We start from the raw sequence: 57,173 nt of genomic DNA, 5'->3' as shown, positions 1-57,173 counted from the left end.
AGCGCTTCGAACAGCTGCTGGCACGGCCGCACGGCATCATGCTGGTGACCGGCCCGACCGGTAGCGGTAAGACGACCACCCTGTATGCCGCGCTATCGACCCTGAACACACCGGATCGCAAGATCCTGACCGTCGAAGACCCGGTCGAATATCAGATCGAAGGTATCAACCAGATACCGATCAAGCCCAACATCGATCTGACCTTTGCCAATGCGCTGCGCGCGATCCTGCGGCAGGACCCGGACATCATCATGATCGGCGAGATGCGCGATGTGGAAACCGCGCGCATCGCGGTGCAGGCGGCACTAACCGGCCACAAGGTGTTTTCGACCCTGCACACCAACGATGCCGCGAGCAGCATCACCCGCCTGCAGGACATGCAGGTCGACGACTACCTGATCACCTCGACCGTCGATGGCATACTGGCGCAGCGCCTGGTGCGACGGCTGTGCCCGGATTGCCGCGAGGCCTACCAACCGACCGACATCATGGTCGAAGAACTCGGTCTGACCCTCTTACTCAAAACTGAAACACCCACCCTGTATCGTGCGACCGGATGTGAAGCCTGTGACCATACCGGTTACCGGGGCCGCACCACGATACTCGAACTGCTGGTGATGACCGAGCCGCTACGCCGCGCCATCATCGCCAAAGAAGATGCCGATGCCCTACGCCGTATCGCCCTTGCCGAGGGCATGCTCGATATGCGTTCCGATGGCCTGCGCAAGGCTGCCGCAGGCCTGACCAGCGTCGAAGAAGTCGAGCGCGTGGTGCAGTCTCTGGTCGCCATCGAGTAGTTTCAATGCCCTTGTTCCGTTACAAAGCCGCGCGCAACGACGGTACCGTGATCGACGGTCAGCTCGAGGCTGCCGACGAGCAGCGCGCCGCGCAGGTTTTGCAGGCGCAAGGGCATGTGCCGATTCAGATCGACTCGGCGGTCGGTCAGGCGGCAAGCGGCGTTACCCGCCAGGTTCGCAGGAGCAGCAAGGCGAACGCCGCGACGATCGACTTCTTCACGCTCGAACTCGCCACCCTGCTGCGTGCCGGTCTGCCGCTGGCGCAGGCCCTCGAAACGCTGACCGGCCTGGCCGACAGCCCGGCGATGGCCGAGCTGGCCGAGTCGGTCAATACGCTGGTGCGCGACGGCCAGAGCCTGTCGAACGCGCTTGAACAGACGCACCCGGGCTTCGATGCCTTCTACTGCAATATGGTGCGTGCAGGCGAATCGAGCGGCGCGCTCGATCTGGCGCTGGAGCGGCTTGCCGAGTTTCGCGCCAGCCGTCGCGAATTGCGCAATTCGCTGATCTCGGCGTTGATCTACCCCGTTATTCTGTTGGTGATGGCCCTGATTGCCGTCGCCGTGCTGCTGGCCTTCGTGGTGCCGCAGTTCACCCAGATGTTCGCCGATGCCGGCCGCGAACTGCCGCTGCTCACGCGGATCGTTGCCGGTGCGGGCGAGATCGTCACCAACTATTGGTGGCTGATCATCGCCGTGATCGGCGGCAGCATCTGGTGGGCGATCCGCGATTGGCGCACGCCAACCGGCCGGCTGCGCTGGGATCGCTGGCTGATCAACGCCATATTGGTCGGCCCGCTCGTGCGCAAACTCAACGCGGCGCGTTTCGCGCGCACGCTGGCAACCCTGCTGGATAACGGCGTGCACCTGATGCCGGCACTGGGCATCGCCAAAGAGATCGTCGGCAACTCGGTGATGGCGCAGGGGCTCGACGTGGTGGCAGAACGCGTACGTGAAGGCGCAGGCCTGTCGGCCCCACTGGCCGAAACCGAGGTGTTGCCGCCGCTCGCCACCCAGTTGATCCGGCTCGGTGAGAGTTCCGGCAAACTTGAAATGATGCTGACCCAGGTTGCGGACATCTACGAGCGTGATGTGCAAAACTCGATGAAGCGCCTGCTCACGCTGGCCGAGCCGGTCATCATCATCATGATCGCCCTGCTGGTCACGGTGATCATTTTGTCGGTGGTGCTGATGATCCTCGAATCGAACAATTTGGCGTTTTAACGGACTATCCGGAGCTTCAAACCATGCACATCCAACGTCGCAACCGCGGTTTTACCCTGATCGAACTGATCGTGGTGATCGCCCTGGTGGCAGTGCTGGCCGCCGTGGTCGCCCCGAACCTGCTCAGCAAGGCGTCGGATGCCAACCGCAAGACCGCCGGCGTACAGATCGAAAAGATCTTCAACGCAGTCGAGTTGTACCGTCTGGAAACGGGCAGCTACCCGGAGGCCTTGTCGGACCTGGTCAAGCGCCCCGAGGGCAACGAGCGCTGGAACGGCCCCTATGTGCGCAAACTGTCGACGCTGAAGGACCCGTGGGGCAACGAGCTGGTGATCCAGCGCCCGGGACAGAACGGCCCGTTCGATATCGTGTCGTACGGTGCCGACGGTCAACCCGGCGGCGAAGACGACGCGGCCGACATCAACAGCGCGGAATGAGCCCGGCCCGGTATGACGGTCGCACTTCGATCACCAGCGCGGGGATTCACCCTGGTCGAGGTGATTATCGTTATCGCGCTGGTCGCGGTGATGGCAGCGGTGCTGTCGCCGATGTTGATGACCTCGCCGATTCGCGCCTTGCAGGCCGAGGCGCGCGACGTAGCCACCACGCTGCGTGAAACCCGCCGACTCGCCCTCGCCCGCCAGTCGCGCCAACGTTTTGTGGTCGACACCGACAGCGGCCGCTACGGCATCGCCAGCAATACCCTGAGCGCCGCCTTGCCGGATGGCATGCAGGCGCAATTGACGACTGATGAGTCGCTGCTTACCAACGAATCGACCGGCAGCATCGATTTCTTTCCCGACGGCAGTTCGAGTGGCGGTCGGGTGTCGCTGGTGATGGCAGATCGTTTTCTGGATGTCGATGTCGAGTGGTTGACCGGTCGCATCCGGGTGCGCGAGCCTCACTGATGAAACCGGCACACGGCTTTACCCTGCTTGAGATACTGGTCGCACTGACGATGTTCGCGGTCGTCGGTGGTTCTCTGCTGCAACTGTTTCAGGGCGGCCTGCGCACCGCGCGCATATCCACCGAACATACCCATGCGATCTTTCTCGCACGCAGCAAACTCACCGAGCTGCAGGCCTATGGCCATCTCGAACCCGGCACACTTTCCGGAAACTTCGGCGACGGTTATCGCTGGCAGGCCGAACTGACGCCCGCGCCGGTGGATGAGAGCGTCGGCGAAAACCCCTGGCTGCAACCACTCGCGCTGACCTTGACCGTCTATTGGGGCGAGCATGACGACGAGCGCACCTTTGCCTTGCAGAGCCTGTTGCTCAGTCAGCAGGGGCCGTCATGATGCGTCGGCAACACGGTTTCACCCTCGTTGAAATCCTGATCGCCTTGAGCATCGGCGCACTGTTGATCTCGCTGGTGTATGGCGCAGTACGCATCGGCCAGCGCAGTACCACAGCGCTGATCGATCAGACCGGCGACAACGAGGTGATGCGTATCGGTTGGCAGTTCACGCACGATGCCCTCACCCGCGCACTGCCCATCCCCAGCCGCGACAACAGCGACGACAAAACGCTGTTTATCGGCAATCCTGATCGTGTTCAGTTCGTCGCCGACATGCCGGCCTATGTAGGCATCGGTGGCCTGATGCAGATCGAACTCGGTATCAACGCTTCTCCCAAAGGAGAGCAACTCGTACTGACGCGCCAGCACTTCGACAAGGCCACGGCGAGCGCCACGGCCGAAACGGCGCAGCAGGCCGTGCTGGTCGACGAACTCGATGGATTCGATGTGCGTTATTTCGGCGCCACCGACATCGGCGTCGCCCCGTCGTGGCAATCCGACTGGCCAAGTCAGGTGATCTTGCCGAACCTGATCCAGATCAAGGTCACGCCGAAAGATGGCGAACCGTGGCCCCTGCTGGTTGCACGACCACTCACCGGCACCGTGCCGCTCGACGACGAAATCCAGCCGGATGAAGGTGGCCTGCAATGAGCCGCCCGTGCACGCAACGGCAGAACGGTTTCGCGCTGATCCTGGTGATCTGGGCCGTGATCATGCTCGCCAGCCTGGCCAGCGGTTTCTCATTGGCAGTGCGCCATGAGACGCGCGTTGCCGGCGATACGGCAGCGATCGCCCATGCCGAAGCAGCGGCCACGGCCGCCCTGCACACAGCCGTTCTGGCGTTCGGTAGCGCCGATGCCGAAACGCGCTGGCAAAGCAACCTCGAGCCTCATCAGCTCGCGTGGCCCGGCGCGTCGATCGTGGTACGCGCACAATCCGAAAGCGGCCGCATCGATATCAATCGTGCCCCGCGTGAGCTGCTGGTGGGTCTGTTCGAGCAAGTACTGCCGAACAACGACGCCAATGAACTGGCCGACGCCGTCGTCGACTGGCGCGATCGCGACGACGAGGCGCTCGCCGGCGGCTCTGAAAAGCGCGCCTACAGCGGCGCTGGTTTTGCCTACACGCCACCGAACATGCCGTTTCACTCGGTCAACGAGCTGAGTCAGGTCATGGGCTTCAACAGCGCCATGGTCAGCCGGGTGCGCCAATATCTCACCGTGTATTCACGCCAGCCGCGGATTAACGCGACCAGCGCAGACTTGGTAACATTGAATGCTGTACCCGGCATAGATCGGGACGATGCAGAGGCCTTCATCGCCGAGCGTGACCGCACGCTCGCCGAAGGCGGCACGCTGGACTTCACTGCCCTGCGCAATGGGAGGCGCTACTTGGATACCCGGCCCGGGCACATGCTGCTGTCGCTCGACATCGATGTGCGATTGAGCGACGGCCTGCGACGACGCGAACACGCCGTGATCCAGCTCAACCGGGCACGCGGCTATAACCTGTTGTTACGTGAAACATTGCCCATCCCCTTGGATAGCGAGGCGAACGGCGGATGACGTTTGCCGAGTTCTATCAATGGTGGACGACGCAACTGGGCGAGATGGTGCCCGCCCGTGTTCGCCAGTTGTTCGAGGGACAACGTGCGACGCTATGGCTGACCGCCACCGAAGGCGATCGATTGAGCGCAGCAGCCGCGCCGGATTCAAGCGATCAAATCGCGCTGCCGTCGGACGGCTCATCACTCGACAGCACAGCACGCAAGTCACTGCCCAAAGGCCCACAAAGGGTCAACCTCGCCCTGCCGCCGGGCAACTACCTGCTGCGCCGTTTCACCCTGCCGCTTGCCGCGCGTGCCAATCTCGCAAAGGCAGTCGGTTATCAACTGCCGCAGCAGACGCCGTTCAGCGCCGACCAGGTGATCTACGCCTGCGGTGAAGACAAGGCGCGTTCAACCGCCGACACACTCGGCGTGTGGCTGGTGGCCGTGCCGCATCGGCGCATCGCCGGCGCCCTGCGTTCGCTGGATTTGCCGTTACCGACCAACCCCGCCAGCCTCAACGGCGCGCCGAACGCCGACGAGACATTGACCCTGTCGTGGCGCGTGGCGGAATTGCCGTCGGCAAGCCAACGCTGGCTGCCGATCGCCGGCATCGGCCTGATCGTGTTGTTCGGTGCGGTGCTCGCCCTGCACCTGCACAACCGGCAGTCGGCACAACAGGAACTCGAAGACGCGCTGGCGCAAGAGCGCGCGCGTGCAGCCCAGGTCGGCGCCCTACGCGAGAAGATCGAGCGCACCCGCACAAATGCGGAATGGCTGCAGAACCATCGCCAGACGGCCGCATCATCGCTGGAACTGCTCAACACCTTGTCGAAGCGCCTCGATGACGGCACCTGGTTGCAACGCTTCGAACTGAATGAACGAGAGATCTCGCTCTCCGGCATCTCGCCGTCACCGGCCGAGTTGATCGAGGTACTCGAAGCCACGCCGATCCTGGAAAACGTGCGCTTCGATGCCGCCATCACCCAGAACCGCAACGAAGAAGGCAATCGCTTCAACATCAGCGCAGAGATTGAACATCGCGCAGACGGAGGCGGTAGCTGATGTTTCCCGAAGGCATTCGCGGACGGTTGACGGCGCTGGCGATCCTGCTGATCCCGCTGATTCTGTTCGCCAACTATGTGCTGGTGCCGCTGGTCGATGTATACAGCACCGGCAGCGAAGACATCGAGGGCATGCAGGATGACATTACCCGTTATCGCCGGCTGATCGGTCAGCAGGCCGATCTCGAGGCCGCTGATGAGCGCCTGCAGCAGGCACAGCCGCTCAAACCCTATCTGATCAACGGCAACAACCAGGCATTGGCCGCCGCCAATCTGCAACGGCTGTTGCAGGATGCAGCCGCCGCCAAAGGCGTGCGCGTATTGAGCCTGCGTGTACAGAACCCGCGTGCGCTGGGCCCGCTTGAACGGGTGTCGGTCGAGGCGCGCCTGCAATCGGATACACCGGGGCTGCGCAATCTGCTGCATACGCTCGAAACGAGCAAACCCTATTTGTTCGTCGACGATATGCGCATCAACGTGCGCACCAACCGGCGGCGCAACGCGATCCAGGATCTGCTCGATGTACAACTGACCTTGTACGGTCTGCGCGAACCCGACGACGCACGCGGCAGCGGAGCGCGCAATGGCTGATCGCAAGTTGCTCTTGCTGGTGGCCGGATACGCCATCGCCCTGACGTGGGGCGCCGTCGAACTGCGGCATACCTCGCCGCTGCCGGCCGAGCCCGACGACGTCGACACGCAGCCCATCGCGCCGATCGCCGTGCAGCCCGACAACGTGATCAATATCTCGGCGTTCGACGAGATCGTCGACCGTCCGCTGTTCGTGGCCGGGCGACGTCCGATCAACGAGGCCGGCACCGAGGTCGCCGAGGTTATCGAAAGCGATGCCGACGCAGAGACAACCGGCGAGATCGAAGGCAAGCGACTGACCGCCGTAATCCAGGATGGCGATCAATACATCGCTTTGATCGAAGATATCGCCGGCAACACCACGGTGCTGCGCAGTGGCGACCGGATCGCCGGCTGGCAGATCGAGTCCATTGCCAATGACCGACTGACCCTGATCGCCGGCGGTCAACGTAAGACGCTGCTCGTCTATAACTTCGACGCCGCGCGCCCGACGCCGATCGCCGGCGCGAACCGCCCGACGCGTCGACGCATGCCGTCGCGCGATACCCAGCAAAAGCCTCTGGTGCGCAATCCGGCGGTTTCCCGAACACCTTGAAAATTGTACATGGCGTTTATTCAACCATGACCCAGCACAACATCAGATCGACTCGACACCTTGCCACGAGCAGGCTGTTCTATCTCGTACTCGCCACCGGCCTGAGCATGGCACTCAACGGCTGCGCGTATGACCGCTTCTCGAACCGTTCGCCGGCGTGGGCCGACACGCTGGGCGGCTCATCGACGGCGATCAAGACATCCGATAACGTGCCGCCGGTCGACACCAAACAAACACAGCAGCCAACCGATCCACTGCCGCCCGACCCGGCGTTCTACAAGCCCGGTAGCGACGTGCTCATCAAACCTGCGCCGAAGGTTGCCGATGCACGCCCGCAGCAAGACGGCGACGTCAAACTCAATTTCCAGAACGCCAACCTACTGGAGGTGATCAAGGTCATCCTCGGCGACATGCTCGAGGTGAACTACACGGTCGACCCGACAATCCAGGGCACGGTGTCGATGCAGACCACACGCGCGCTGCATCGCGACGACCTGATCCCGACACTGGAGATGCTGCTGCGCATGAACAATGCGGCGCTGATCCAGGTCGACGGCGCATTCCGCGTCGTGCCGCTGGCCAACGCCTTCGCCGAGGTCCGCTCACCACAACTGGGTGACTCCGGCCTTGCCCTGCCGACCGGCTACAGCGTGCGCGTCGTACCGTTGCGCTACGTCGCGGCCGAAGAGATGGCGCAGATACTCAACCCCTTCGTGACCGGCAACAATCAACTGCTGCGCGTCGACACAGCGCGCAACATGCTGATCCTCGCCGGTACGGCCGCCGACATGGAGCGCCTGCTCGAAACGGTCAACGTGTTCGACGTCGACCGCATGTCGGGCATGTCGGTCGCGTTGTTCACCCCGGATTTCGTCGATGCCAAGACACTGGCCGCCGACCTCGACGCGCTGCTCGCCGATCCCAAGCAGGGGCTGATGGCCGGTCTGGTGCGCTTCATCGTCGTCGAACGGCTCAACGGCCTGATGGTGGTGACGCCGCGGGCTGAATACCTGGCGCGTGTGCGCGAGTGGGTGAATCGACTCGATCGCAACACCGGCGACGCCAGTCCGCGGCTGTTCATCTACCGGGTACAGAACGGCAAGGCCACCGACATGGCCGAGGTGTTGTCGGGCCTGTTCGAAGGTGCCGACGAACAACGCGAGCCTGTCTCACTCGCGCCCGGCTCGACGCCCACCACGGTCGGCTCGGATATCCCGACCGTCGGTGCAAGCCCCGTTACTAATACATCGCCGGATGTTGTCGACCCGACCGCGCTGCCGGTCAATCAGCCGCCCGCTGCAACACCGCCCCCCGGATCGCCTTCGGGCAGCGGCATTCGCTTCAACCAGAACCAGCGCGTGCAGATCATCGCCGACGAAGCGAACAATGCGCTGCTGATTCTGGCGCGCGGCAGTGAGTACCGACAGATTCTGACGGCGCTGAAGCAACTCGATGTCGCTCCGATGCAGGTGCTGATCGAAGTGACGATCGCCGAAGTCACGCTGACCGACAACCTAGCCTACGGTGTCGAGTGGTTTTTCAAGAACGGCATCGGCTCGAAGACCGGCGAAGGCACGCTCGATCTCGGTACGCTGGGATTGAACGACAGCCAGCTCGGCTTCACCTACGTGGTGCGCGACAGCATCGGCGACCCGCGTGCGATCCTCAACTTGCTCGCGACCGAGAGCAACCTGAGCGTGATCTCCTCACCCTCGCTGCTCGTGTTGAACAACCAGGAGGCGTCGATCCAGGTGGGTGACGAGGTGCCGATCTCGACCCAGCAACAGCAGGCCACCGTCGCCGACTCGAACATCATCAACAGCATCGAGTACCGCAACACCGGCATCCTGTTGAAGGTGAAACCGCGCATCAACTCCGGCGGCCTGGTGATCATGGAGGTCGAGCAAGAGGCCAGCCAGGTGCCCAACACCAACAACGCCGACCCGCTCACCCCGCGTATCCAGCAACGCAAGATCGCCAGCACCGTCGCGATCAACAGCGGCGATACCATCGTGCTCGGCGGCCTGATTCAGGACAACCGCAACCGCTCCGAATCCGGCATACCGGTCGCGCATAAGATCCCGATACTCGGCGCCCTGTTCGGCACCAAGGCCGACAACCAGGATCGCACCGAGCTGATCGTGCTGATCACGCCACGCGCCGTGTCGAACAGCACCGCGGCCTTGCAGGTGACCGAAGAATTCCGTCGAAGATTGCAGAAGCTGATACCGGCGCCTGTCGAAGAATCGCCGAAAGACGAGCCACGCTGAACCTCGCTCGAGGTTGAAAGCACGGTCATGGACGACCTGATCGATCGCTGTGTGGCGAACATCGACCGCGTTCCCGTTCGTTGCTTACCACTTTCGGTGGGCCGACAACGTTTCCGATCGATACGTCTTTCGTTTTTCGCATCAATGTGCACCGGGTCACACTGAACCCGTAGCGTTCATCCTGTGTTCAGTTTCAGCCTTTAAACTCCTATTCGACCGACAACATCCAGCATCGCCGAATGCGAGGGACCTACCCGTCCGATGAAAGCCGTCCGAATGAACGAGTTCGCTCTCTTGAGTTCGTGGCGACAACAACAAGAAAATTTGCAGTCATATGACAAGGAGTCATCATGCGTTTCAAGATCATCGCCGCAACCTCTCTCTTCATCGCCTCCAGTATTCCGGCACTTGCCAACTTCGCCGGGCAGGAATTGCCGGATCTCGAAGGCCTGGGCTCGGTCTTCGGTGATGTATCGTCAGGCAAGATCGATATCGAACCCACACAGACAGGTGGATTGATCTCCAGCGGCATCCCCGTTCCCGATACCGGAGTTCGCGGCAACATGGCGCGTGCCATCTCCAAGCCACTGGGTGACGCCGTCAATGATCCAAACGTGGCGTCCACATTCGAGAAGGCGTTTGTCGATGGCGTTGTCGCGGTCGAAGACGCGCTGCCCGGCATGGGTTTTGAGAAACGCGACTATGGCGTCGGCTTCGCGCTGTTCTTTCTGATGACCTGGGAACTGGCGAACGGTGTCGAACTGGAAGAGCAGGCGTCGCTCGCTGCCGCACGCAAACTGGTATCCACGGTCAAGGCCGCCCATCAGAACAAGAACGAAGCGACCACTGCCGATCAACTCGATCGCACCTACGATATGTTTTTGACAGTACCCATCTCCATTCTCGCGATGGTTCAGGCGTACGAACAAAAAGGTCTCAATGCCGAGGCCTCGAAGATGCGCGAATTCGCCGGCCAGGCCTTCGAGCAGGTGGTCGGACGCTCGCCCTACGACATCAGCGTAAAGCCGGACGGCAGCATCGTCGGCTACAACTGAACCTTCAAGCATCTTCCGCCGATCGGGATCGATTGGCATCCGGCAAGATGCATATAGGTTTCAGCGACTACACAACAAGAAATCATGGAAGGCGATGATGGCCGCTCATCATAGACGTTCAATGAAGTCATTACTGGTGCTGAGCATGATGGTTGGTGCTGCCGGTGCCGAGGCAACGCCAGGCGAGATCGCAACGCCGGCCGGATGGACCGGCAAGACATCGGGCGACAGCCAGTTGTTCACTCGTCAGTTTGCCGACGGAGAGATGAATCTCGCGGTTTACCCCTGGATCTACCTGGACGGTACCAGCGCCAAAGATTGGTTGAGTCAACGCAAGACCGATCCGTCAGGGCGCAGCCCCGTGATCGGCAAAACGCCCAAGGTCGGCAAAGGTACGGTGAAGGACACCTATACCGTCAACCGACAGCTCAGACCGATTGCCGGAAAGAAACGCGCATCGTTGCTTTTCGCGTGCGAAAAGTCCGGTCACATCCGCTACGTTGACCTGTATGGCCCGGTTGAGTACTTCGCCGGCAAATACGGCGGCGGCGCAATGGGCAAAGTTGTGTCGGTTGCCTGTGGGAGCAATCCGCCCGTTCACACGAATCAGGCCCAACAGATTGAACGCGCATCGAAGCGCCCCGATTTCAAAGAAGGGACACCACCGGATGACTTGGAAGACATCTGGTACGTCGGCTACTTCGTACCGGGCGTCAACGGCTATGAAGCGCGACAAACTGCTTTGATGACCTTCGACGACGATTCGGCCAGCAAGGACTTCGACGGTGTATTCGGACAGTCTGTCAAAGCATCACGCAGATCCAATCCCAAAGACTGGGGCACATGGGACATAGATGGCAACGACCTCAAGGTCAAATGGGCTGGGAAAAAGGGTTATCGCGACTATTTCGTCTCGCTGCGGGCCGAGCCGGGAAGAGACGACCACCGCATGGACGGCTGCTATTCCTCGTCGAAGGGTTACACCCTGCCATCCTTCGGTGGCGCTTACACGGCCTCCTTCGCGGTCAATGCATGGTGTTTCGCGAAGAACGGTCGCTTCTCGAACGACACCTCGGTCGCGATCAGCAGCGGCGGTAGCGGCTCAGCGAGTTCGGCCGGGCATAGCAGCAGTGACAAGACCGGCTGGTACCGGATCGACGGTTACGTTGTTCAATTCATCTACGACAACGGGCGCGAAGTGACGACCAGTTTCGCCATGGTCGACCACGAAAAGAGTGACGACGGCATCTTGATTGGAGGGAGCTATTTTGACTAAGCACAATGGAACTGAGGCGATTAAACACATTGCCGCCGGCGGCCTGATGTTGTTGGGCTGCACTATCCAAGCCGCAAGCGGTGCGCCGGCGGGATGGGTAGAATCCGGCGACAGCGCCAGCCCGACAGCAACCAAAACGTTCAACGGCAACAAAATGCAGCTGCAGGTATCACCCTGGATGCCACGCAAAGGATCTTTGAAATCCTGGCTGGCCAACAATGCCAAGAAGTCACCAAAAGGTTATCGCTTCTACAAGAGCAAGTTGAAGATCGACGAAAGCCTGCCCAAGGGAAGCTATCAGGTACTACGCCAAGTGCGGGGCAAAGATGGCAAGACGGCATTATCGTTGCTCTCGGTCTGCCCTGGTCGCAATAACACGATGCGCACAATCGATTCGATCGGCGAGAAGTCGGTGTTTGTGCACCGACCAGCCGTGAACGACCTTGTCAAAGCGCTGACCTACTACTGCAGCACCGGATCCCAATCGCCCCGGACAACCACAGCGGCAAACCAACAGGCCACAGGCAAGATCAGCACCGCGCCCATCTCGGCTCCGCGACTGCCGGATGGCTTTGCCGGATTTCGCGGCGTCATTTACTACGGCATGCAGGCCGGCGGTATGTTCGGCCCGACCAGCATGACCATCGCGCTGTTCGACGACCATACCTACACGGATGACATTGCGACCGTTTTCAGAGAAGGCGCAAGCGTATCCAAACGTAAGAACCCGAAGGATTGGGGCCAATGGCGCAAACGTGGCGGCAAGCTCGAACTCAAGGATCATAACGACAAAGAGTTCGACAAAACCCGCGGCGACTGGATAGCCGTACCCGGCAGCAAAAATCAGAAACTCAATGGCTGCTTTGGGCGATTGGTCTCAAGCAATGGCTTGGGCGTGGGCAGCGCAACGGTCGGCCGGGCCAGCGCCTGGTGCTTCTCACCGGATGGACGCTTCACGCATGATGCGACTGGCTTCGGTTCTGTCTCCGGTGCCGGCGTGAGCGGCGCAACGTCTTCATCGTCACCCACTGTTCGCGGTCGATACCGCATCGATGGCTATGCCATGCACCTGGTCTACGACGATGGTTCCGATGTGCAGGCGGGTTTCGCCTTTCTGAACGATGACAGAACCCACATCGCCGTCAACGGTAAGCGCTTCATGGGCAACAAGTGATGCACTGCCCGATCACCGTCGGCGCACCAAAATCGGAGCAGCATTGAGATGGATTTGAAAGCGTTCTTCGCCCGCCTGTTCGGATCGCAGGCCCATGCCGCGACGCCGACTGCGGCTTCACCTGATAATCGGCCATCGACGACACAGACCGCCGAGACGATTGCCGACGACGATCCGCGCAACGCAGCCGGCTATCAACGCCTTCAGGCCTACTGGGACGCCATCGGCCCGAGCGATAGAGACCTGTTGACCTACCTGGTCAATCCTCAGTTTCAAGGGGCGCCGGCCTGGCCGAATACCCGGCAGGCCTACCGCATCGTCCGGCCCAAAGACAGCCTGATCATCGCCTCGGATGGACTTTCGGATCCTTTCGTCGGTACCGACATTGCAGGTAAACAAGGGTTCGGCTGCGAAGTCTATATCGAGGCCCCGGAGCTGGCAGGCGCCTCGTTCGACGATGTTCGATCGAGTTGGGCCTTCGCCTTCATCGAATTGCTGGCACAGAACATCGCCCATCTTGGCGGGCTGTCCCAACACATTGCCAAGTACCGCGTGCTGTCGCTTGAGCTCCCCCTGTCGGGCGCGTTGCCGCCCGAATGGCTCAGCGCAAACGGCACCGCCGGCTGCCTGATCAATCTGCCGGTCGAAGGCCGGCCGGCGCGCATCGACGACATGCCGTTTGGCCCGGTCGACATCCTGTGTGCCAAGCTGCTGACGCCTGCTGAACTGGCCGACATCGTTGCGGGAAACGCCGATGCAAGGTCGGCATTGGCCGAACGATTCAATCAGAGCGACACCGGGCACCATAGCCGGCTAGATCGGCTGTAACACAGGCAACCTTCGCTCTACCCTCTTCCGGCCGGTCGCCCAGGAACTAGCTGATCCAATCATAATCGCCGGCAAACTTCTCCTTGATGAACTTGCCGTGCGCGATTAATGCGTCGGTGTCGTTCTCCAGGATATTCTGCAGAATCTTGTCCATTTCTCGTTGCAACAGATCCAACTGCTCGATCAGCATCTCTCGCGGCGTCGTACCGCTTTTCATACGATGCAGTCGCGCAAACGCCGGAGGCAATTGCAGGTAAGTCTCCAGCATACTTGGCAGGTAGTCGGTGACGGTTTTCTTCACCGAATGTAGGTACTGGCTATTGCTTTCGATCTTTTCGAGATGCGGAAGTATCTGCTTGATCGTCTCACTGACCGACGACAAGCGCTCCAGCACCGCATCCGATACGTGTTTTTTGACCGATTTCAACAAACCGTCCAACGCTTCGGAGAGTGCGCGGCCATCCAGGGCGTGGTTCATCGACAAATGCAGGTTGGGGTTGCGCGGCACACCCATGTACCCGATGGCATACAGCCCCGCGACGATGAAAGGCCAGTAGCTTTTGATAACGCCGAAGAAGAACAAGATGAGTCCTGCGAGCGCAAGCGCGCTGCCGACGATGTTGGGTGTCCCATAGACGAAAAGTAAGAATCTGCGCTTACCCGCCACTATTGATAACCGCGAATCTTCTTGAACGCCTGGGCCAATGACTGCTTGCGACTGTCAAAGACCCGCCCACCGGTCATCGTCGCGAGATCCATCATCTCCGCATCATTGGAGTCGCCGAACAAGATCGGAAACGTTCTGATGCCCTCGGCAGCATTCGCATGGTTGTAATAGATACTAGCGAACTGTTGGTAATCGGTACCCGCCGTGTTGTTTCCGTCCGTCATCAGAACGATCGAATAAAAACGTTGTGGATCTTGTTGCTTGCTGGTCATCGCCAGCTCGTAAGCCTGAGACATCGCGTCATAGATAGCGGTGTTCCCACCCGCTTGCAGATCGTTAATCGCATGACGCACATCAGAAATATTCGCACCGTCAGCCGTCATCTCGTAGGTCGAGTCCATGGAGATACCCGAATTGAACGCGATCAAGGTGATACGTTCGCGATTTCTAAAACGGGCAAACCGGCCGGTAAGACTCTTGTCATCTCCGGTTAGGTTGTACAAGGCTCTCTTCAGCTGCTCCAACCTGTCGCCTGCCATTGAACCGCTGACATCGAGCACAAAAATCGAATGATTGGGTTTGCGGTGCTGATCCAGGAATGCGAAAAGAATCTCGTTGACTGTGTTCAGGCCGCTCGGAAACGGCAACTCCAGTTGGAAACCCTTCGGAAACTTCGCGGTGGCTTTGATCTGCGGTAGCACCGGGCGGCGATTGGTATTTTCCATCATCCACTGTTGAAAATCGGGCGTCTTCAGGTAGGCAACAATCTTGTTGTACGCCTCGCGCTGATCCTTGTTCAGCAAAATGAACGGATAATCCGCCGTTACCACACCTTCCTGTGGGTAAATCAGCACCAGCTCCTCGCGCAGCTTGCCGGACGTATTCAGGTCCATCAGGATCGATTCGTAGTTAAATAGCCCGTCGATGTGCTCCTGCTCGCGCACATAGGCCTCTGCGAGCCACCCCGAGCTTCCTGAGGTCAACGCCTGGCCACTGAAAAAGTCTTTGAGCTTGGCAACGTCAACATTGTCCGCCGTGATCACGTCGCTGGAGCCCGAAAAAGCCGCCTGTACACCCATGACCGTGGAAAAGCCGGAGTTAGACGCCGTCGGGTCGGTCATTGCGAAACGAAACTCGCCGCTTTTCGCCTTCTCGGCGATATCTGCCCAGGTTACCGTGTCTCCTTCAGTCCATCCCCATTTGCGAGCAAGACTTTCCTTGACCGCAGGAATCACCGGCGAAAGTCCAATCTTTTCTTCGGCTACGATTCGCTTTTCCGGACCTTGGAGCAAGCTGAGATACTTCGCGTGTGAAAACCAGGCGAAGTCGTAATGCTGATTACCGTTGACAATGGCGTCGGCACCATCGAGCGTACCGATGTAGTGCATCTCCAGCCGGACACCGGTTGCACTCGCAATCTCGTCCAGTCTTGGCTCGATGTCTTTCAACTCCGAACCCGCCAGGACGGTGAGTGATTCCTGTTGGCTGCATCCCAGCAGCGCAGCCGACAACGTCAGTGTCGCGATCAAAGTTCTCAGCACTTTCATGGTTCTTCCCGCTTGCGGTCGCTCGCGTGGCGCTAAATGTGGACTTCGTTTGACGAAACCGAATCGGACGCCGCCGTTTGTTCGGCGGCTTCCTGCTCGCGAATTCGGTCGAGATAGGCCTTGGATTTGTCGATCTCGGTCGTCAAGGCGTCGACGGTCTGCTGCATGTTGCCGAGCGCTTTGACTTTGTAGTCCGCCATCATGTCCATCGTGGCGTAGATGTCGGAGAAAGCTGATTTCAGTTTATCCAGTTCAATCGTCGAACTTGAAGCCTGCTCACCGATCGCCGACGCCTGCTGCTTCAGCATTGCCGCCGTACTCGCGATCATGTTCGATGTGGTGGTGTTCAACGCTGCAATCTGATCGAGCACCAACTTCTGGTTGGTCAATGCCTGCGCCACGATCACCGCTGTACGCAGCGCGGACACCGTCGTCGTTGTCGCTCTGTCGACACCCTTGATCAGTTCCAGGTTGTTCTTGCGGATCATGTCCAGCGCCATGTAGCCCTGCACGCTGACAGCCAGCTGGGTCAGTAGGTCTTGTACCTTCTGCCGCACATAGAAAAGCATCTCTTCCTTAACCACCCTCGCCTTCTCGGGGTTTTCGGATTCGATCTGGGCAACGCGCGTCTCCAGCGCCTGATCGATCTCCTTGCCGACGTAGGCATACTGCTCGAGCATGCCCATCGTGTCCCAAAGACGCGCCTTTTCGACCTCAATCGATGCGTTGTCCTTCTTCAGCTCGTCCTGGCCGTTGTACAGCGACTGAATGATGGCGTTGATATGGGTTTGCGCGGATTGATACTTGTCGAAATAATCTTTCAGTTTGTTACCAAAAGGGATCAAGCCAAGCAGCTTTTTCGGCGACAGCAGATCGCCCTGCTTGCTTGGGTCGAGGTCTTCGACCGTGCTGCGCAGCTCAACCAGGGATTTTCCGATGGGTGACGAGCCGTCCAGGATGCCGTCATTGATCGCGCGAACCGGTCGCTCCAGCATGCGGTTCGAGATGCTCGCCGCTTCGCGAATCTTGTCGCTACCCATCGAATGGATCGAGCGCACCTTATCCTGGAACTGTTCGCTGTTCACGTCGACGCTGACCACGATGTTGATGAACTCGTCAACTTTTTCGTCAAGGGCGTGCCGCTGCTCGTCGGTTACCGGCACGATGCTGGCGGCCTTTTCCTTCTCGATGGGCGCGACAGCAGCCGGTGGCTGCAAAGCACTCTGATCAGGCGGCGTTAACGTTTCTGTCTGACTCATGGTTCAAATACTCCGAAGACAATCACTGCGGGGCCGTGGCCAAGGCCCCGCTCGCATAACGTTGCTCGATTTGTTGGATCATCCCTTCGAGCACTTCGTAGCTCGGTGGCTCGATGACGTTAACCAGAAAATCCGGCACGTTCAGTTGTCTTTCCTTGACGAACTGCCGGAACAACTTGGTGTTCTCAGTACGCAGGCCATGCTCGGTGGCGATCTGTTGCAGTTGTTCGTCTCGACTCAGTGCCTCACCCAGCATCTGCCCGTTTTCGGTGATCGGGACGAAAATGTGCTTGGTAAATAGCGTCGGCTCCGGGTAGAGCAACACCATGTCCTCGGTGATCGCGCTGTCCGGTTTTGCTGCCTCATAGAGGAACTGTGCTTCATAGATCATGACCAGCGGGGTCTTGCCAGGCCCCATGGTCAGGTAGTTTTGAAATGGGGCCTGAGACGAACTCTCGGTGAACCCTTGACGCATGAACATCTGACCCAGGTCGTTGATAAGCGGCGCTGCCTGCTCCTGATTCTGCACGATGGTGTTGCCGTTCAACACGTAGCTCGCCAGCGCCAGGTACATCGCTGCACTGTTCGACTTCCGGATGTCGGTGGTCGTTACCAATATCGATTTGTTCGCCGGGTACTTTTCGTGCCCCTCCAGATCAGTCCAGCGTTTTCGCGCCAACACCAGCTCGAAAAGCTTATCCATGTCGATGATGTAGTACGTACCGTCCCTTAGCTGAACCACGCCGTTCGCTTCCAGGATTTCTGCGATGGGTTTCCACGAGGCAATTACCATCGGCGTGAAGAACGGCTGGTACGATTTGTTGATGTGATTCTCGAGCTTGATCTTCTCCGCCGCCGGGATACCCGCCGGAAAGGCAAAGTCGTATTCGCTCAGGTCGTACGATGTCGCAATCTGTCGGGAACCCGCCTTTTCAACGTCGGGCTGGATCTGGTGAGGCGCGCTGCTCAGAATTTCGATCGTGCGTTGATCGTGGAAGAAGGGGAGCTTTTCCGAACCAGATATACCCCGAACGGTTTGCACGCTGTTGAGCGAAATCTGTTCGCTCGCCGACAGATAGATGGCCGCTCCGACGCCCACCACGAGTAGCAAGGTGACCAGCGGGCCAATTACTTTTCTCGACATGCTGTTTCTCTTTTAAGCCGACGATCCGGTGTTGTAGCCATCGTCCGTCGGAGATTCTACGGGCAGGCCAAGTCACTGCCGTGAACGCCTTGCCCTTTCCGAGCTAACAACGCCGATCCCGATGCAATAGATGGAAGACGATAAGAACGCGTTGAGCGTCGCATTGAGTACCTGAAATCCATTGGTAAGCACAGACGATCTGTACCAGCGTTGTCCCTGTCGCAGCGTATTAACGTATTACTACATTAATATGACAACCGCACAATTTATGCGTCCCATTCGCGCACAAGGCGATCCCGATTCGCCTCCAACCACTGCAGCGCCATGATGACGCTCGTCGAATTCAAACGCTTGAAGAGCTGTCCCAACGCCTCGGTGCGCGGCATCGTCACGACGCGCATCTCTTCGCCTTCGCGTTCCAGGCCGTATACGCCGCCGGCACCACTGGCATCCACCCAGCCACAGTAGAGATTGATCTGCTCGACCGACATTCCGGGGCTGACATAGAAGGCGCCGATGTGCGTCATCGCTTTGAGCGTACAGCCGGTTTCTTCGACGACTTCGCGACGGGCGACTTCTTCGGGGGTTTCATGTTCGGTATCGCAGAAACCGGATACCGTCTCGGTCGACCATGGCGGTTCGCTGCTCCCCATCAATCCGACGCGGAACTGTTCGACGAACACCAGCGTATCGAGTGCCGGGTCGTACAGCAGGATGGAAACCGCGGCGAGGTTCTCGATGCGCTCGCGCACGATGTCGCCGCACCAGCCGCCGTGGAAACTGCTGTGTCGCAGGGTGTAACGCTTCATTTTGAAGAAACCATCGAAGACGGTTTCGTTTTTCTTCAGTTCGACCTTCATCGTCATCGGCTCGCGCAATAAAAAAGCCCGCTACGCTGAGCGGGCTTTCATTATGCCTGACGAGACGAGCCGGATCAGTTGATCGATTGGTAGTAGTCGATCAGGATCTGCGCCACTTCAGGACGCGAGAACTCTTTCGGCGGTGCAATACCGTTGCCGAGCATCTCGCGTACCTTGGTGCCGGACAGCAACACGAAGTCGTCCTTCTGGTGATCGGGCGCTTCGCACATCATGACGACCTTGTTGAGCTTCTTCGACCAGGCGGTGTGGTCGGCCTTGAAGATCTGGATATCCAGCGCGCCTGCCGGAACCTCTTCTTCGAAGATCGTCTGCGCGTCGAACGCGCCATAGTAGTCGCCGACACCGGCATGGTCGCGACCGATGATGAAGTGGGTCGCACCCATGTTCTGACGGAAGTAGGCGTGCAACACGGCCTCGCGCGGACCGGCATACAGCATGTCGAAACCGTAGCCGGTGACCATCGCGCTGTTCGGCGGGAAGTACAGCTCGACCATCTTGCGGATGGCGGCATCGCGCACCGGCGCAGGGATGTCGCCCGGCTTCAGCTTGCCGAGCAGCATGTGGATCACCAGGCCATCGCAGCCGAGGCGATCCATGGCCATATGGCACAGCTCTTCGTGCGCCAGATGCATCGGGTTACGCGTCTGGAACGCGACGATCTTCTTCCAGCCACGCTCGGCGATCTCGTTGCGGATCTCGACCGCGGTACGGAAGGTGTCGGGGAAGTCGGTGATGAAGTACGAGAAGTTCAGCACCTTGATCGGACCCGACAACGCGACACGGCCCTGCGAATTGAACGCAGCAACGCCCGGATGCTCGGGGTCAGTGGTGCGGTAGACCTTCTCGGTCATGGTCTGCATCTGCGCATCGGTGACGGTCTCGATCGACTCGATGTCCATCACTGCAAGTACCGGGTTGCCCTCGACGTTCGGGTCGCGCAGCGCGATGCGCTTGGCATCGCCGATCGCGTCGGTGTTCTCGACCAGGCACATGACCGGCACCGGGAAGAACGAACCGTCGCTCAGGGTCATCTTCTCGGCCGCACCCATCGCATCGGCGACGTTCATGTAGCCCTTGAGCGGGCTGAAGTACCCGGCGCCCATCATCACGGCGTTGCCGGCGGCCTGGGAACTGATGACGACCGACGGCAGGCTCTCGGCTTCGTGGCTGAGCGTGCCGTGCTGGTCAGAATCGTAGACAAACAGGGGTTGCAGGGTATCTGAACCGACTGGTTTGATCATGCGGGGGCCTCCTGGGGGGTCATTGCATGTGGCGGCACAAGCAGCACGCCGAAGACGATGGAAGAAACTCGGGCTAGATGTTCCAAACGGTTGTTTTTATTCGTGTTTGAATCAGAATCTACCGATAACCTTATAAATCGGGGCATAAAGCTATCAGACCTGACTGGGGTTCGCCCAATTAATCTCTTTATGCAAGAGTAAAAAATCGCCGGGTCCGATTATTGACGTTCTCAGGCCTGCTAAACGGGTCCGAAGTGACACCTTTGTGAACCGCAGCGCAGCATTTCGCGCTCAAGCAGTCGCGGTGGCAACCTCGGCATTGATCGCCGCCAGACTCGCCAAGGGATCGTCGGATGCGGTGATCGGGCGACCGACCACGAGGTAGCTCGCACCGGCGCGGATCGCGTCGCCGGGGGTCATGATGCGTTTCTGATCGTCCGTCGACGACCCGGCCGGCCGAACTCCCGGCGTGACCAGATGAAACGCTGCGCCACGCTGCTCACGCAACATCGTCACCTCGAGCGGCGAGCACACCACGCCGTCCAGTCCGCTGTCTTCGGCCAGCGCCGCCAGACGACTCACGTTGTCGGCCGGCGTGCCTGCGTAACCGATCTCAGCGATATCGTCCTGACCAAGGCTGGTCAGTATCGTCACCGCGATCAACAATGGCCGCGATTGGCGCTTGGCCAGCCGCTCGGCTGCGGTCGTCATCATCTTGCGCCCGCCCGAGGCGTGCACGTTCACCATCCACACACCCAGGTCGGCGGCCGCCTCGCACGCCGCTGCAACCGTGTTCGGGATGTCGTGGTACTTCAGGTCGAGAAAGATTTCGAAACCCTTGGCTGCCACCTGCTCGACGAACGCCGGACCCGCGCGGGTGAACATCTCCTTGCCGATCTTCACGCGGCATTGTTGCGGATCGATGCGTTCGAGCAGATCAAAGGCAGGAGCTGTCGCCGGAAAATCCAGGGCGACGATCACACGGGAGTCGTTCGAGGTCATAGGGATACCAAAGGTTCAGTACTTCAGGCTTCGGGCTCAATCACGGCCCGGCGTTTTATCGTGCTCCAACTGCGGCAGCTCGGACATTGCCAGTGCAGCGTCTTGGCAGCGAAGCCGCACTGTGCACACTGGTAAACGGGCTTGTCATCGAGCAGGCGCTTGATATGCGGCCGCAGGGTTTCGAGAAAGCGCACCGACTGGCCGTCGGCCATGCGCGAGTTGAGTTCGATGCCGCGCATCAACAGCGGCAGGCTCGGCGCCGTAGTCAGGTGTTCGACCAGGAAGGTCGCGGCGGCGTCCTCGCCCTCCTGCTCCTTGACCAGGTCGGCCAGCACCAACTCCGCGCCTGCCCCCGGGTGCGCCTTGGCCAGTTCGGCCAGGTAGGTGCGCAGATCGTTCAGCTCGCCGAGTTGGCGGTAGCCGTTGACGATATCGGGCAACACCTCGGGCAGATAGTCGGCGTTCTGGTCCGCGGTCTGCCGCAGGATCTTGACCGTCGATCGGTAATCGCCCTGGGCGGCGGCAAATTGCGCCTGCAGGTGATTGGCGCGCACACAACCGCGATAGGTATTGAGCGCGCGCTTGAGATGCGTCTGCGCCTCCGACACCCGACCTGCCAACTTGGCTGCGAGTGCCAGTTCGCAATGGTAGTGCGACTTCTGCAACAGCATCTTGTCGCCGGTGATCGATTCGATCTGCTCGGCAATCTCGAGGCAGGCCTGCCAGTCGCGCTCTTTCTCGTAGATCACCAGCAGGTTCTTCAACGCCGGCTTGACGTGCAACTTGGTCTCGCGCAGCTCGCGAAACAGGTTTTCGGCGCGGTCGAACAGGCCGGCGCGCATATAGTCCTGGCCGAGTTCGAGCAACGCCTGCGCACGCTGATCGCGTGTCAGCGCGGGACGCGCGATCAGGTTCTGGTGAATGCGGATGGCACGTTCGACTTCGCCGCGGCGACGGAACAGGTTGCCCAGTGCCAGATGCGTTTCAACTGTGTCGCTGTCGACTTCGAGCATCTCGACGAAGGCATCGATCGCCTTGTCGGGCTCTTCGTTGAGCAGGTGATTGAGACCGCGGAAATACACCGGATCGGTCTCGCCGACGTATTTCTTCTTCTCTTTGCGCGCGCTACTGCGCGCCGCCCACCAACCGGAGGCGGCTGCCACAGGAAGCAGCAGCAAGAGAAGTTCCTGCATCGATCAATGCCCTTTGATGGGCATGTTCCGCAGGTTCTTGACCTCTTCCGTCACCAGGCGGCTTTGCCGGCGCAGATCGGCGTTTTCCTTTTTCACCCGCATGAAATACACAGTACCGGCCAAGCCACCCAGCAGGATGCCACAGCCCATGGCCAACAACAGCAGCAGCGATAGCGGTAATTCCGGCGTCAGAAAGTACAGATCGACGACCACGGGCTTGTCGTTGATGATTGCGAAACTCGCACCCACCACGAGAAAAACCAGTATGAAAAACAGCTTGATGATGGCCAACTTAGCTTTCCCCCAATGATTCGATCCAGGCCCTACGGTAAAGGCCCATCATAGCAAGGAAAGCCGGCCCGAGCCGCATGCACGCGGCGTTACGGGATGCGGTTGGCAGCGGTTTTTGTCAGGCAAACAGGTCGATCAGGCTGCTCGCCACATTGACCAGTTTCGGCAGCTCGGTTGAAGCCTGATCGGCATCGATATCGTCGCCGTTCGCGTCACCCAGCAGCCCGCCGCCACCGGATGAAGAATCGTGAGCGCGGCTGTCTTTGTGCGCATTGGGATCGCCGACATCGGCACGCACCAACTGCAGCGATTGTTGATCAAACATCTCACGCAGGCGCGGCATGGCGGCCTCGAGCGCCTCGCGAACCGCGGCATGCGGTGCCAGGAAAGACACGCTGGCCTGGTCCTGGTTGACGCTCAGACGCACCTCAAGCGGCCCCAGGTTGGGCGGGTTCAGCTTGAGCTTGGCGAACTGCTGTTCACCCTGCACCATCCAGGCGAGGCGGTCGACAATCGCGCTGTCCCAACCGCGGCTGCCGACCGTCTGCGGCACACCCATCTCCAGCAGGCTCGAGGCGAGTTGCGAGGAAAACTGCGTATTCGGCGCGACCTGCTGCGCGGCGGCCACCAGGGCGCCGAGCGGTGTTGCCTGCGGGTCGAGTTTGCCGATCGCGGCGAGGTTGGTCTGCAGCGTACCGTTATTGAGCAGATTGCCGGCCAACTGCGGCAGCGAGCCCTTCTTGACCAGCGCGTCGAAAGACATCTCGCCTTCCGCCACCAGATCCATGCCCTTGAGCATCTCGGCGAAGTCCATGCCGCCGCCGGCCTCCGCCAGGAGCGACTTTGCCGCCTGCGGCAAGCTCATGCCGCCCGAGAGCATCTCTTCGAGCCGCTGCAACAGCTGCGGCGTCATCTGCATCAGCAGTGCCTGGACCTCGGCAGAAAAGCCCGCAAGCTCGGTCTCCGCACCGGAAAACAGGTTGGCAAGCCCCGTGGTTTCGGCACTTTGGCCGGTACCGGAACCACTCACGAGCCCGGTTGCACCGGCGCCGAGAACGGGTAACTGGAACATAGCGGTCGCCTTCATCGATCGTTCGTGGCAGTTCAGGTGCAGGCATTGTGCCAACCGCCATTTCCCGGTTGTGCGCGATTTTGTCGGCCACAACGAATCCGTTAGGCTCTGCCACCTTCATGCCATTCACAGAAACGTCGCACAAGGAATCGATATGACAGAATTCAAGCAATCGGTCGTCGTTGTCACCGGTGCCGCCGGCAACCTGGGCGGTGCTGTCGCCCAGGCCTTCGCCCAACAAGGCGCCCACCTCGCACTGATCGATCACAATGCCGACGGCCTGCAAGCTGCGCTGGAGCGCTGCGAAGGTCAGGCCTCGGCCAAGGCGTTCGAGACCAACCTGATCGACCCCGCTTCGGTGAACAAATCGATAGACGCCATCCTTGAGAGTTTCGGCAAGATCGATGTGCTGGCCAACATCGCCGGCGGTTTTCGCATGGGCCCGCTGATCCAGGATACCGACGACAAGGACTGGAACTTCATGATGGATCTGAATGCGCGTTCGGTGTTCAACACCTGCCGTCGCGCCATTCCCGCCATGCTGGACAACGGCGGCGGCCGCATCATCAACGTGTCGGCGCGTGCCGCCGAACAGGGCAAAGGCAAAATGGGGCCTTACTGCGCCTCCAAGGCTGCCGTGCTGACACTGACCGAATCGCTGGCCGCCGAAAACAAGTTCAACAATATCAACGTCAACTGCATCCTGCCCGGCACGATCGACACGCCGCAGAACCGCAAAGACATGCCCGACGCCGACTTCGACAAGTGGGTACCGCCGGCGGCCCTCGCCGATGTGGTCATGTTCCTGGCATCGCACGCCGCGCGTTGCGTGACCGGTGCCGCGGTTCCGGTGTACGGCCAAAGCTGACATCGATCCGTTAATTGATGAAAAGCAAAACCCTGGAACTCGCCTGCGATCGCGCGCTCGCCGCAACGCTCGGCGAGGCGCTGACGGCCTACGCACATGCCGCTTATCCCGCGGGCGGCTCGGATTGTGCGCAGGTGGCGCGCGAGACCCTGTTGGAAACGGCCAGGCAGTGCGCCGCCCACCAGGATGGCGGGTTGAGCGTGCGCAAGCGCCAGCTAGCGCAGATTCGGGCTGCCGTGAAGTGGTATTGCTCCGAAAATCCGGCGCTCGACGCCGCAAATAGCGAGAGTTTGCTCACGCTTCTCGGTATCGAGCGCAGCGCCTGACGGTGTCCTTGACACACAACAGGGTGCCGATGGCCGATCCTAGGCATACAATGCCTTAGCCAAGTGATTGGCTCCATCGCAAAATCACAATAGCTAAGGGGAGAAGCAAGATGGCTATGATGGAAGAGTTCAAGAAGTTCGCCATGCGCGGCAATGTCGTCGACATGGCCGTCGGTATCATCATTGGTGGTGCGTTCGGTACCATCGTCAAGAGTCTGGTAGACGATGTAATCATGCCGCCTATCGGACTGCTGCTCGGCGGTGTCGATTTCACGGATATCTTCATCACGCTGAAAGAAGGCGCAACCGCAGGGCCCTACGCAACCCTGGCCGCCGCCCAGGATGCCGGCGCTGTAACGCTGAACGCCGGTCTGTTCGTCAACAGCGTGATCAGCTTCACGATCGTTGCGTTCGCCGTATTCATGCTGATCAAAGGCATGAACTCCTTGCAGAAGAAAGAAGAAGAAGCACCGCCGGCACCAACCGAGAAAGAATGCCCCCATTGCTTCACCAAGATTCCGATCAAGGCTACGCGCTGCCCACATTGCACCAGCGAGTTGAGCTGAAAACACAAAAAAGGCGACCAAGAGGTCGCCTTTTTTGTATCTGGTGCCGGCGTCAGTCGATGTCGGTCAAATCGGAGATATCCGCCCTCGTCCAACGAGCCTTGGTAATCTGCCAATGTTCATCGGCAGGCACCACCTCGATGTCGAAACGATAGAGATCGGCCTTGATCGACACCAGGGCATCGAGCGACTCCACCGGCACACCGGCGGTCGCGACAAACACGATGGCCGCGGCGCTGTCGCCGGGCTCGCTGACATCGATCGAACGCACCAGTGTGAACAGATGGATGTCGCTGTGTCCGCGCAAATAGCCGAATAACGATTGCACGGCGGCACGCCGATTGGGGTGCCATTGGTCGCTGTAATCGTCATGCAGGTAGTCGGCGGAACGCTGTACGGAGCGCGCCTCGACCGCCTCGGCCATGCCGTCGATCGTCGCGCGCACCTGTTCTTCGGGCGTCGATTCGTCGCCGCAGGCGATCAAGCCAACGGCCAGCATCGCAAGCAACGCCGGCCGCCAATGTTTAACGCAGGCCCAGAACATCCTGCATGTCGTACAGACCAGCATCGCGGCCGTGCAGCCAACCGGCGGCGCGCACCGCACCTTTGGCAAAGGTCATACGGCTCGACGCCTTGTGCGTGATCTCAACGCGCTCACCTTCGGTAGCGAACCACACGGTGTGTTCGCCGACCACATCACCGGCACGGATGGTCTCGAAACCGATGGTTTTCGAATCGCGTGGGCCGGTGTGCCCTTCGCGGCCGTAGACGGCGACCTCTTTGAGATCTCGCCCCAGGGTATTGGCGATCACTTCGCCCATGCCCAGCGCGGTGCCCGATGGCGCATCGACCTTGTGCCGGTGATGCGCTTCGATGATCTCAATGTCGGCATCTTCGCCCATCACCCGCGCGGCCAATTCGAGCAGGCGGAAGCAAAGGTTCACGCCGACGCTCATATTGGGTGCGAACACCACGCCGATATCGGCGCTGGCCTTCTTGATCGAAGCCTTCTGCTCTTCGCTCAGACCGGTGGTGCCGATCACGATGCCTTTACCGTGTTGGCGGCAGACCTCTAGATTGACCATGGTTGCCTGCGGGCTGGTGAAATCGATGACGACATCAAATGCGTCGACGACCTTGGTCAGGCTGTGCGAGACCAGCACACCCAGCTTGCCGACGCCGGCAAGCTCTCCGGCATCTGCACCGACAAGGGTCGAATCCGGTCGCTCGGTTGCTGCAGCCACGGTCACGCCATCGGTGTTGGTGATGGCTTCGATAAATGTCTTGCCCATGCGCCCGGCGGCGCCCACTACAGCAACTCGAATCATGCAGGGTCCTTGTTCTTCTCTCTGGTTGGAACATCGTTAATAGCTGGCGATAGTAGCATCGCGCCCGGCTTTTCGCCTTCGGGAGGGCAAATGACGGGAGGCGTATAACCCGGTTGACGCCGCTGCGATGCGCTGCTGCCGTATGAATGTCTGCATCGATTCTCCGCCGAAGTGGCTGCGTGCGTCCGGCGGCATGCGGTTGCCAATAGGTGATCGTGCTTGTGGCACCAGCCGTTACGGCAGATTCATGCAGTCAATTCCTGCAGAAGACGCAACGGCGGCGGATCGGCTATCGATTTTCGTCCAGCTTGGCGGCGCGAGATGTGCCAATCCCACACTCTGGGCGTGGGGCGCGGGACCAGAAACGTGAAAAGCAGGCGGGAGGACTACGACTGTGAGTTATCAGCGGGAATCAGCAGGTCTTCCAAAAAGAATGCCGACAACGCGGCGCGCCCACTGAGTTTGCCCTTGCGGAAGATCACATGCGCCTGCTGACGGACGGTCTTCTCGGTCACATCGCGCATGACCGCGATCTCTTTGTAGCTCAGCCCCTTTAATATCAGGAATCCAACCTCTTGCTCGGCGGCAGTCAGCCCCCAGCGGTCGAACTGCGCGCTGATACCGGCACTTAAGCCCTGCAACAAATCCCGCATACTGTCGCGCCATTGCCGGCCTTCGATTCGCGCTGACTCCAGGTCGCGAATCAGCAATTGTTGTTCTTCATATTGTCGCCGCACCTGGTCGGTGAGATGCACCATGCTTACCGCTATCACGACGATGAGCATCGGTTGGATTAGCTCGAGCAGTATCTCGCCGAGCGTCAATTCCGGTTCTTCAACTATCTCCAAGCCGATCAGCAATGCGCTGCCGGCAGCGACCACCAGCATGCTATTCCACGACTTCAAACCCTTGAATGTCTGCTTGATCATCTCGTTTGCCTGTTTGCGGCACACCCGACAGGCCCGACGCCGGGCGATGCTTGCTTGGACGAGCGACGGACGCAGTTCCTAACCGCTGCGCCCGCCACCTAGCCGTCCCGATGGTAGATTCAGACGATACGGTCACTCACCGGAAGGACAAAAGGCCTGCGGCGACAGTTCGCACAGTTTTTCCAACAACAGCTCGGGATCCAGGATATCGCATGCGCCGCTGCGCAGAACTTCCAGTGAGCTGCCGACGCAGACCAGTTCTTCCCGCTCGCCGGTCAACTTGCCGTCTTCCATCGCCTCGGCAAGCACGAAGCCGACACCGGGCCGGTAGTACTTGAACTCGGTCGATTCCGGCGACAGCGGCGTGAAGTCGAACGTCTTCACGCAACCATCGCCGCAGGGGAATGCAGCATTCTCCTGGATCGGCGATGCGTTCACATCCTCGTAGCGGATAATGTCTTCGGCTTCACCGAGCGCAAACTCCTGTCGATGCGCAATGCCCGGTTCCGGCATGCTCTTGAACTGGATTCCAGCCTTGGCACCGCCTCGTCCTGCTTCGAACGATCCATCGAGGTCCACCAGTTGGCCGTCTTCGAAGTTGCGGGCGATCTCACCACAGTAGTACACATCGCCATTTTGGTCCTGCGCCATCCAGTCGTCTGTGATTTCGACCGGTACGTAGTCGATCTCACCACTGGTCTCATCCTCCTCGGTGACAACGACCGCATCAACAATCACGCGACATTCCGCGCCCTGAATCTCGCGCGTTTCTCCGGTGACGTGCACAACCACGATCTCCTCTTCCTCTTCTCCCGCACGCAGCACGTAGGTGTGACCGGCGACGATAGAGACATACGGGTTGGCCGTGCTCTGATCGACGTCATTCGGATCGACGAACACGCTGCCCGGTGCCGCCAGCGGATCGGGGTCGTAACGCTCCTCGCCAAGGGTTTCACAGGCGTCCACTCGGGCAGCGAACTGGTCCGAGCACAATGCGGCATCTTCTCTGAACGCGGCTCGCGCCTCGTCGCGACAGGCCCGCCGATCGCCGCTGTCGCTGATGTTGGTGCAGCGAGCTTGAGCGACATTCAGGTCGTCACGAACATCGAAACCGCACGCCTTGTACATCTCGCGTGCAGTCGTCTCGCACGGTGATCCGCCTCGGCCCCAGCCGTGGCCATGACCCGCGAATACGTTGGTGGTCATCAATGCGGCTGCGCCGAGCGCCGCGATTCGAGCGTAGAACTGTTTCATTTGCCGACTCCATGTTCCGGTGTATCGAACATCACCGCGGCGTCGTGCACTGCCGTGCGCGTGCGCCGTGCAGAACGGTGATGGGTCGGTGAAACCTTGGTCGTGGTTGCTCTAAACGACTATTGGGCACATGTCCCATGCGGTTTTTTGATCGCCCTAACTCATTGACCTAGTGAAGATTTTAGATGCACTGCGGATTCACTCAGGTCTTCCGCAGGCCAGGCAAAGAAAATGGTTTGCACGCGTTCGGAAGGGACTGCATGACATTGGTCGCATGCGGGGAAAGGCAAGCTGACAGCGTGTTGACGGGATCGATCAGTCACGCGCAAAGATCCGGATGCACGTACATCGAACTGGCGTGCGTCAGACATCCTGCAAAATCATCACCCAAGGTTGCCTGCAGCGCTCACCTTGGGAAAATGCCCCAGGTCAAGCCAGACGTTGCGGCGATCCGCACAGAAAAGACAAAGGCCGTGTAAAACACGGCCGATTGTGCAAGATCAGCGGCACATTATCGGGGCCGTCTGCCCACCAAGCCGCGGGCAGTCAACCAGCGAGGTCGTTCAGAACCCCATCTTCTCGAAGAAACCTTTCACGCTGTCGACCCAGGAGTGGGCATTGGGGCTGTGCTTGCGGCCGCCGCCCTTCAGCGAGTTGTCGAGGTCCTGCAACAGGCCGCGCTGTTGATCGGTGAGTTTGACCGGCGTTTCGACCACCACGCGGCAGATCAGGTCGCCCTGCGGGCCGCCACGCACCGGTTTCACGCCCTTGCCACGCATGCGGAACATCTTGCCGGTCTGCGTGCCTTCGGGGATCTTCAGCTTGACCTTGCCGTCGAGCGTCGGCACTTCGAGCTCGCCACCCAATGCTGCGGTAGTGAACGCAATCGGCACCTCGCAATACAGGTGACTGTCATCACGCGAGAAGATCGGGTGCTCGCGCACATGCACCTGCACGTACAGATCGCCGGAGGGTCCGCCATGATCGCCGGCCTCGCCCTCACCCGCCAGGCGGATGCGATCGCCGGTATCGACGCCGGGCGGCACCTTGACCGACAGGGTCTTGGTCTCTTGCACGCGACCCTGGCCACGACAGGTACCGCAGGGATCGTCGATCACCGAGCCCTTTCCGTGACAGGTCGGACACGTCTGCTGGACGGAGAAAAAGCCCTGCTGCATGCGCACCTGGCCCGCGCCCTGGCAGGTACCGCAGGTACGCGGCGAAGAACCTTTCTTGGCACCGGTACCGCCGCAGGTCTCACACTGCACCCAGGTGGGCACCTTGATCTTGACGCTGGTACCGGCAACTGCGTCTTCGAGGCTCAGTTCGAGGTTGTAGCGCAGGTCGGCGCCGCGCTGCACCCGTGAACCGCCGGCACCGCCGCGGCCCCCGCCGAAGATATCGCCGAATACGTCGCCGAAGATATCGCTGAAGCTGGCACCGCCACCGCTGAAGCCACCACGGCCGCCGCCCATCGAGGGGTCGACGCCGGCGTGACCGAACTGGTCGTAAGCCGCGCGCTTTTGCGCGTCGGAGAGAACCTCGTAGGCCTCCTTCGCTTCCTTGAAGCTTTTTTCCGCTTCCGCTGCCTTGTCGCCGGTATTGCGGTCGGGATGATGTTTCATCGCCAGCCGCCGGTAGGCTTTCTTTATCTCGGCCTCACTGGCGTTCTTGGCGAGGCCGAGGACTTCGTAATAATCGCGTTTAGACATACCACCCACTCGGTAAAGCAAAACCGCGCAGGCTGCGGAGCACCTGTTACACCCTGTGCTTCACCCGCAGCCACCGCGGTTTGAACGCGGGGTGGATGCTTGGTCCACCCCTTCGCCGTATCGGCTTATTTGCCGTCTTTGACTTCCTCGAACTCGGCATCGACGACGTCGTCGTCGGCCTTGCCCGAATCCGATGCCTCGGCACCGGCCGCACCCGCAGCGCCGGCTGCACCGGCGGCGGCAGCCGCGTCGGCACCACCCTGCTGCGAATACAGACGTTCCGCCATCTTGGCCGATGCGTCGGTGAGCGCCTTGGTCTTGGCCTCGATCTCTTCCTTGTCGGTGCCTTTCATGGCCTCTTCGAGTTCGGCGATCGCCTTCTCGATGGCCTCTTTCTCACCGGCCTCGAGTTTATCTTCGCCCATCTCCTCCATCGACTTCTTGGTCGCATGGATCATGGTGTCGGCCTGATTGCGCACCTGCACCAGTTCGTGGAACTTCTTGTCCTCGTCGGCGTGGGCCTCGGCGTCCTTCATCATCTTCTGCACTTCTTCTTCCGACAGGCCGGAAGAAGCGGTGATGCGGATCGACTGTTCCTTGCCGGTCGCCTTGTCTTTTGCCGAGACGTGCAGGATACCGTTGGCGTCGATGTCGAAGCTGACCTCGATCTGCGGCATGCCGCGCGGTGCCGGCGGGATGTCCTGCAGGTCGAAACGACCCAGCGACTTGTTCGCCGCCGCCTGTTCACGCTCACCCTGCAGCACATGCACGGTGACCGCGGTCTGGTTGTCGTCGGCGGTCGAGAAGGTCTGCGACGCGTTGGTCGGGATGGTCGTGTTCTTCTCGATCAGCTTGGTCATGACGCCGCCCAGCGTCTCGATACCCAGCGACAACGGGGTTACGTCGAGCAGCAGCACGTCTTTGACTTCGCCACCGAGTACACCACCCTGAATGGCGGCACCCATCGCCACCGCCTCGTCCGGGTTAACGTCCTTACGCGGCGCTTTACCGAAGAAGTTCTCAACCACTTCCTGAACCTTCGGCATACGCGTCTGGCCACCGACCAGGATCACGTCGTCGATGTCGGAAGCCGATACGCCGGCATCCTTGAGCGCGATCTTGCAAGGTTCGAGCGTACGCTGCACCAGCTCATCGACCAGCGACTCGAGCTTGGCGCGGGTCAGCTTGATGTTCATGTGCTTCGGACCGCTCGCATCGGCCGTGATATACGGCAGGTTGATGTCGGTCTGCGAGCTCGATGACAACTCGATCTTGGCCTTCTCTGCGGCTTCTTTCAGACGCTGCAGGGCCAGCGGATCGTTCTTCAGATTGACGCCCTGGTCCTTTTTGAACTCGGAAACCAGGAAGTCGATGATGCGCATGTCGAAGTCTTCACCACCAAGGAAGGTGTCGCCGTTGGTCGACAACACTTCGAACTGGTGCTCGCCATCGACTTCAGCGATCTCGATGATCGACACGTCGAAGGTACCGCCGCCGAGGTCGAACACGGCCAGCTTCTTGTCGCCTTTCGACTTGTCGAGGCCGTAGGCCAGCGCCGCGGCGGTCGGCTCGTTGATGATGCGCTTAACGTCCAGACCGGCGATGCGGCCGGCGTCTTTGGTCGCCTGACGCTGCGAATCGTTGAAGTAGGCCGGCACCGTGATGACCGCCTCGGTGACTTTCTCACCCAGGTAGTCTTCGGCGGTCTTCTTCATCTTCTGCAGCACCTTGGCCGAAATTTCCGGCGGCGCCATCTTGCTGCCGTTGACTTCGACCCAGGCGTCACCGTTGTCGGCCTTGACGATCTTGTACGGCACCATGTCGATGTCTTTCTTGACCACGTTGTCTTCGAAGCGACGACCGATCAGGCGCTTGATGGCAAACAGGGTGTTGGTCGGGTTGGTGACCGCCTGGCGCTTGGCGCTCTGGCCTACCAGTACCTCACCGTCGCCGGTGTAGGCGATGATCGACGGTGTCGTGCGATCGCCTTCGCTGTTCTCGATCACCTTGGTCTTGTCGCCTTCCATGACGGCGACGCATGAGTTTGTGGTGCCAAGGTCGATACCGATGATCTTGCCCATGATGTTCTATCTCCGATTGAGAAATTCTTTATGAAACTGTTGTCGAAATAGGGTTTCTTATGACGTTTTCAAGACACCCGTTGCGATCGGCCGCTCAGTTTGAGGCCTGCGAAACCATGACCATTGCCGGACGCACCAGGCGACCGTTGAGGGTGTAGCCCTTTTGCACCACTGCGACGACGGTATTCGGCGGCACATCGCCGCGCGGTTGCATCGACATGGCCTGGTGCAATTCGGGGTTGAACGGCTGATCGATCGGATCGATCTGCTCGACGTTGAACTTGTTCATCGCGTCGCTGAGCATCTTCAGCGTCAGCTCGGTGCCTTCGCGCAGCTTGTCGACATCGGCCGATGGGGCTTGCGCGGCGCTGTGGCCCAGCTCCAGGCTGTCCCACACGCCGAGCAATTCGGCGACGAACTTGTCGAGCGCGAATTTGTGGGCGTTTTCCAGGTCGCGCGCATGTCGCTTCTTGAGGTTTTCCAGCTCGGCGTGTGCGCGCATCATCTGGTTGTAGTGCTCGTCCGCCTTGGCGCGGGCCTGTTCGAGCAGACGCGCAAGGTCCTCGGCCGAATGCTCGGCGATGTCGCTGTCTGCCTCCATTTCGGCCGCACTCTCTTCGAATGTGGTCTCGTTGACGTCCTCGATTGCCTCGTCGACGCCCTTACCCTGCGCCGGTCGATCCTGCTGCTCTGTCATCAGAACCTCTTACAAGCCTTTGAATATAAATAGTTATTTAGCCAGACGGAACGACGCCTGCCGTTCGATTGCCCGGTATATATGGGCATCTCGGCCGAATACAAGGCGGTGCATCGAAATTTTCTGATTTCCGACAAGCGTTTGCCGGCGTAACGCGCTGCAGCCGAGCATCGACCCTGAACCTGGAGGCTTCGAGTAAGGGTGCGGAAACGGAGAGCAACGAGCGCGATCGAAACGCGCATGCGATAAGCCAATCGGCAAACGGGGCAGCGATACAGCAACAAGCAGTTCTGATAATCCGATTTTAGTTCCTTATCTACGCTGCTGTATCTGAAAGTTTTTTCTTGGGCACGTTTATGGATCGAATGTTTTGAGCTATAGCTTGCAGCATGGAGATTGAGGAGGACGCATGAAGCCGATCACCAAATGCGCGGCGGTTCTGCTGGGGGCATTCGCCGCTTCGGGAGCCAACGCAGCAATCCTCACATTCGACGACGCCATCGCCGGCGAAACCAGCTACGCGTTCGACGGTGATGGCGACGGCATCGACGACGTCGTCTTCTCGACAACTGATCCATCGGGATTCAACACCGCTGGACCGGGTCCGAACCAGTCGTACATCAGCGAGCCGGGCCTCGAAGGTACGACGATCCTGGCACCGGATCTGCGCGTCGATTTTCTCTATGGAACGGCCGGATCGCTGCGCTTCGGATTCGCGATGAGCTCGCTGACTGGTCTAGTGGACGGAGTCGAATTCTCGATCTACGACACAAGCGACGGACTGCTGGCGTCGACCAACGTGCTGGCAGACTTCACGCTCGTCGACGGTGTCATGGAAAGCAGCTTCCCGGAGGGCCTGGTAGACGTCAGCTTCGCCGGTGTCGCCTCTTATGCCTTGTTCGACTTCTCGACCAACGATGCAACTCGATACATCATCGATAACTTCGAGGGCACCTTCGGCTCATCTGAGAACGTCGACAACGGCGTGCCGGTGCCGGCGCCGCTTGCCTTGTTGGGTGTTGGACTGGTGGGACTTGCCACACGAAAGCGTCGCTCGGCCGAGCACTGATTTCGTCGTTGCCCAGGCAACCGTCAAAAGCAAAGAACCCCGCTCCGGCGGGGTTCTTCATTTTTCTATAAAAACTTCTGAAAACCTGTATCTGCCCTGCTTTCGCAGACCGCGCCTGCGTCAGCGCGAGGCCAGTGCGCTACCCAGAATCCTCGCGGTGATATCTACGATAGGGATCACCCGATCGTAGGCGATGCGGGTGGGGCCGATCACGCCCAGCACGCCGACGACCTCCGAATCGACCTCGTAGGGCGCAGTGATCACCGAGCAATCCTTGAGCGTCTTATAGCCGGATTCCTCACCGATGAAGATCTGCACACCGTCGGCCTCGAGACTGCGATCGAGCAAGTGCAGAATCTCCTGCTTCTCGGTGAAGGCGTCGAACAGCGAGCGCAGGCTGTCCATCTGCGCCAACTCGTCGAAATCCATCAAGTTGGTCTGGCCGGCGACGACAAAGTCGCCCCTACTCTTGCCGTCCGCGTCTTCTTTGGCGAAGGCCGCGCTGGCCACCTCGAGCGCCTGCACCATCAACGCATCCAGGTTGGACTTGGTCTCCTGCATATCGCGCAACACCAGGCGACGGATGTCTTCGAGATCCTGCCCACCGTAGTGTTTGGTGATGTAGTTGCTGAGCTGCTCGAGCTCACTCCGGCTGAACACCCGCGAGGTCTCGATGATGCGGTTGTAGACCTCGCCGGCCGAGGTCACGATCACCGTCAGCACCTTGGCCTCGGAGAGCGGCACGAACTCGATCTGCTTGACCCGGACCTGGTTATGCTTGGGCACCATGACGACGCCCGCCAAGTGCGTCAGGCTCGACAACAGACGCGACGCCGAGTCGACCAGCGCGGCCGGTGCATTCTGGATATCGAACTGGTGCTGCAGCTGGCGCATCACCGTCTTGTCGAGCGGCTTGAGCGACAGCAGCGAGTCGACGAACATGCGATAACCCGACACCGTGGGAATACGCCCGGCCGAGGTGTGCGGCGAGGCCACGAAACCCAGGTCTTCGAGATCGGCCATCACGTTGCGGATCGTCGCCGGGCTCAGGTCGAGCCCCGCATCTTTCGCCAGCGTGCGCGATCCGACCGGCTGCCCGTCACGGATATAGCGTTCGATCAGCACTTTGAGAAAATGCTGGGCGCGTTCGCTGATTACCGGTTCGGAACTGCTGTCTGTCACCTGCCTACCGTCTGCTGCATTCGCAGCGCTGTTGATCTATGCCGCAAGCTGCGGCCTGTTTCGATTATGTGGAGCCACTTTTTACGGTGTCAAGAAACTCGCGGCCGCGCTTGGCGCGTGCCGAAGCGCATGCTAGTTTGCGGCCTTAACTCATGTCGGCAGAAACAACAACATCGTGAACGCCTACGGCACGCCGTTTCAGCGGATTGCAGTCGTCGCCAAGCCGGACACCGCCGGCCAGATGCAGCCGACGCTGCAGCGCCTGCAAAATGTCCTCGAACAACGCCAATTGACCCTGCTGCCGGACGAGCGCGCCGCCGCAATGCTCGGCCTGGGCCAGGGAATGCCGCTGCCGGAACTGGCCGCAGCATGCGATCTGGCGGTCGTCGTCGGTGGCGACGGTACGCTGCTGCATGCCGCCCGCCAGTTCGTCGATCACGAGGTGCCGCTGCTGGGCGTCAACCTTGGCCGGCTGGGCTTCCTGGTCGACATCGCGCCGACCGAGATCGCGAGTTGCCTGAGCGCCGTGCTCGACGGCGAGTACACCGAGGATGCCCGCTTTCTGCTGAGCGCCACGATCGGCGACCAGGGTCCGGTGCTGGCGTTCAACGACGTCGTGCTGCACAAATGGAACATCGCCCGCATGATCGAGTTCGAGACCTGGATCGACGGCCGCTTCGTCTACACCCAGCGCTCGGACGGCCTGATCCTGTCGACCCCGACCGGCTCCACCGCCTATGCCCTGTCAGGCGGCGGCCCGCTGCTGGCGCCGAGCCTCGACGCCATTGCGATCGTGCCGATCTGCCCGCATACCCTGAGCAACCGGCCGATCGTGATCCATGCCGACAGCAAGATCGAGATCTCGGTCACCGCCAGCATTGATCCGAACGACGTTCGCATCACCTGCGACGGGGCTGCCAGCCTGACGATCGGCAACGGCGACAAGCTTCGCGTCGAGCGCCACCCCACTCCGGTGCACCTGCTGCACCCGGTCGGCCACGATCACTTCAATGTGCTGCGCGCCAAGCTCGGCTGGGGCGAGCACCCGAAAAACTGAATGCCGTCATGAGCCGTCCAACTTCAAAGCGCCGGGACGCTTGGGCCACGCCATGTTGAGCCGTATCACCATCCGCAACCTGGTGATCGTGCGCTCGCTCGACCTGGCGTTCAGCGATGGTATGACCACGCTGACCGGCGAAACCGGCGCCGGCAAATCGATCCTGATCGATGCGCTCGGCCTTGCGCTGGGCGACAAGGCCGACAACGGCTTGATCCGCGCCGGCGCCGACAAGGCAGAGATCAGCGCAACCTTCGAACCGGCGGCCGGCAGCGCAGCGCTGCGGTGGTTGGATGAACACGATCTGGCCGCCGATGGCGAGTGTCTGCTACGCCGGGTGCTGGTACGCGATGGCCGCAGCCGCGCCTACATCAATGGCACGCCAACACCGCTCGCCAGCCTGCGCGAACTTGGTGAATTGTTGTTGGACATCCACGGCCAGCATGCCCACCAGTCGCTGCTGCATGCCGCGGCGCAACGTGCGCTGCTCGATGCCTACGGCGGTCTACGCAAGCAGGTCAAAGACGTCGCCCAGCAATACCAGACCTGGCGCGCCGCCAAAGAACAATACGACGCGCTGCGCAAAGCCGGCGAAGATCGCGCGAACCGCCTGGATTACCTGTCGTTTCAGATCGCCGAACTCGAAGCCATCGCCTGCGAAGGCGATGCACTCAAGTCACTCGAGGAAGAACAGGCGCGCCTCGCGCATGCCGAACAGCTGTTGAAAGACAGCGACCAGGTGATCGCGATGCTCGGTGATGAGGAACAGTCGGTTCAGCAGATCGTTGGGCGCGCTGCGCACATCCTCGACGATCTTTCGCGCCTGGACCCGAGCCTCGGCGAGACGCGCGAACTGCTCGAATCGGCCGGCATCCAGATCGACGAGGCCTTGTCGTCGCTGCGCCACTACCAGGACCGGGTCGAACTCGATCCCGAACGCCTGCAGGCCGTCGACGATCAGCTCGGCCGCCTGCATGACGCGGCACGCAAGCATCGGGTTGAGCCGGAACAACTGGTTGGACTTCTCGATCAGTTGCGCACCGAAGCCGAGACGCTGAACAACGCCGACAGCAATCTGCGCGCTTTGGAAACCCAGATCGAAGAACTGCAGAAGACCTATTTCGACAACGCAGACAAACTCAGCAAGGCACGCAAGAAGACCGCCAAACAGCTTTCCAAGGTGGTCACCGAGAGCATGCAGACCCTGGGGATGAAAGGCGGCAAGTTCGAGGTCACCTGCACCGCCGATCGCGACAGGCCAAGTGCTAGCGGATTCGACCAGCTACGTTTCGAGGTAACCGCCAACCCCGGTCAGCCATTGGCGCCGCTATCGGCGGTCGCGTCGGGCGGCGAGTTGTCGCGCATCAGCCTGTGCATCCAGGTGGCCACGGCGAATTGCGGCCCGGTACCCACGCTGATCTTCGACGAAGTCGATGTCGGCATCGGCGGCGCAGTCGCGGAGATTGTCGGCCAGCTATTACGCCGCTTGGGCGGCGAACGCCAGGTGTTATGTGTGACGCATCTGCCGCAGGTCGCAGCCCAGGCGCATCAGCAGCTTCGTGTGCACAAGATGACCGATGGCAAGACAACCGAAACCCGTATCGACTCCTTGGATGCGTCGGCGCGGGTCGACGAAATTGCGCGCATGCTCGGCGGCGTCGACATCACCGACCAAACCCGGCGACACGCCCTCGAGATGATAGAACTGGCGCATAAAGCGTCTTGAAGACAGCCGACAAGACCGGTCGCGAGCGATCAACATCGGCGGCGCCGCGAACAAGAACAAAAAGACTCAGAAGAAAATAATCAGGTTGCATAATCGATTCTAAATCGATGAAATAGCGCCATAAAAAAACAGTGCCCAGACAAATACCGCTGGTTAGAGGCAAGCACAATTGCCCGGCTAGTCATTATCAGCACCGCGTCGGCATCGCAGCTTCTTGCGGTGTCCGGCCCTAATAAAGCAAGGGCTTTCCTCTTTTGTTGTTGGAATCACTCTCTCTGCCGTATTGGGTATTTGGCACCGTCGTGCTTTGTGTCGCCTACTTCGTGCGCGGTGTCGCCGGTTTCGGCTCGGGCCTGATCGCCATACCGCTATTGGCATTGGTGTTACCGTTGACCCTGGTCGTGCCATTGGTCGTGTTTCTCGACTATGTGGCGTCGGCAAGCCATGGACTCAAAGATCGCGCGCACATCCAGTGGCGCGAGATCCTGCCGCTGCTGCCGTTCTCGCTGCTCGGCGTGCTGGCCGGCCTGTACCTGTTCAAGACGGTCGACCCGGTGTCGTTGAGCCATGCACTCGGCGTGTTCGTCCTGCTGTATGCCCTGTATTCGCTGTTCGTCAACGACGGCGGTAAACCGGCATCGCAACTGTGGGCGGCGCCGGCCGGCTCGCTCGGTGGATTGGTCGGCACGCTTTTTGGCACCGGCGGCCCGTTTTACGTCGTTTATCTGAAGCACCGCAGTCTGCCCAAGACCCAGTTCCGCGCCACCTTCGCCACCATCTTTCTTATGGACGGCGCGGGCCGTCTGACCGGCTATCTCGCCGGTGGGTTCTTCGATCGCGACTGGATGATCCTCGCCGCCCTGGCGCTGCCCGTCATGGGCATCGGCCTGTACATCGGCGGGCATATCCACACCAATATCAGCCAACGCAGCTTCCAGGTCGCGGTCAGCATTCTGCTGGTGATCAGCGGATTCTCTTTACTGTTTAGAACTTAAAATTCCACGCGTTAATCTACTATTTCCGGAACGCTTTTCTACCTGAAGGGAGCACAATTCCTAACTTAAAGAAGTTGTGACGGCGGGCGATAATTTCGTTCAGTAACGGCGACTTAGTGTGACCTAAGTCCGCCAGGATGTATGACGGAGTTATAAGAAATGTCACCTGCCGTTTTTCACAAAGTTCTTGTTTCTGCCCTGATCGCAGTCCTGCACGCACCCTTGGTGTATTTCGCCTTTCAACTGTATGGCCAACTCGCGCCCTACGAGTCGGTCGCCGACCTGCCGCTGATGTCGCTGGTCACGCTGATCGCCCTGGTGGTGGCACCGCACATACTGCTGGCATGGTTCAACATCCGTTGGAATCCGCCGTGGGCGCGTAGCAACGAGATCGACGCCTGGGATTGCCGCCCCAAGCCCGACAAGGACCGTATCATCGCTGCCGCTGCGACCCGGCTCGCCGGCCATAACTGATTCCTCGAAACCCGGCTTTCCGACAAAAAGCGTCTTTTTCCTGCCGCTCGATCCGGCCGATTCTGCGAGAATGCGCGGATGTCGAGCGGCGCCCCTTTTGCACTTCGCACCAAACCCCAGCTCCTGGCCCCGGCCGGTGGACGGGCACAGCTTGAGGCCGCCGTCTGGGCCGGCGCCGATGCGGTCTATTTCGGTCTCGACAGCGGCCTGAACGCGCGCGTGCGCGCTGCCTCTTTCTCCTCCGCCGAACTCGATGCAACGATGGGGTTCTTGCACGAGCGCGGCGTCAAAGGCTTTCTCACGCTCAACACCCTGGTGTTCGACGAAGAACTCAGCGCCGCCGAGGCCATGATCGCCGATGCGGCACGCGCGGGTGTCGATGCGTTGATCGTGCAAGATCCCGGCATCGCGCGGCTCGCGCAGGCGGTCGCCCCGAACCTGCCGCTGCACGCCAGCACCCAGATGTCGATTACCGATGCCGGTGGCGTCGCGTTCGCCCGCGACCTCGGCTTCAGGCGCGTCGTCATCGGCCGGGAGCTGTCGGTCGACGAAATCGCCGACGTCGTGCGCGACTGCGACCTCGAGATCGAGGCTTTCGTGCACGGCGCTTTATGTGTCAGCTACAGCGGCCAATGTTTTTCCAGCGAGGCATGGGGCGGGCGTTCGGCCAACCGCGGCCAGTGCGCCCAGGCCTGTCGCCTGCCGTACGGATTGGTCGTCGACGGCCAGCTGCGTGAGCAGGGCGACGAACGCTACCTGCTCTCGCCACAGGACCTGATGGCGTTGGAGCTGTTGCCGAGACTGGTACGCGCCGGCGTCAGCTGCTTCAAAATCGAGGGGCGCCTGAAAGGCCCGGAGTATGTGCTGGCGACCGTCAGCGCCTATCGCGACACCCTGGACGCGATCTGGAACGATCTGCAGGTCAACGCTGCAGTCGGCAACGACCGCCCGCTTGAACCCACCCGCCGACGGCATCTTGCGCAGGTGTTCTCGCGCGGCCAGAACCGTGCCGCCGACGGGCTCACACCCGGCTTTCTCGACGGCCCGCATCACCAATCGCTGGTAATTGGACGCAACCCACGCCACCGCGGGGTATTCGTCGGCGAGGTACAGGCACTGACCGCACGCGGCATTCGCACCCAGCTGAGCGGACCGATCAAACGCGGCGATGGCGTGGTGTTCGATCGCGGCCGCCCGGAAGACAAGGAGTTCGGTGGCAACGTGCATCACGTGATCGACGACCACGGCGAATCGCGCACCGACGAGCTCGATTGCGGGCCGGTCGAACTACGCTTTGGCGACGACTTCAGACTCGACCGCGTACAGCCCGGCAACCTGATCTGGCGCACACGCGACAGTGCGATGGACGGCAATACCCTCCTCGACCCCCGGCTGGCAAAGCGACCGGTAGCGGTCGAAATCGATATCAGCGGTCGTGCCGGCGAGCCTCTGCACGTGCGCATGCATGATCGTGACGGGAATAGCGCCGAGGGCTCTACCGACAATCCGCTCGAGACCGCAACGCGCAGCCCACTCGATGCCGACCGGATTCGCCAGGCGATCGGCACACTGGGCGACACCCCTTTCACGATCGAACGGCTCGACATCAATTTGGACGACGGCCTGTTCCTGCCGATCGGCGATATCAAGTCGCTACGTCGGCACCTGGTCGAGCAACTCCTCGACAGTCGCCGTCAACATCAGCGTGCCGTCGACGTCGCGCGCGAAACGCAGTTGCCACACCTGCTGCCCGCAACCGGACCAACTGCAGCCGCCCCGCACACACGGCTGAGTCTGTTGTGCCGAACCAAGGCACAGGTCGAGGCGACACTCGAATTGACCGACATCGACGAGATCATTCTGGACTTTCTCGAGGTGCATGGCCTGAAAGAGGCCTGCCTGCTGGTGCGCGATGCCGGGCGCCGATTGATCGTGGCGGCGCCGCGCATCTTCAAGCCGGGCGAACAACGTCTGTGGCGCTACTACTGTCGTCTCGAACCCGACGCCCTGCTAGTACGGTCGGCCGGGCTGCTGTGGCAGTTGCACGCTCTGGGCGGCCCTGGCGCCCTGCTCGACGACGGCGAGACGCGCATTCCGCCGCTGCATGGCGACTTCTCGCTCAACGCGGCCAATGTGCTAAGTGCCATGCACCTGTTCGACTACGGCCTCGAACGGCTGAGCCTAACCCATGACCTCAACAGCAAGCAGATCGCTGCGCTGGCACGCGGCCTGCCAGCCAAACTGCGTGATCGGCTCGAGATTATCGTGCACCACCACCTGCCGATCTTCCATACCGAGTACTGTCTGTTTGCACGCTTTCTATCAAGCGGTGACAGCTACCGCGATTGTGGTCGCCCATGCGAGATACATCGAGTACACGTTCGCGACCCGCAAGGCGGAGATCATCTGGTACTCGCCGATATCGGTTGTCGCAACACCGTGTTCAACGCCGCTGCGCAGAGCGCGGCAACCGTGTTATCCGAACTGAACTCTGCCGGTATCACGCAGTACCGGATCGAATTTGTCGACGAACCGGCCAACCAAGTGGCACCCATCGTCGACGGGTATCTGCAAACCCTCGATGGCCGACAAACGCCTGCGGCATTGACCAAACTGCTGAACCGCGTACCGGACGCCAACAACCACCCGCAAGGTGTCGGGCTGGGCTCATTGGCTGTCCGCGTGGAAATGAAACGCGATGCGATGAAAAAGCCTACCGCGCGTTGAAAAGCCTTCGATCGTCAAAGTCTAGGATCGCCGAGCCTGTTGGACTTGCCGAATCCACCCGCGCCACGTGAGCCAGGATGTCCGTTCTGGTGGCCGCTACGGCATTTGTTGCCCGGCAACAAACACCAAGTGCGCAAACGTTGTACGCGTCCCGCCGTTTATGTGTGATTCCTGGTTCTAACGTTCATATCCAAGCCGGTCGGAAGTGGCATTGCGCCGATGGAGATCGATGCGCGTGCAACAAAGGACAAGCGAGCGCTTCGCCCTTGCTGCTGTAGCAACACCAGGGCTTTCGAGGTGATTCGGCGATGTTCGATGTCGCATCCCGGCAAGACAAGATGACGCGCTCCTCCGGCGCGACCGCATCACCAAGTAGTGACGTGGCACGCGAGTTGCTCAACTGTCCGCAAAAGCCCGTGCGATTGTGCGCATTGGATAGCACTTAGCGCTAAGGCTACCTCACCCACGAGCCCACTCGAATATCTCGAACAAGGAAAATCGTAATGAACAGGACTTGGCACGCTGCTTTATCAATCGTGTTCACCGTCTTTTCGCTGTCTGCCTCGGCCATCGAACCGCAGGTGTTCACCAAAGGCGATCAAAACGCAACGGCACTCAACCCATCGAACACCTATTCGATAGCACCCAAGGAAGACTCCAGTGGGGGTAAGTTCGACCCTGACCTGCCGGTTGCCGCGCCCGGCAACTATCTCATCCACAAGAAAACCGTCGAGGACCTTTCGACTGGGCTCGAATGGCAGCGCGGGCAGGATCTACACGCCGGGCTGAGCTGGATGGATGCGCAGGCATACTGTCGTGACCTGTCTTGGGGTGGCGCGACCGACTGGCGCCTGCCCGATGCTTTCGAGCTGCTTAGCCTTGTCAAATACGATCAATCGCCGCCCGGGCAAACCGCGATTGATGTACAAGCCTTTCCTGAAACCAAGGCAGGGACCAGCCCGGATCAAATCAACACGACCCGCGACTACTGGACGAGCACCACGCATTGGTCGTCATTCTGGGGCTATGACGAACCCTACGCCGTCGTCGTGAACTTCTTTGGCGGTGAGATGTACACGCGCCGAACCGACGAACAATATGCAGGCACCTTCGCCCGCTGCGTGCGAGGTGGCAAAGGACTTGGGCCGGCATTCAGGAACAATGGTGACGGCACCGTAACTGACCTCGCCCGATCACTGATCTGGCAACAAGACGCCGATGAAAATCCCTCCAACGTTGGTCCCTATTGTGAAGGACTGACACTTGGCGGCCTGAGCAATTGGCGTCTCCCCACGGTGCAGGAGCTGGCCTCGCTACTGGATTTCCGCAACCACTCGGAGACTGCCTACACAGCCGTGTTTCCGAGCACCTACTACGATTGGGACATCTACTGGGTAACGAGCCAGGCCAACGTGAAACACACGAGCCAGGTGTGGAGCGTGATCTTCACACCCCGCGGATACGGAAGTCACGATTACTCTATCGTGCCCGTGCACGCAGCCGGTGGCAGTAAGTGGGGACGTTGTGTGCACTCGGCAGATTGAAAGGGTTCTGCTATCGCCCAGGCCGACAAAGGCCCCGCGCGTTTGTGAGCAGCAGACACGAGGCGCGCGACATCGATCCGGCCTATGGCGGGTATACCCGATGCAAACAAACATGCCCAAGGCGTCGATCCCGACTCGCACACAGTGCGCGTCGAGATGAAACGCCACACGGGAAAGAAACCAGCCGCGCGGTTACAACGCCATCAGCGGTGAAGGTGCTGGCCTCACCGCCGACAGCACTGGATTGTCAGGCTGGTTGCAGCATCGCCGATGTTTGTGAAGCGCGGAACGCCGCCAACGCATCGCGGAACCACTCGGCATGCTGTGCCTCGGAATCGACCACGCGCTGATAGACCGCGGCCTCTTCGTCGCGACCGGCGGCCAGCGCATCGTCACGGAAACGCGGGTAGATGTCGCGGTATTCGCGCTCCTCGACCGAGATGGCCACGCTCAGCGCTTTTTCGATCACGCCGTCACGGTTCATCGCGATCAAGGCATCGCAGTTCTCACGGATCTTGGTCAGTGCATCAATCGCCCGCTGGGTGTCTTCTCCACGCTCAGGCGTACCGATGTCGGCATACAACTCGCGCAACCAGACGGCATGCAGCTTTTCTTCACCGGCCACTTTCAAAAACAACTTGGCAAGTTCAGGATAGCCGGCGGTTTTGGCCCAGCGCGCGAACTCCGGATACATGATCTGGTTTTCGTACTCTTCGACATCGACAAACGACGTAGCAGTCGTTTTGCCGTCCGCCGCTTGTTGTGCGGCGGCGAAACAGTCGAAGATCATGTCTTCAGTGATCTCAGTCAGTGTCATACATCTCCCCCTCTGGATGACGGCTGTAGTGATTCGTCGTGTGTCTCTTCGTATCCGGTAACCATGCCTTTCAGATACCCAAACGGCTTTTCACTCGTTGTCAGGGCCAGGTAAAGGTGTACAACCAGAAACGCCAACATCAGAAACGCGGCCGCGGTATGCGCTACTGCCACGGGTGTGAGGCCGAAGCCCAGCAGGCCGCGCTCGTCCCAGTAAGGATAGGCGATATACAGCAACCCGGAAATCCATACAGCCGGCCCGATCAGGACATGCAACGACAGGTAGGCCATGCGCTGCAGTGGATTGTGCCGTTGCCACTGCGACTTATGAAACGGGTGTGGTTCGCCCTTGAAAATCCCCAGTCCGTAATAGCGCATCATCGCGATGATCCGATGCAGCGGCGACGGAATGTACTGTTTCCACTCGCCGGTGGTCAGGTGCCAGAACCAGGCGAGGAACCAGATCGCCAGCAAGGTCCACGCGGCGTTACAGTGATAGTCCGCAGCGCGTTCAAAGCCGAACAGCACAAAGCTGCCATGCACCTCGAAGCCGGTGATCAACAAGGCCAGCACAAGCAGCGCCTGCGCCCAGTGCCAGAACCGCAGAAAGCGCGAATACAGGTAAGTGCGTGCCATCAGCCTTTCCTCCGCTTGCGTGCAGCGACCATACGCGCCGCACCGTGTAATGAGACGCCGCCGAGTGTGCCGAGCACTGCCAGCCAACCGATCAGGTCAAGCCATTCCCACCGGTCGCTGCCCGGCATGTACAGGCCATCGATGTTCGCCAGCCGACCATCGCGGCGATGGCATTGATCACACGCCAATGCCTGCTCCTTGGGAGCGACCATGTGGGTGATCGGCCAGTAGTACTCGGTTTCGATGAAGTCGTAGTCGCCGCTGAACGGTTGGTCGACGGCCGTGAGTCCGGCCTTGATCGCCCGCCCCCAGTCGAAGCTCTTCCAATAGGCCTCATCGTCCTTGCCGAACAGATGTGGCACTGCCAGTACCTTGTTCTGCGTATCGTAGGGTTGGCGGCCACGCATGACCTTGAACGGCCAGATACGTGACTGAGGATCATCCGGACCGCCTTCGATCCGGTTGATCGGCACCACGGCCGAATCGTCGATCGTCTGACCGATGCGGGCATAGCGCACCTCGCCGTTGAACCAGCGATATTCCGGGACGACGTTCGCCTGCCACTCGAAGTCGCCCTTTTTGAAGTCATAGGTGGCGTAGCCGTCGCTGTCTTTGATCACCAAGGGCTTGCCATGCTGGTCCTTGCGCCCGGCCGTCGACCAGTCCCACCACATCTTGGTCTTTCTACCGCCTCGCGCGAACTCGGGCACATGGCAGGTCACACAGGCCAGCTTGCTGACGTGCTGATCGAGCTTGGCATTTTGCTGATCACCATGCGGCGCGTCGCCATGACAAGAAACGCAGGTCGCATGGTTACCGTCGGTTCTACCCGGTATATCGATACCCTGGGTATCGGCAGCCTGCGGCGCATAGCGGCTACCGGCGATCTCGTGTCCGCCCGCGGTATGGCAGGTCTGGCAACTGAAGTTCAGGCCGCTCGCATCCATGTGCACGTCGGTGGCATGGTCGGGTCTGTGCATCGACGAATCGAGGTGGCCGTGTTTCACGCCGTCACCGCCGCCACCGTAGAAGTGACAGCTGCCGCAATTGTCTCTCGTGGGTTTGCCGACATGCTGGGCGATGTTTGCCAGGTCCGGCGGCTGCCATAGCTTGCCTTTCTTCGGCGGCCATTGTTTCGCCTGGTAGTTCGGATGCCCGGCATCGGTCGGAAACTTGCGATAGCTGCCGGTCGTATCGTGGCAGACAAGGCAATCGACGGCATCCTCCCTGGCGAGGTCGAACTTGTCGTCCTTCCAGCCATAACCGATGTGGCAGCTGGTGCAACGCGCCCAGTTGCTCGCCGTCGCCACGCAGAAGTTGTTCACCACGTTCTTCTTGCCCAGGCGCTCTCCGGTCAGCGCGTTGTCGAAGGCCCAGGTCCAGTGCGTGGTCTTGTGCAGTTGCTTGGCGGCCTCAGTGTGACATCCGAGACAGGCGCGGGTGACAGACGGCCCGTCGGCAAACGGGCCGTTGAGTTCCTCGAACTTGGCGTGGTCCGCCGTGGTCTGCGGTCCTTGCGCCCAAACGGGAAGATTCAACAATAGCGCACCTTGGACGATAACCAGGAAAACGACCTTTCTCATGCGCGCCTCCTATGTCGGTCACATTCGGCCCGGGGATTCGCCAACGGGCGGGGTTGTCCCGCTGCGAGACCTTCGGGGCCAGCGTCTCATTGCGGTTGCATTTATTAGCTTTTGCTAATACGCTTATCTTAGAAATGAGCCCCAGTGGTATTCAGGAGGCTGCTATGTCACTGATTAATTGTAAAAATCTGCGCCTTGCCGTGAGTACGGCCGGCGTTTTGTTCGTTCTCGGCATCCTGCTCCAGGCACCGCGTCTGCTGTTCGGCGCCGACCTTCCGGTACTGGCCACGACATTCAGCGGCATCGGCCTGCTGGCGATCGTGCTCAGTCCCACCCTGATCGCCGCCACGACACTGCTGAGCCTGCTGCCCGGCGCCGCCCGTCAGCTCGAGCTCTGCCGGCGATAACACCGGCCGCCGATACGCCCCGCGTTCGCGGGGCGGTCAGCGTTCGCATTGGTCCGTGTTCTGCTCGACGCCCGGCAAGACGGAGAGCAGGAACGTCGAAAGCAATACGATCGGCGCCACCAACAGCAGCACAAACCCGAGCAACAGCACCACGTGGTTCATGTGCAACCAGGTCGGCACGACGTACAACGCCGCCAGCGTCAGCAGGATACCGGCGATAAAAAAGATCACCGACACAACCACACCTTCGCGCAACGTCTTACATCCGAGGATCAGCAGTTTCATGTCTCGGTCCCCTCGCCCGCATCATTCCGCAAGCAGTTCATCGGCCTTGCCCGGTTCGAGACCGAATTCCTTTTCGATCATTCGGTTCCACGCCTCGCGTTTGAACGTCGCCTGTTCAGGCACCTTGCGATGCACCAGATTGATATGGCAGTCGACGCAGGTCTTGCCGTCGGTTTCTTCCTGATGGATCGCCAGCGTATCGGCGCGTTTGCCGACGATCGCCTCCTGCGCGTGACAGCGGCGACAGGTGCGTGAGTCGTTCTTGCGAAACCACTCGCGCGCGCTGAACGCCGCCTCGGGCAGATGCAGGGCGTTGATCACCGGGTCGTCGTAGTCCGGACCAAAGATCTGGTTGAACAAGTCCTTGCTGCCGATGAAGTGATCCCAGGTAGCCGCAAACACGCCTGGCGATACATGGCAGTCGCCGCAGCTGGCGCGCACGCCCGACTCGGGCTGGTAATGACTCGATTCGCGATAAGCCTCGGCGGATATCTCCATCGAATGACAGGTGGTGCAGAAACTCTCGGTACTGGTGTGATGATCGAACTCGATCAGAAACACCATAAAGCCGATGCCGGCCACGCCACCGAACGCCATCGCGAACAACACGTGTCGCGTGACAAACTCCGGCAACAATGTGAAACGCCGCTTACTCATTGCCGACCTGTGCGTTGCCCACACCGAGAATCGGACTGCGCTGGTTCGGCGCTTTCAGCCACTCATGGCCCGTCGCATCGTCGAGATGCCGCGCAATCAGCTCGTCCGCCGACTCACCCGCCACTTCACGTACCTGCGGCAGAAAACGCGCATAGAAATTGCGCCCGACCACATACATGCCTTCCCACCAGGCATGATTCGGACTGGCCATCGCCGCACCGTGCCGCGCCCTGGCACCTTCGTCGTGCCACAGTTCCCAATAGGTGAACTCGATAGGTTCATCGAACGGCGTCGCGGTCAGCTTCTTTTGTGAATAGAGCTCGCGCATGATCGCTTGAGCCGGCTTGCCGAACTTGTCGTTGTAGAGTTCGACCACATCATCGAACTGCTGCATGAACGCCTCGGCGAAATTCTTGCCGTGACACTCGCGGCACACCAAGGTCATTGCCTGACGCCGCCGCTGCGGCGTGGCAACCATCTTCACCTCGCCCTCGCTACCGTCGAGTTTCGGCATCTTGCTGCCACGCCCCGGCGCCTTGATCGACTCGGGTAGCTCGCGTTTGCCACCATCACCGAACACGATCAGATGCTGGCGTTCGGAGACCGGCGTGTTCAGATTCCACGCGTTGCGCATGCCCACATCGTGGGTCGCCGGCAGCTTGCCGGCCGCACCCATGTGGCAGGTTGCGCAGGTCGGTGCGGCGTCATAGTCCTTGCCGGCAATCCAGTGTTCGCTGTCGAGGTTCATGTCGTCGCGACCGGCAACGAATGCCATGCCGTGCTTGGAGGCCTCGAATACCTCCTTGTCGGGCGAATCGGGACCGGAATGACAACGCACGCAGGCCGCCGGGGCGCGCGCCTGGGCTTTCGAAAAGCGATGCCGCCCATGACATGACGAGCACGACCCTCGCGAGCCGTCCGGGTTGATCCGACCGATACCGGAATTCGGCCAGGTGCTCGCGTCGAGTTCGCCATCGGCCTTGAGCTTGACGGTTGAACCATGACATTGCGCACAGCCCGCTGCTTCAATCGCCGCACCGGCAACATTGTTGACCATCGCCGGCATGCGCTCGGCGATTACCGACACCGCCTCGGCATGCACCGACCCGCGCTGCTCTTCCTCTTCGACGGTATGACACCGACCGCAGTCTTTCGGTGAGACCACCGTCGCGATCGTTGCCCCCTCGTGAGTGATGGCATCCGGATCATCGGCCTGCGCACGATGGCAGTCCATGCAGTTCACGCCGGCCTCGGCATGGGCACTGTCTTTCCATTGCTTGGTGATGCCGGCCGACGACTTGGCATGACAACTGACGCACTCTTCGCCAGCCGGATCACCCCAATTGTCGGGGCTGAGTGTGACCTTGGCGCCCCAGGCGCTGCCGGCGCCGAGCAGCAAGGCAATGGGCAGGAAACGAATTAGGCTACGCATAGCGACTGACAACCTGAACTGAAGACATCGATCGAGACCTTTAAGGGGCGGGTCCACACAACGGCCCGCCCCTCCGCCACTACGACGATCAGAATCGCGTTTCGGCGACCGCAATCGTGCGCGGCGATCTCAGGTCTTCTGGCAGGTGTTGGAACTGGTCGGCCAGGACCTTCCACAGCAGGTTGTAGTGCACCTCGCCCCTGACGAGCGCCACGTTGTCGGCGGGAATCTCGTACGACAGGGTCCGCTCCTCGTGTGGGCGCAGACGGGTATCCGCTCCCAGCTGGGTCGCCGTCGGCGGCATCGCGTCCTTGCCTGCATCGTCCGACAGCAGGTAAGCGAAGTAGGCCTGCGGATCGTCTTTCGCCGGGTGCTCGGGCGAGCTTTCCCATACCTTGTTGCCCTGCTCATCGTAGGCAGCCAGCTTGAACACGATGTTGCGGAACGGCGCACCCGTCGGCAGTGCATGCGGCTGCTGGTTCTTCAGCTTTGCCTCGACCAGCACCTTGCCGCCGTCTTTCTTCGCATCCATCGTGAACACGATGCTGCGCTTGAGCATGCCGCCATCATGGCCGCCACCCATGCTGTGATCGGCCGAGTTGTCGACCATCGGCATGTGGCAATACTGACAGGTCACATCACTCTTACTGACCATATACTCGTTGCCGGTCGCACACAAAGGCACACCGTGGGCGTTGTTGCGCTTGTCGTGACACCCCATGCAGGCGCCATTCGACTTGAGCAGCCCGGCATTCGCCTCCAACGGCAGCGACGGGATGTCTTTGCCTTCAAGCGTCACGCCTTCACCAAGATGTGGATTCGGCTTGCTGTCGTCGTTGCTGCCGGCCCCGCCGAACATGTCATTCGATGCGGTCAGCTCTTGCAACCCATGCGTGAAACCGGCCGGCCCTTGCAGGTTGTCGACCGTTTCATAGGCCTTCATTCCCAGCCGCAACTTACCGCCCGGTGCATTGATGCCCTTGTATGACTTCAAGGTATGGCAAGCGACACAGTTGACGCCTTCCTGGTACGACACCTTGGTATCCAGCTTGGTCGCATTTTCGAGCGCCGCATTCGGCGCATGACACTGCAGACAAACCGGGAAATTGCCGTTCTTCATCTTGACGCCATCGGCCAACGGGTCGCCGACGACTTTCTTGTAGAAGGTGGCATGAATCGGGTCCGCCAGCGCCGTACTCTGCGCGTGCATGGAACCCTTCCATTGACGATAGATATCTTTATGACAGCTCTGACAGACTTCCGACGATACGTTGCGTACCGTCTCCTCTGCTAGAACAACGCTGGAAAATGAGAAAAGTGACCCCAGTGCATACAACACCACTGCAGTCGAACGCAGAAGCTTCGACATGCCGTGTCCTCCGGTTTGGCGTTTTCGGTTCTTATTGAATCAACGATGGCTAACCGGTTTTTTACTCTGAACGAAAGCACCTACGATTGCTTGGAAATCTCACTAATCCAGATTAACTAAAACTCAAAAGCTATAGAAACCTAGACAAAGATCGATAGTTCATTCGTTTCGAATATAGAGAGACGCTGAATGATGTCACGTCCGAATCCAGCGCAAATCGATCCTGCGGTGAAACAGAAAAACCACCCTTTACCAAGTCGCGTTCTCGCCGTATCGCTTGTTTTCGATTGAGCACAGCTGCGACTAATTCGAAGTCTGTGGCTTGGTTCGTCGAAGGAATGCAGACGCCAAGGCCACCGTCGCCATTGCCCACACCACGCTCGGGCCAGTCGGCAAGTCTGTCATCAGGGAGCCGAACAGACCGAGCAGGTATCCGGCCAATCCTACGCTGTACGCTGCGAACGACCCGCGCCGACCGCGTGTTGCCAGGGCAGGAATGATCAGACTCGCGAACACCAGGTAAACACCAACCAGTTGTACCGACAGCGTGACGCTCAGCGCAAACAATGCGTAAAACACGGTGGGACTGTGCGCGACATCGACCGTCTTCCATACGCCCAGGATCAACAGCGAGACAACTGCCGGCAGCCACAGATCGTCATAGGTCGTCCACAGCAGCTGACCTGCGAGCAACTCCTTCAAGCGCTCGCCGCCGTGCGGGTCGTTGGCGAGCATGAGCAACGCAGCGCTCACCGCCAAGACGAACACGACCCCGATGACGGCCTCGAGCACACCGGGCCAGTGTCGCTCGGCCCAGCGCAGCATCAATGCACCGCCGAGCGCCGCGAGAAACGCGGCGAATTGCACGGTGGAGCCCCCAGGCTGATCGAACATGACATGGACGAGGATCACGCCCAGGCCGGCGAGTTGCGCGATCGCCAGGTCGATGAAGATGATGCCTCGGGCCAGCACCTGCCGGCCCAACGGCACGTGGGTGCTCAGCACGACCGCCCCTGCGATCAGGGGCGGTCCGAGCAATGCGAAGTCGGACGCATTCATCGATGTTCCAAGTCGTTGAGCCGGCGCACGATCGTGTCGAACAAGCTGAACAGATCGTCACTCCCAGATACGGCGCCGACGGTCTGAGGCAGCACGACCGCAGGTACTCCTGTTTGCGACGTTAGCCATTCGGCGGGCTTTTCGTCGTTCAACGGCGACAGCACAATCAAGTCTGCCGGCTGTTGTTTGAGCTGTGCCAAATGCGCCATGTTGGGCGGAATGCCCGGCTTTGGCTCGAGCGAGCCGACGCGCTGCATACCCAGCCAATCCAACAGGTAAGTCCATTCCTGGTGATGTACGACGACGCGCCTGCCCCGCAGTGCGCCCGCGTCACCCTGCCAACGACTGAGAGCAGCCTGCCAGCGCGCTGCAAAGTCCTGCAAGCGCCGCCGGTACAGCGTGCTGTTCGAACCATCGATCTGCTGCAGCCGTGCCGACAATGCCTTGGCGATCTCGAGTATTCGGCGCGGATCGAGTTGAACATGGGGATTGCCGTCACCGTGCACGTCTCCCTCGGCGCGGTCGAGTTCGGCGGGTTTTTCCAACAGCGTCACCGCATCGGTTGCCTCGAAGTAGCCCGGCTGACCCGGCAGCACCTTCGGATTGCGCGCGCGCCGTTGCACCATCGGCATCCAGCCGGTTTCCAGTTCAGCGCCGGTGCATACCGCAAGGTCCGCAGAGCGCAGGCGGGCGATCAGTGATGGTCGGGCTTCCACATGGTGAGGGTCCTGACCCGCGTGGGTTGCGGCGAAGATGCTCGCCTCGTCACCGGCCAGCTCTTTCACCAATGCGGCCCACTCGGGCTCGCAGGCAAAGACGTTGAGTTTCGCTTGTGCGGTACCGGCGAGGAGCAACGCGAGCAGTACCGACATCGAGAGTCTGTTGTTACGCATAGACATGTCCCCCGGCGTCAGTAACGGTGCGCGCCGTGCGCACCGAGCGTCATGATGTATTGCAGCATCACCTGGTCGTCGGTCTCTTCGCGTGAATCATCGCGCGCATACTGCAGGCGCAATCGGCTGAACTCGCTCGGCGACCAATCGACCATCGCGGCCCAGCGATGCGGGTCATGATCGCCATTTTGGTAGCCTGACTCCTCGAAGATATCGCTATCCGCTTCACCCGTCGTATTGCTGACCATCACCAGGTCGTTGTCTGCGCTCAGCCGGTCGTAGCGCAAGCCGGCCCGCCACTGGCGGTTGAACTGAAAGATCCCCTGCAAATACCAGCCATCCTGCTCGCCGTCGTAGTTGAACAGTGCGTCGCCGGCACCTTCACTCAATGCAACCTGCCCGTCCTCGTCACGCAGCAAGTATTCGCCCTGAAGGATCAGTGCCCGTTCGCCGCTGAAATTGGTTTTCCATACGGCATCGAAAACAGTCAGGTCGGAATCGCCGTTGAACACCGGGCTGTCGCCGCCATGCTCATGCGCATGGCCACCAGCCGAGCGCTCACGCACATCGACGTTCATCCGCGACACGCCGACCTGCCAGCTGCTGTCATCGCCGATATCGCCTCCGACCTTGGCGAAAAGGTTGCGCACGGCACCGAAATCACCGTCATTGCCGCCGCCGGGGTAAGCGTCGCCGCGCAACGCTTCTGCACCGACTTCGACGAACAAGGCATCGATCGGCGCGACCCAGCTCGCACGAACGCCGTCATCGCGATACTGACCACCGAGAAATGCCTCGTAGGCGAGTGGCGCATCGGCAAAATCCCACGCGTGGGTGTGGTGCTCGTTGAGATAACCGACAGCCGAATAGAAACGCCCGAAGCGCAGGCCGAGTCCGGCCGGTAACGACAGGGTGTCGACAAAGGCCTCCTCGACATCCACCTCGATCTCGCCGTCGTGAGTATGCAGGCCAAGCGTTGCCTGACCGAAGAACAGGTTGTCGATGTTGGCCGACGCCGTCAGCTCTGTCTCCCAAAGTGCCAGGCCTTCATCGATCAACCCAGCCTCGCCGCCGAGCGGCATGCCCTCGAAATGAAATTCCTCCGGGTCCTGCGAGTACCCAGCGAACCCACCCTGAAGAACCAGGCTGATCGCAGGATTGAAGCTGTTGTCGCCGGCGCGCGGCTTAGCCTGCACCTGCTCCTCGACTGCTGCAACCTTGCCTTGCGTCGCCTGTGCAGCCTCTTCGGCCGCAGCGGCACGCTCTTCTGCACGTTGAACGCGTTGTTCGAGTGACTGAAGCTGTTGCACATGCTGCTGCTTCATCTGTTCGATCATGCGTTTCAATTCAGCGATATCGTCCGACTCGGCCGACCATGCGCTCATGGGAATGCTCAACGCGGCCAAGACGGCGGCGTTCACCAGTGTTCGTGTCATTTGTGTTTCTCCAATGCACTACGTATCGCCTCTCTCGACGAGAGGGCAAAAGACAAGAAGGTCTAAGCGATCGAAGAGTTGGGTGGAGGTGCGCGTTCCTGGTAGGCGGATAGCGATGCGACGGCCGGACGTTCGCCGCCAATGAACACCGGATGCGGGTGGTGGGCCGAATTATTCGCCGGAACGGCAGAATGCATCACGGCCTGATCAGTCGCTGCGGCAATGATGCACAACGCACAGACCTCGCCGTCGGGTTCGTCGTGATCTGCCGACTCGAGGTGCTGGAGCACATGCAGTTGAGAGACAAACTGCGCGGCAAATAGCAGGCACGCCAGCAATACGCGGCGCCGTTTGTTCATGACAGGCGGCTTGAGAGAGACGGCAGCGGAGTTCACGTCGATAGCGTACCAGAAAAACGTTACGTTATAACATCCTTTGTCGGGTGCGCTTTGCTGCCTGCCGGGCGTCATGGAATGCTCTGACGACGCCCTCTCGTACAGCGACACGCACGCGTTGCGGGGCGGCGGCAGAACCCACGTGTGCGTCACCGCGAAATCAGTTCAAATAGGCACACGAAGGGTTCATTAGTGCAGATCATCGGGAGACACAGCATGGCTCAGCAACCATCAGGGAGCGGTCGAAACGGTCGCCCCATCGACACTGCCAAGCTCGACCAGGTCGTGGCCGATGCGCGCCGCAACAGCGAAGAACGCGCGGCGGGATACCGTGAGCAGGCACTGAAGCTGTTTCCCTGGGTATGCGGTCGCTGTGCGCGGACGTTCACCCGGGCCAATCTGCATGAATTGACCGTGCATCACAAAGACATGGACCACGACAACAATCCGCCGGACGGCAGCAATTGGGAGCTGCTGTGCCTGTATTGCCACGACAACGAACATCAGAAATACGAAGAGCACATGGCGGCCATGGCGTCGGGACGTACACCGGGTGCCGGCGGCACTGCGAACACGGAAACTACCCACCGGCCCTTTGCCGACCTGGAAGCGCTGCTGAAAAAGAAGGACTGATCTGGCGCTTGGACGAAATCCCTATGGGCGCACATTTCGATCACGGACAATTGCCTTCTTCGTCGGCCGAGCCGTATCATCTGCGCCACTTCTTGAGGGCGTAGTCGCTCAGCCACGCTGAGATGGACGTCAACAGTCTCCGGGTACGATCCCGTGGCGGCCATGTCCCAACCGGGATTGACCAGACTCAAGGTACGCGACATTCAGGTCAGGTGGGCTGATGTCGCGACCTGAGTCTTTGCGCCACCCGCCAGGAGTACTCCCTATGTGTCTTCCCCGACTGCGTCGCGCCAAGTACGCAATGCGATCGATCCGTTTGCACCACGCGCTCGGCCTGCCGGGCCACCTGCGCACCCACTGATCAACTTACAGGTTGCTGTTACCCAAATGCTCCTTGCCTCTCTCGCTATCGCCGCTGGCTTCGCGCTGCTGATCTGGAGCGCCGACCGTTTCGTCGAGGGTGCGGCGGCAACCGCGAAACATGCGGGCATGCCATCGCTGTTGATCGGCATGGTGATCGTCGGCTTCGGTACCTCGGCACCGGAGATGGTGGTCTCTGCTATGGCCGCCTTGGACGGCAATCCGGACCTCGCGATCGGCAATGCCGTCGGTTCGAACATCGTCAATACCGGCCTGATCCTCGGCGTGACCGCGCTGATCGCGCCGATTGCAGTGAACTCGAATATCGTCCGCCGCGAACTGCCACTGCTGCTCGCCATCAGCCTGCTGGCCGGAGCCTTGATGTGGGACGGCGACCTGACGCGCGCCGATGCTTGGAGCCTTCTGGCCGCCTTTTTCGCCCTGATCGGCTGGACCATCCACCAGGGCATGCGCCACCGCGAAGACGCGTTCGCCAACGAAATGGATCAGGAGCTGACGACGCACGCCATGCCCTTGGGCAAGGCGTTGTTCTGGCTGGCCGCAGGACTCCTGCTGCTGATCGTCAGCTCACGTATCCTGGTCTGGGGTGCGGTCAACATCGCCCATGCACTAGGTATCAGCGATCTGGTGATCGGCCTGAC

At 60.3% G+C, this 57,173-nt stretch carries 57 protein-coding genes (2 of these 57 cut by a window edge); 28 read left to right on the top strand and 29 right to left on the bottom strand.

The features are described 5' to 3' along the window. The 15 genes from gspE to B1781_RS09990 all read left to right on the top strand — a co-directional run. A protein-coding gene (gspE, locus tag B1781_RS10060; RefSeq protein WP_078119549.1) for a type II secretion system ATPase GspE crosses the window boundary here: on the top strand, positions 1–797 show its 3' portion. 886 nt of this gene lie to the left of the window's left edge; the window shows 797 of its 1,683 coding nt (coding positions 887–1,683); the start codon falls outside the window, past its left edge; the stop codon is at positions 795–797. Positions 798–802: 5 nt separating this feature from the next. Next, the gene (locus B1781_RS10055) at positions 803–2,020 is read left to right on the top strand and encodes a type II secretion system F family protein (protein ID WP_078119548.1); all 1,218 of its coding nucleotides are present in this window, start codon (positions 803–805) and stop codon (positions 2,018–2,020) included. Between the two features lie 23 nt (positions 2,021–2,043). After that, positions 2,044–2,457 (top strand): type II secretion system major pseudopilin GspG, encoded by a 414-nt coding sequence (gene gspG, locus B1781_RS10050; RefSeq protein WP_078119547.1) that lies wholly within the window; start codon positions 2,044–2,046, stop codon positions 2,455–2,457. Between the two features lie 12 nt (positions 2,458–2,469). Further along, the gene (locus B1781_RS10045; RefSeq protein WP_078119546.1) at positions 2,470–2,928 is read left to right on the top strand and encodes a GspH/FimT family pseudopilin; all 459 of its coding nucleotides are present in this window, start codon (positions 2,470–2,472) and stop codon (positions 2,926–2,928) included. After that, the gene (locus tag B1781_RS10040; protein WP_078119545.1) at positions 2,928–3,320 is read left to right on the top strand and encodes a type IV pilus modification PilV family protein; all 393 of its coding nucleotides are present in this window, start codon (positions 2,928–2,930) and stop codon (positions 3,318–3,320) included. The genes B1781_RS10045 and B1781_RS10040 overlap by 1 nt, the downstream gene beginning before the upstream one ends. After that, positions 3,317–3,970 (top strand): prepilin-type N-terminal cleavage/methylation domain-containing protein, encoded by a 654-nt coding sequence (locus B1781_RS10035; RefSeq protein ID WP_078119544.1) that lies wholly within the window; start codon positions 3,317–3,319, stop codon positions 3,968–3,970. The genes B1781_RS10040 and B1781_RS10035 overlap by 4 nt, the downstream gene beginning before the upstream one ends. Next, on the top strand, positions 3,967–4,884 hold the full coding sequence (locus B1781_RS10030; RefSeq protein ID WP_078119543.1) for a type II secretion system minor pseudopilin: 918 nt from the start codon (positions 3,967–3,969) through the stop codon (positions 4,882–4,884). Before B1781_RS10035 ends, B1781_RS10030 begins: the two co-directional genes overlap by 4 nt. After that, positions 4,881–5,930: a PilN domain-containing protein gene (locus B1781_RS10025; RefSeq protein WP_078119542.1), complete on the top strand. Its 1,050-nt coding sequence runs from the start codon at positions 4,881–4,883 to the stop codon at positions 5,928–5,930. Before B1781_RS10030 ends, B1781_RS10025 begins: the two co-directional genes overlap by 4 nt. After that, positions 5,930–6,520: a type II secretion system protein GspM gene (gene gspM / locus B1781_RS10020; RefSeq protein WP_078119541.1), complete on the top strand. Its 591-nt coding sequence runs from the start codon at positions 5,930–5,932 to the stop codon at positions 6,518–6,520. Before B1781_RS10025 ends, gspM begins: the two co-directional genes overlap by 1 nt. Further along, positions 6,513–7,115, top strand: coding sequence for a hypothetical protein (locus tag B1781_RS10015; protein ID WP_078119540.1), 603 nt, complete (start codon positions 6,513–6,515; stop codon positions 7,113–7,115). Before gspM ends, B1781_RS10015 begins: the two co-directional genes overlap by 8 nt. A 26-nt stretch (positions 7,116–7,141) precedes the next feature. Then, entirely contained in the window at positions 7,142–9,385 is a 2,244-nt protein-coding gene (gene gspD / locus B1781_RS10010; protein ID WP_078119539.1) for a type II secretion system secretin GspD, read from the top strand. A gap of 350 nt (positions 9,386–9,735) precedes the next feature. Beyond that, a complete protein-coding gene (locus tag B1781_RS10005; protein WP_078119538.1) occupies positions 9,736–10,440 on the top strand; it encodes a hypothetical protein in 705 nt (234 codons plus the stop codon). Positions 10,441–10,561: 121 nt separating this feature from the next. Then, positions 10,562–11,716, top strand: a complete 1,155-nt coding sequence (locus tag B1781_RS10000) for a hypothetical protein (RefSeq protein WP_078119537.1) — start codon at positions 10,562–10,564, stop codon at positions 11,714–11,716. Beyond that, positions 11,709–12,890, top strand: coding sequence for a hypothetical protein (locus B1781_RS09995; protein WP_125932005.1), 1,182 nt, complete (start codon positions 11,709–11,711; stop codon positions 12,888–12,890). Before B1781_RS10000 ends, B1781_RS09995 begins: the two co-directional genes overlap by 8 nt. Before the next feature lie 48 nt (positions 12,891–12,938). Next, complete coding sequence (locus B1781_RS09990) at positions 12,939–13,718, top strand: hypothetical protein (protein ID WP_078119535.1); 780 nt, start codon at positions 12,939–12,941, stop codon at positions 13,716–13,718. A gap of 46 nt (positions 13,719–13,764) precedes the next feature. On the opposite strand, the gene B1781_RS09985 is transcribed toward B1781_RS09990, so the two are convergent. From B1781_RS09985 to B1781_RS09940, 10 genes are all read right to left on the bottom strand, one after another. Beyond that, entirely contained in the window at positions 13,765–14,385 is a 621-nt protein-coding gene (locus B1781_RS09985; RefSeq protein ID WP_078119534.1) for a hypothetical protein, read from the bottom strand. Then, entirely contained in the window at positions 14,385–15,932 is a 1,548-nt protein-coding gene (locus B1781_RS09980; RefSeq protein ID WP_078119533.1) for a vWA domain-containing protein, read from the bottom strand. Before B1781_RS09980 ends, B1781_RS09985 begins: the two co-directional genes overlap by 1 nt. Before the next feature lie 32 nt (positions 15,933–15,964). Continuing rightward, positions 15,965–17,191 carry a toxic anion resistance protein gene (locus tag B1781_RS09975; RefSeq protein ID WP_078119532.1) on the bottom strand — a complete coding sequence of 409 codons (1,227 nt, stop codon included), beginning with the start codon at positions 17,189–17,191 and terminating at the stop codon, positions 15,965–15,967. Between the two features lie 22 nt (positions 17,192–17,213). Continuing rightward, a complete protein-coding gene (locus B1781_RS09970; RefSeq protein ID WP_125932004.1) occupies positions 17,214–18,335 on the bottom strand; it encodes a hypothetical protein in 1,122 nt (373 codons plus the stop codon). 266 nt (positions 18,336–18,601) lie between these two features. Next, the gene (locus B1781_RS09965) at positions 18,602–19,195 is read right to left on the bottom strand and encodes an NUDIX domain-containing protein (protein ID WP_334223948.1); all 594 of its coding nucleotides are present in this window, start codon (positions 19,193–19,195) and stop codon (positions 18,602–18,604) included. Between the two features lie 74 nt (positions 19,196–19,269). Next, positions 19,270–20,457 (bottom strand): sulfate adenylyltransferase, encoded by a 1,188-nt coding sequence (gene sat, locus B1781_RS09960; RefSeq protein WP_078119529.1) that lies wholly within the window; start codon positions 20,455–20,457, stop codon positions 19,270–19,272. A 291-nt stretch (positions 20,458–20,748) separates the two neighbouring features. Next, a complete protein-coding gene (gene pyrF / locus B1781_RS09955) occupies positions 20,749–21,459 on the bottom strand; it encodes an orotidine-5'-phosphate decarboxylase (protein ID WP_078119528.1) in 711 nt (236 codons plus the stop codon). Between the two features lie 23 nt (positions 21,460–21,482). Next, positions 21,483–22,652, bottom strand: a complete 1,170-nt coding sequence (lapB, locus tag B1781_RS09950) for a lipopolysaccharide assembly protein LapB (RefSeq protein ID WP_078119527.1) — start codon at positions 22,650–22,652, stop codon at positions 21,483–21,485. A gap of 3 nt (positions 22,653–22,655) precedes the next feature. Continuing rightward, on the bottom strand, positions 22,656–22,943 hold the full coding sequence (locus tag B1781_RS09945; protein ID WP_078119526.1) for a LapA family protein: 288 nt from the start codon (positions 22,941–22,943) through the stop codon (positions 22,656–22,658). Positions 22,944–23,061: 118 nt separating this feature from the next. Next, positions 23,062–24,015: a flagellar hook-length control protein FliK gene (locus B1781_RS09940; protein WP_164513326.1), complete on the bottom strand. Its 954-nt coding sequence runs from the start codon at positions 24,013–24,015 to the stop codon at positions 23,062–23,064. A gap of 154 nt (positions 24,016–24,169) precedes the next feature. Here B1781_RS09940 and B1781_RS09935 point away from each other — a divergent pair, with 154 nt between their 5' ends. The 3 genes from B1781_RS09935 to mscL all read left to right on the top strand — a co-directional run bounded on the left by B1781_RS09935 (position 24,170) and on the right by mscL (position 25,775). Then, positions 24,170–24,883: an SDR family oxidoreductase gene (locus B1781_RS09935; protein ID WP_078119524.1), complete on the top strand. Its 714-nt coding sequence runs from the start codon at positions 24,170–24,172 to the stop codon at positions 24,881–24,883. A 17-nt stretch (positions 24,884–24,900) separates the two neighbouring features. Beyond that, positions 24,901–25,209 (top strand): hypothetical protein, encoded by a 309-nt coding sequence (locus tag B1781_RS09930; protein ID WP_078119523.1) that lies wholly within the window; start codon positions 24,901–24,903, stop codon positions 25,207–25,209. 110 nt (positions 25,210–25,319) lie between these two features. After that, the gene (gene mscL, locus B1781_RS09925; RefSeq protein ID WP_334223947.1) at positions 25,320–25,775 is read left to right on the top strand and encodes a large-conductance mechanosensitive channel protein MscL; all 456 of its coding nucleotides are present in this window, start codon (positions 25,320–25,322) and stop codon (positions 25,773–25,775) included. Positions 25,776–25,827: 52 nt separating this feature from the next. Here the strand turns inward: mscL and B1781_RS09920 are convergent, their stop codons facing one another. From B1781_RS09920 to grpE, 7 genes are all read right to left on the bottom strand, one after another. Further along, complete coding sequence (locus tag B1781_RS09920) at positions 25,828–26,274, bottom strand: hypothetical protein (RefSeq protein WP_078119521.1); 447 nt, start codon at positions 26,272–26,274, stop codon at positions 25,828–25,830. 25 nt (positions 26,275–26,299) lie between these two features. After that, positions 26,300–27,103 (bottom strand): 4-hydroxy-tetrahydrodipicolinate reductase, encoded by an 804-nt coding sequence (dapB, locus tag B1781_RS09915; protein WP_078119520.1) that lies wholly within the window; start codon positions 27,101–27,103, stop codon positions 26,300–26,302. Positions 27,104–27,489: 386 nt separating this feature from the next. Further along, positions 27,490–28,032 (bottom strand): helix-turn-helix transcriptional regulator, encoded by a 543-nt coding sequence (locus tag B1781_RS09910; RefSeq protein WP_125932002.1) that lies wholly within the window; start codon positions 28,030–28,032, stop codon positions 27,490–27,492. Between the two features lie 132 nt (positions 28,033–28,164). After that, on the bottom strand, positions 28,165–29,286 hold the full coding sequence (locus B1781_RS09905; protein WP_078119518.1) for a hypothetical protein: 1,122 nt from the start codon (positions 29,284–29,286) through the stop codon (positions 28,165–28,167). Between the two features lie 563 nt (positions 29,287–29,849). Further along, positions 29,850–30,998 (bottom strand): molecular chaperone DnaJ, encoded by a 1,149-nt coding sequence (gene dnaJ, locus B1781_RS09900; RefSeq protein WP_078119517.1) that lies wholly within the window; start codon positions 30,996–30,998, stop codon positions 29,850–29,852. A gap of 125 nt (positions 30,999–31,123) precedes the next feature. Beyond that, entirely contained in the window at positions 31,124–33,079 is a 1,956-nt protein-coding gene (dnaK, locus tag B1781_RS09895; RefSeq protein WP_078119516.1) for a molecular chaperone DnaK, read from the bottom strand. Positions 33,080–33,173: 94 nt separating this feature from the next. Continuing rightward, the gene (grpE, locus tag B1781_RS09890) at positions 33,174–33,776 is read right to left on the bottom strand and encodes a nucleotide exchange factor GrpE (protein ID WP_078119515.1); all 603 of its coding nucleotides are present in this window, start codon (positions 33,774–33,776) and stop codon (positions 33,174–33,176) included. 409 nt (positions 33,777–34,185) lie between these two features. Between grpE and B1781_RS09885 the strand changes: the two genes are divergently transcribed. Further along, positions 34,186–34,845, top strand: coding sequence for a PEP-CTERM sorting domain-containing protein (locus B1781_RS09885; RefSeq protein WP_078119514.1), 660 nt, complete (start codon positions 34,186–34,188; stop codon positions 34,843–34,845). 120 nt (positions 34,846–34,965) lie between these two features. Here B1781_RS09885 and hrcA read toward each other — a convergent pair whose 3' ends face one another. Continuing rightward, a complete protein-coding gene (gene hrcA / locus B1781_RS09880; RefSeq protein WP_334223946.1) occupies positions 34,966–36,027 on the bottom strand; it encodes a heat-inducible transcriptional repressor HrcA in 1,062 nt (353 codons plus the stop codon). A 175-nt stretch (positions 36,028–36,202) separates the two neighbouring features. Here hrcA and B1781_RS09875 point away from each other — a divergent pair, with 175 nt between their 5' ends. From B1781_RS09875 to B1781_RS09850, 6 genes are all read left to right on the top strand, one after another. Further along, on the top strand, positions 36,203–37,084 hold the full coding sequence (locus tag B1781_RS09875) for an NAD(+) kinase (protein ID WP_078119513.1): 882 nt from the start codon (positions 36,203–36,205) through the stop codon (positions 37,082–37,084). A gap of 52 nt (positions 37,085–37,136) precedes the next feature. Continuing rightward, the gene (gene recN / locus B1781_RS09870; protein WP_078119512.1) at positions 37,137–38,810 is read left to right on the top strand and encodes a DNA repair protein RecN; all 1,674 of its coding nucleotides are present in this window, start codon (positions 37,137–37,139) and stop codon (positions 38,808–38,810) included. Between the two features lie 257 nt (positions 38,811–39,067). Further along, on the top strand, positions 39,068–39,805 hold the full coding sequence (locus tag B1781_RS09865) for a sulfite exporter TauE/SafE family protein (protein ID WP_164513325.1): 738 nt from the start codon (positions 39,068–39,070) through the stop codon (positions 39,803–39,805). Positions 39,806–39,964: 159 nt separating this feature from the next. Further along, complete coding sequence (locus B1781_RS09860; protein ID WP_125932001.1) at positions 39,965–40,279, top strand: hypothetical protein; 315 nt, start codon at positions 39,965–39,967, stop codon at positions 40,277–40,279. Between the two features lie 78 nt (positions 40,280–40,357). Beyond that, positions 40,358–43,006: a U32 family peptidase gene (locus tag B1781_RS09855; protein WP_078119509.1), complete on the top strand. Its 2,649-nt coding sequence runs from the start codon at positions 40,358–40,360 to the stop codon at positions 43,004–43,006. Positions 43,007–43,509: 503 nt separating this feature from the next. Further along, positions 43,510–44,550, top strand: coding sequence for an Lcl C-terminal domain-containing protein (locus tag B1781_RS09850; RefSeq protein ID WP_078119508.1), 1,041 nt, complete (start codon positions 43,510–43,512; stop codon positions 44,548–44,550). A gap of 247 nt (positions 44,551–44,797) precedes the next feature. Here B1781_RS09850 and B1781_RS09845 read toward each other — a convergent pair whose 3' ends face one another. From B1781_RS09845 to B1781_RS09835, 3 genes are read right to left on the bottom strand one after another with little or no spacing between them, the layout of a single operon-like run. Continuing rightward, positions 44,798–45,367 carry a ferritin family protein gene (locus B1781_RS09845; protein WP_078119507.1) on the bottom strand — a complete coding sequence of 190 codons (570 nt, stop codon included), beginning with the start codon at positions 45,365–45,367 and terminating at the stop codon, positions 44,798–44,800. Next, complete coding sequence (locus B1781_RS09840; protein ID WP_078119506.1) at positions 45,364–46,002, bottom strand: cytochrome b/b6 domain-containing protein; 639 nt, start codon at positions 46,000–46,002, stop codon at positions 45,364–45,366. The genes B1781_RS09845 and B1781_RS09840 overlap by 4 nt, the downstream gene beginning before the upstream one ends. Further along, the gene (locus tag B1781_RS09835; protein WP_078119505.1) at positions 46,002–47,585 is read right to left on the bottom strand and encodes a tetrathionate reductase family octaheme c-type cytochrome; all 1,584 of its coding nucleotides are present in this window, start codon (positions 47,583–47,585) and stop codon (positions 46,002–46,004) included. The genes B1781_RS09840 and B1781_RS09835 overlap by 1 nt, the downstream gene beginning before the upstream one ends. 164 nt (positions 47,586–47,749) lie before the next feature. Between B1781_RS09835 and B1781_RS09830 the strand changes: the two genes are divergently transcribed. Further along, a complete protein-coding gene (locus B1781_RS09830; protein ID WP_125932000.1) occupies positions 47,750–47,992 on the top strand; it encodes a hypothetical protein in 243 nt (80 codons plus the stop codon). Positions 47,993–48,028: 36 nt separating this feature from the next. On the opposite strand, the gene B1781_RS09825 is transcribed toward B1781_RS09830, so the two are convergent. The 8 genes from B1781_RS09825 to B1781_RS09790 form a co-directional block, all read right to left on the bottom strand. After that, complete coding sequence (locus B1781_RS09825; RefSeq protein ID WP_078119503.1) at positions 48,029–48,277, bottom strand: hypothetical protein; 249 nt, start codon at positions 48,275–48,277, stop codon at positions 48,029–48,031. Between the two features lie 21 nt (positions 48,278–48,298). Further along, entirely contained in the window at positions 48,299–48,934 is a 636-nt protein-coding gene (locus B1781_RS09820) for a cytochrome c3 family protein (RefSeq protein WP_078119502.1), read from the bottom strand. Then, complete coding sequence (locus B1781_RS09815) at positions 48,927–50,366, bottom strand: multiheme c-type cytochrome (protein WP_078119501.1); 1,440 nt, start codon at positions 50,364–50,366, stop codon at positions 48,927–48,929. The genes B1781_RS09820 and B1781_RS09815 overlap by 8 nt, the downstream gene beginning before the upstream one ends. 88 nt (positions 50,367–50,454) lie before the next feature. After that, complete coding sequence (locus B1781_RS09810) at positions 50,455–51,735, bottom strand: multiheme c-type cytochrome (protein WP_078119500.1); 1,281 nt, start codon at positions 51,733–51,735, stop codon at positions 50,455–50,457. A gap of 303 nt (positions 51,736–52,038) precedes the next feature. Beyond that, a complete protein-coding gene (locus B1781_RS09805) occupies positions 52,039–52,794 on the bottom strand; it encodes a metal ABC transporter permease (RefSeq protein WP_078119499.1) in 756 nt (251 codons plus the stop codon). After that, positions 52,791–53,687: a metal ABC transporter solute-binding protein, Zn/Mn family gene (locus B1781_RS09800; RefSeq protein ID WP_334223945.1), complete on the bottom strand. Its 897-nt coding sequence runs from the start codon at positions 53,685–53,687 to the stop codon at positions 52,791–52,793. Before B1781_RS09800 ends, B1781_RS09805 begins: the two co-directional genes overlap by 4 nt. Before the next feature lie 17 nt (positions 53,688–53,704). After that, complete coding sequence (locus tag B1781_RS09795; RefSeq protein ID WP_078119497.1) at positions 53,705–55,123, bottom strand: TonB-dependent receptor; 1,419 nt, start codon at positions 55,121–55,123, stop codon at positions 53,705–53,707. 62 nt (positions 55,124–55,185) lie between these two features. Continuing rightward, complete coding sequence (locus B1781_RS09790) at positions 55,186–55,482, bottom strand: hypothetical protein (RefSeq protein ID WP_078119496.1); 297 nt, start codon at positions 55,480–55,482, stop codon at positions 55,186–55,188. 252 nt (positions 55,483–55,734) lie between these two features. On the opposite strand from B1781_RS09790, the gene B1781_RS09785 reads away from it, so the two are divergent. Both B1781_RS09785 and B1781_RS09780 read left to right on the top strand, forming a co-directional pair. Continuing rightward, positions 55,735–56,151: a YajD family HNH nuclease gene (locus tag B1781_RS09785; protein ID WP_078119495.1), complete on the top strand. Its 417-nt coding sequence runs from the start codon at positions 55,735–55,737 to the stop codon at positions 56,149–56,151. 387 nt (positions 56,152–56,538) lie between these two features. After that, positions 56,539–57,173: the 5' portion of a calcium/sodium antiporter gene (locus tag B1781_RS09780; RefSeq protein WP_078119494.1), read on the top strand. It continues 346 nt past the right edge of the window; the window shows 635 of its 981 coding nt (coding positions 1–635); it begins with the start codon at positions 56,539–56,541; its stop codon lies off the right edge, out of view.

Source organism: Thiosocius teredinicola, from assembly GCF_002009425.1.
GTDB classification, from domain to species: domain Bacteria; phylum Pseudomonadota; class Gammaproteobacteria; order Chromatiales; family Chromatiaceae; genus Thiosocius; species Thiosocius teredinicola.
Note: the sequence above shows the minus strand (reverse complement) of the source record. Positions and strands in the feature narration are given on the sequence as shown.

Bases quoted from the DNA above. Each gene is read 5' to 3' on its own strand.
- B1781_RS10005 (WP_078119538.1), top strand. From the start codon at position 9,736: ATGCGTTTCAAGATCATCGCCGCAACCTCTCTCTTCATCGCCTCCAGT.
- sat (WP_078119529.1), bottom strand. From the start codon at position 20,457: ATGATCAAACCAGTCGGTTCAGATACCCTGCAACCCCTGTTTGTCTAC.
- gspG (WP_078119547.1), top strand. From the start codon at position 2,044: ATGCACATCCAACGTCGCAACCGCGGTTTTACCCTGATCGAACTGATC.
- gspM (WP_078119541.1), top strand. From the start codon at position 5,930: ATGTTTCCCGAAGGCATTCGCGGACGGTTGACGGCGCTGGCGATCCTG.
- dnaJ (WP_078119517.1), bottom strand. From the start codon at position 30,998: ATGTCTAAACGCGATTATTACGAAGTCCTCGGCCTCGCCAAGAACGCC.
- B1781_RS10035 (WP_078119544.1), top strand. From the start codon at position 3,317: ATGATGCGTCGGCAACACGGTTTCACCCTCGTTGAAATCCTGATCGCC.
- B1781_RS09790 (WP_078119496.1), bottom strand. From the start codon at position 55,482: ATGAACAAACGGCGCCGCGTATTGCTGGCGTGCCTGCTATTTGCCGCG.
- B1781_RS10030 (WP_078119543.1), top strand. From the start codon at position 3,967: ATGAGCCGCCCGTGCACGCAACGGCAGAACGGTTTCGCGCTGATCCTG.
- B1781_RS09795 (WP_078119497.1), bottom strand. From the start codon at position 55,123: ATGACACGAACACTGGTGAACGCCGCCGTCTTGGCCGCGTTGAGCATT.
- B1781_RS09885 (WP_078119514.1), top strand. From the start codon at position 34,186: ATGAAGCCGATCACCAAATGCGCGGCGGTTCTGCTGGGGGCATTCGCC.
- B1781_RS09940 (WP_164513326.1), bottom strand. From the start codon at position 24,015: ATGTTCCAGTTACCCGTTCTCGGCGCCGGTGCAACCGGGCTCGTGAGT.
- B1781_RS10040 (WP_078119545.1), top strand. From the start codon at position 2,928: ATGAAACCGGCACACGGCTTTACCCTGCTTGAGATACTGGTCGCACTG.
- B1781_RS09845 (WP_078119507.1), bottom strand. From the start codon at position 45,367: ATGACACTGACTGAGATCACTGAAGACATGATCTTCGACTGTTTCGCC.
- B1781_RS10000 (WP_078119537.1), top strand. From the start codon at position 10,562: ATGAAGTCATTACTGGTGCTGAGCATGATGGTTGGTGCTGCCGGTGCC.
- B1781_RS09830 (WP_125932000.1), top strand. From the start codon at position 47,750: ATGTCACTGATTAATTGTAAAAATCTGCGCCTTGCCGTGAGTACGGCC.
- B1781_RS09785 (WP_078119495.1), top strand. From the start codon at position 55,735: ATGGCTCAGCAACCATCAGGGAGCGGTCGAAACGGTCGCCCCATCGAC.
- B1781_RS09860 (WP_125932001.1), top strand. From the start codon at position 39,965: ATGTCACCTGCCGTTTTTCACAAAGTTCTTGTTTCTGCCCTGATCGCA.
- B1781_RS09965 (WP_334223948.1), bottom strand. From the start codon at position 19,195: ATGAAGGTCGAACTGAAGAAAAACGAAACCGTCTTCGATGGTTTCTTC.
- B1781_RS09805 (WP_078119499.1), bottom strand. From the start codon at position 52,794: ATGAATGCGTCCGACTTCGCATTGCTCGGACCGCCCCTGATCGCAGGG.
- dnaK (WP_078119516.1), bottom strand. From the start codon at position 33,079: ATGGGCAAGATCATCGGTATCGACCTTGGCACCACAAACTCATGCGTC.
- B1781_RS09975 (WP_078119532.1), bottom strand. From the start codon at position 17,191: ATGAGTCAGACAGAAACGTTAACGCCGCCTGATCAGAGTGCTTTGCAG.
- B1781_RS09855 (WP_078119509.1), top strand. From the start codon at position 40,358: ATGTCGAGCGGCGCCCCTTTTGCACTTCGCACCAAACCCCAGCTCCTG.
- B1781_RS10045 (WP_078119546.1), top strand. From the start codon at position 2,470: ATGACGGTCGCACTTCGATCACCAGCGCGGGGATTCACCCTGGTCGAG.
- gspD (WP_078119539.1), top strand. From the start codon at position 7,142: ATGACCCAGCACAACATCAGATCGACTCGACACCTTGCCACGAGCAGG.
- dapB (WP_078119520.1), bottom strand. From the start codon at position 27,103: ATGATTCGAGTTGCTGTAGTGGGCGCCGCCGGGCGCATGGGCAAGACA.
- B1781_RS09930 (WP_078119523.1), top strand. From the start codon at position 24,901: ATGAAAAGCAAAACCCTGGAACTCGCCTGCGATCGCGCGCTCGCCGCA.
- B1781_RS09820 (WP_078119502.1), bottom strand. From the start codon at position 48,934: ATGAGTAAGCGGCGTTTCACATTGTTGCCGGAGTTTGTCACGCGACAC.
- B1781_RS09990 (WP_078119535.1), top strand. From the start codon at position 12,939: ATGGATTTGAAAGCGTTCTTCGCCCGCCTGTTCGGATCGCAGGCCCAT.
- B1781_RS10015 (WP_078119540.1), top strand. From the start codon at position 6,513: ATGGCTGATCGCAAGTTGCTCTTGCTGGTGGCCGGATACGCCATCGCC.
- B1781_RS09970 (WP_125932004.1), bottom strand. From the start codon at position 18,335: ATGTCGAGAAAAGTAATTGGCCCGCTGGTCACCTTGCTACTCGTGGTG.
- B1781_RS09910 (WP_125932002.1), bottom strand. From the start codon at position 28,032: ATGATCAAGCAGACATTCAAGGGTTTGAAGTCGTGGAATAGCATGCTG.
- grpE (WP_078119515.1), bottom strand. From the start codon at position 33,776: ATGACAGAGCAGCAGGATCGACCGGCGCAGGGTAAGGGCGTCGACGAG.
- B1781_RS09835 (WP_078119505.1), bottom strand. From the start codon at position 47,585: ATGAGAAAGGTCGTTTTCCTGGTTATCGTCCAAGGTGCGCTATTGTTG.
- B1781_RS09935 (WP_078119524.1), top strand. From the start codon at position 24,170: ATGACAGAATTCAAGCAATCGGTCGTCGTTGTCACCGGTGCCGCCGGC.
- B1781_RS09980 (WP_078119533.1), bottom strand. From the start codon at position 15,932: ATGAAAGTGCTGAGAACTTTGATCGCGACACTGACGTTGTCGGCTGCG.
- B1781_RS10025 (WP_078119542.1), top strand. From the start codon at position 4,881: ATGACGTTTGCCGAGTTCTATCAATGGTGGACGACGCAACTGGGCGAG.
- B1781_RS10055 (WP_078119548.1), top strand. From the start codon at position 803: ATGCCCTTGTTCCGTTACAAAGCCGCGCGCAACGACGGTACCGTGATC.
- B1781_RS09920 (WP_078119521.1), bottom strand. From the start codon at position 26,274: ATGCTGGCCGTTGGCTTGATCGCCTGCGGCGACGAATCGACGCCCGAA.
- B1781_RS09850 (WP_078119508.1), top strand. From the start codon at position 43,510: ATGAACAGGACTTGGCACGCTGCTTTATCAATCGTGTTCACCGTCTTT.
- B1781_RS09825 (WP_078119503.1), bottom strand. From the start codon at position 48,277: ATGAAACTGCTGATCCTCGGATGTAAGACGTTGCGCGAAGGTGTGGTT.
- B1781_RS09815 (WP_078119501.1), bottom strand. From the start codon at position 50,366: ATGCGTAGCCTAATTCGTTTCCTGCCCATTGCCTTGCTGCTCGGCGCC.
- lapB (WP_078119527.1), bottom strand. From the start codon at position 22,652: ATGCAGGAACTTCTCTTGCTGCTGCTTCCTGTGGCAGCCGCCTCCGGT.
- B1781_RS09905 (WP_078119518.1), bottom strand. From the start codon at position 29,286: ATGAAACAGTTCTACGCTCGAATCGCGGCGCTCGGCGCAGCCGCATTG.
- mscL (WP_334223947.1), top strand. From the start codon at position 25,320: ATGGCTATGATGGAAGAGTTCAAGAAGTTCGCCATGCGCGGCAATGTC.
- pyrF (WP_078119528.1), bottom strand. From the start codon at position 21,459: ATGACCTCGAACGACTCCCGTGTGATCGTCGCCCTGGATTTTCCGGCG.
- B1781_RS09800 (WP_334223945.1), bottom strand. From the start codon at position 53,687: ATGCGTAACAACAGACTCTCGATGTCGGTACTGCTCGCGTTGCTCCTC.
- B1781_RS09840 (WP_078119506.1), bottom strand. From the start codon at position 46,002: ATGGCACGCACTTACCTGTATTCGCGCTTTCTGCGGTTCTGGCACTGG.
- recN (WP_078119512.1), top strand. From the start codon at position 37,137: ATGTTGAGCCGTATCACCATCCGCAACCTGGTGATCGTGCGCTCGCTC.
- B1781_RS09810 (WP_078119500.1), bottom strand. From the start codon at position 51,735: ATGTCGAAGCTTCTGCGTTCGACTGCAGTGGTGTTGTATGCACTGGGG.